At 73.7% G+C, this 49,442-nt stretch carries 45 protein-coding genes; 29 read left to right on the forward strand and 16 right to left on the reverse strand.

The features are described 5' to 3' along the window. The first annotated feature begins 228 nt into the window (after positions 1 to 228). Genes ACWEMJ_RS21925 through ACWEMJ_RS21945 form a run of 5 tightly spaced genes read left to right on the forward strand, consistent with a single transcriptional unit; the run spans position 229 to position 2,488 of the window. Positions 229 to 705, forward strand: coding sequence for an Asp23/Gls24 family envelope stress response protein (locus tag ACWEMJ_RS21925; protein ID WP_452138770.1), 477 nt, complete (start codon positions 229 to 231; stop codon positions 703 to 705). Between the two features lie 37 nt (positions 706 to 742). Next, complete coding sequence (locus ACWEMJ_RS21930; protein WP_452138771.1) at positions 743 to 934, forward strand: hypothetical protein; 192 nt, start codon at positions 743 to 745, stop codon at positions 932 to 934. Further along, positions 934 to 1,269, forward strand: a complete 336-nt coding sequence (locus ACWEMJ_RS21935) for a hypothetical protein (protein WP_452138772.1) — start codon at positions 934 to 936, stop codon at positions 1,267 to 1,269. The genes ACWEMJ_RS21930 and ACWEMJ_RS21935 overlap by 1 nt, the downstream gene beginning before the upstream one ends. A gap of 23 nt (positions 1,270 to 1,292) precedes the next feature. Continuing rightward, entirely contained in the window at positions 1,293 to 1,862 is a 570-nt protein-coding gene (locus ACWEMJ_RS21940) for a DUF6286 domain-containing protein (RefSeq protein ID WP_452138773.1), read from the forward strand. Further along, on the forward strand, positions 1,859 to 2,488 hold the full coding sequence (locus ACWEMJ_RS21945) for an alkaline shock response membrane anchor protein AmaP (RefSeq protein ID WP_452138774.1): 630 nt from the start codon (positions 1,859 to 1,861) through the stop codon (positions 2,486 to 2,488). The genes ACWEMJ_RS21940 and ACWEMJ_RS21945 overlap by 4 nt, the downstream gene beginning before the upstream one ends. 81 nt (positions 2,489 to 2,569) lie before the next feature. Here the strand turns inward: ACWEMJ_RS21945 and ACWEMJ_RS21950 are convergent, their stop codons facing one another. After that, a complete protein-coding gene (locus ACWEMJ_RS21950) occupies positions 2,570 to 3,325 on the reverse strand; it encodes an SDR family oxidoreductase (RefSeq protein ID WP_452138775.1) in 756 nt (251 codons plus the stop codon). A gap of 18 nt (positions 3,326 to 3,343) precedes the next feature. Further along, a complete protein-coding gene (locus tag ACWEMJ_RS21955) occupies positions 3,344 to 4,315 on the reverse strand; it encodes a right-handed parallel beta-helix repeat-containing protein (protein ID WP_452138776.1) in 972 nt (323 codons plus the stop codon). A gap of 181 nt (positions 4,316 to 4,496) precedes the next feature. On the opposite strand from ACWEMJ_RS21955, the gene ACWEMJ_RS21960 reads away from it, so the two are divergent. Continuing rightward, positions 4,497 to 6,776, forward strand: a complete 2,280-nt coding sequence (locus ACWEMJ_RS21960) for a SpoIIE family protein phosphatase (RefSeq protein WP_452138777.1) — start codon at positions 4,497 to 4,499, stop codon at positions 6,774 to 6,776. Here the strand turns inward: ACWEMJ_RS21960 and ACWEMJ_RS21965 are convergent. After that, the gene (locus ACWEMJ_RS21965; protein ID WP_452138778.1) at positions 6,766 to 7,560 is read right to left on the reverse strand and encodes an SURF1 family cytochrome oxidase biogenesis protein; all 795 of its coding nucleotides are present in this window, start codon (positions 7,558 to 7,560) and stop codon (positions 6,766 to 6,768) included. The two genes, ACWEMJ_RS21960 and ACWEMJ_RS21965, sit on opposite strands and share 11 nt — an antisense overlap. A gap of 31 nt (positions 7,561 to 7,591) precedes the next feature. Beyond that, positions 7,592 to 8,572, reverse strand: coding sequence for a DEDDh family exonuclease (locus tag ACWEMJ_RS21970; RefSeq protein ID WP_452138779.1), 981 nt, complete (start codon positions 8,570 to 8,572; stop codon positions 7,592 to 7,594). Between the two features lie 122 nt (positions 8,573 to 8,694). Here ACWEMJ_RS21970 and ACWEMJ_RS21975 point away from each other — a divergent pair, with 122 nt between their 5' ends. The 4 genes from ACWEMJ_RS21975 to moaA all read left to right on the forward strand — a co-directional run bounded on the left by ACWEMJ_RS21975 (position 8,695) and on the right by moaA (position 12,966). Beyond that, on the forward strand, positions 8,695 to 9,738 hold the full coding sequence (locus ACWEMJ_RS21975; RefSeq protein ID WP_452138780.1) for a zinc-dependent alcohol dehydrogenase family protein: 1,044 nt from the start codon (positions 8,695 to 8,697) through the stop codon (positions 9,736 to 9,738). A 189-nt stretch (positions 9,739 to 9,927) separates the two neighbouring features. Further along, complete coding sequence (locus ACWEMJ_RS21980; RefSeq protein WP_452138781.1) at positions 9,928 to 10,287, forward strand: DUF485 domain-containing protein; 360 nt, start codon at positions 9,928 to 9,930, stop codon at positions 10,285 to 10,287. Further along, positions 10,284 to 11,894, forward strand: a complete 1,611-nt coding sequence (locus ACWEMJ_RS21985) for a solute symporter family protein (protein WP_452138782.1) — start codon at positions 10,284 to 10,286, stop codon at positions 11,892 to 11,894. Before ACWEMJ_RS21980 ends, ACWEMJ_RS21985 begins: the two co-directional genes overlap by 4 nt. A gap of 82 nt (positions 11,895 to 11,976) precedes the next feature. Then, entirely contained in the window at positions 11,977 to 12,966 is a 990-nt protein-coding gene (gene moaA / locus ACWEMJ_RS21990) for a GTP 3',8-cyclase MoaA (RefSeq protein WP_452138783.1), read from the forward strand. On the opposite strand, the gene ACWEMJ_RS21995 is transcribed toward moaA, so the two are convergent. From ACWEMJ_RS21995 to ACWEMJ_RS22030, 8 genes are all read right to left on the reverse strand, one after another. Then, a complete protein-coding gene (locus tag ACWEMJ_RS21995; protein WP_452138784.1) occupies positions 12,930 to 13,829 on the reverse strand; it encodes a hypothetical protein in 900 nt (299 codons plus the stop codon). The genes moaA and ACWEMJ_RS21995 overlap by 37 nt on opposite strands. A 47-nt stretch (positions 13,830 to 13,876) precedes the next feature. Next, positions 13,877 to 17,200 (reverse strand): tetratricopeptide repeat protein, encoded by a 3,324-nt coding sequence (locus ACWEMJ_RS22000; protein ID WP_452138785.1) that lies wholly within the window; start codon positions 17,198 to 17,200, stop codon positions 13,877 to 13,879. A gap of 68 nt (positions 17,201 to 17,268) precedes the next feature. Continuing rightward, positions 17,269 to 17,502, reverse strand: coding sequence for a hypothetical protein (locus ACWEMJ_RS22005; protein ID WP_452138786.1), 234 nt, complete (start codon positions 17,500 to 17,502; stop codon positions 17,269 to 17,271). 249 nt (positions 17,503 to 17,751) lie between these two features. Then, entirely contained in the window at positions 17,752 to 18,111 is a 360-nt protein-coding gene (locus ACWEMJ_RS22010; RefSeq protein ID WP_452138787.1) for a DUF3099 domain-containing protein, read from the reverse strand. Between the two features lie 91 nt (positions 18,112 to 18,202). Continuing rightward, positions 18,203 to 18,751 (reverse strand): RNA 2'-phosphotransferase, encoded by a 549-nt coding sequence (locus ACWEMJ_RS22015; protein ID WP_452138788.1) that lies wholly within the window; start codon positions 18,749 to 18,751, stop codon positions 18,203 to 18,205. 31 nt (positions 18,752 to 18,782) lie between these two features. Continuing rightward, on the reverse strand, positions 18,783 to 20,177 hold the full coding sequence (locus ACWEMJ_RS22020) for a metallopeptidase TldD-related protein (protein WP_452138789.1): 1,395 nt from the start codon (positions 20,175 to 20,177) through the stop codon (positions 18,783 to 18,785). After that, on the reverse strand, positions 20,177 to 21,703 hold the full coding sequence (locus tag ACWEMJ_RS22025; protein WP_452138790.1) for a TldD/PmbA family protein: 1,527 nt from the start codon (positions 21,701 to 21,703) through the stop codon (positions 20,177 to 20,179). The genes ACWEMJ_RS22020 and ACWEMJ_RS22025 overlap by 1 nt, the downstream gene beginning before the upstream one ends. Positions 21,704 to 21,841: 138 nt before the next feature. Next, entirely contained in the window at positions 21,842 to 22,972 is a 1,131-nt protein-coding gene (locus tag ACWEMJ_RS22030) for an MBL fold metallo-hydrolase (RefSeq protein ID WP_452138791.1), read from the reverse strand. Between the two features lie 249 nt (positions 22,973 to 23,221). Here ACWEMJ_RS22030 and fabG point away from each other — a divergent pair, with 249 nt between their 5' ends. Together fabG and fabI are read left to right on the forward strand one after the other, a co-directional pair. Then, positions 23,222 to 23,941 carry a 3-oxoacyl-[acyl-carrier-protein] reductase gene (fabG, locus tag ACWEMJ_RS22035; protein ID WP_452138792.1) on the forward strand — a complete coding sequence of 240 codons (720 nt, stop codon included), beginning with the start codon at positions 23,222 to 23,224 and terminating at the stop codon, positions 23,939 to 23,941. Between the two features lie 2 nt (positions 23,942 to 23,943). Next, complete coding sequence (fabI, locus tag ACWEMJ_RS22040) at positions 23,944 to 24,711, forward strand: enoyl-ACP reductase FabI (RefSeq protein WP_452138793.1); 768 nt, start codon at positions 23,944 to 23,946, stop codon at positions 24,709 to 24,711. A 104-nt stretch (positions 24,712 to 24,815) separates the two neighbouring features. On the opposite strand, the gene ACWEMJ_RS22045 is transcribed toward fabI, so the two are convergent. Beyond that, positions 24,816 to 25,505: a FadR/GntR family transcriptional regulator gene (locus tag ACWEMJ_RS22045; protein WP_452138794.1), complete on the reverse strand. Its 690-nt coding sequence runs from the start codon at positions 25,503 to 25,505 to the stop codon at positions 24,816 to 24,818. A gap of 76 nt (positions 25,506 to 25,581) precedes the next feature. On the opposite strand from ACWEMJ_RS22045, the gene ACWEMJ_RS22050 reads away from it, so the two are divergent. From ACWEMJ_RS22050 to ACWEMJ_RS22060, 3 genes are all read left to right on the forward strand, one after another. Continuing rightward, a complete protein-coding gene (locus ACWEMJ_RS22050; protein ID WP_452138795.1) occupies positions 25,582 to 26,868 on the forward strand; it encodes an MFS transporter in 1,287 nt (428 codons plus the stop codon). A 10-nt stretch (positions 26,869 to 26,878) separates the two neighbouring features. Continuing rightward, the gene (locus ACWEMJ_RS22055; protein ID WP_452138796.1) at positions 26,879 to 27,001 is read left to right on the forward strand and encodes an SGM_5486 family transporter-associated protein; all 123 of its coding nucleotides are present in this window, start codon (positions 26,879 to 26,881) and stop codon (positions 26,999 to 27,001) included. A gap of 84 nt (positions 27,002 to 27,085) precedes the next feature. Further along, positions 27,086 to 27,613 (forward strand): SixA phosphatase family protein, encoded by a 528-nt coding sequence (locus ACWEMJ_RS22060; protein ID WP_452138797.1) that lies wholly within the window; start codon positions 27,086 to 27,088, stop codon positions 27,611 to 27,613. A gap of 52 nt (positions 27,614 to 27,665) precedes the next feature. Here the strand turns inward: ACWEMJ_RS22060 and serB are convergent, their stop codons facing one another. Further along, entirely contained in the window at positions 27,666 to 28,928 is a 1,263-nt protein-coding gene (gene serB / locus ACWEMJ_RS22065) for a phosphoserine phosphatase SerB (protein WP_452138798.1), read from the reverse strand. Between the two features lie 209 nt (positions 28,929 to 29,137). Here serB and ACWEMJ_RS22070 point away from each other — a divergent pair, with 209 nt between their 5' ends. The 7 genes from ACWEMJ_RS22070 (at position 29,138) to ACWEMJ_RS22100 (ending at position 40,381) form a co-directional block, all read left to right on the forward strand. Continuing rightward, positions 29,138 to 31,897 carry an FHA domain-containing protein gene (locus ACWEMJ_RS22070; protein WP_452138799.1) on the forward strand — a complete coding sequence of 920 codons (2,760 nt, stop codon included), beginning with the start codon at positions 29,138 to 29,140 and terminating at the stop codon, positions 31,895 to 31,897. Between the two features lie 113 nt (positions 31,898 to 32,010). Further along, positions 32,011 to 32,448 carry a CU044_2847 family protein gene (locus ACWEMJ_RS22075; RefSeq protein WP_452138800.1) on the forward strand — a complete coding sequence of 146 codons (438 nt, stop codon included), beginning with the start codon at positions 32,011 to 32,013 and terminating at the stop codon, positions 32,446 to 32,448. Next, positions 32,445 to 34,679, forward strand: coding sequence for a VMAP-C domain-containing protein (locus tag ACWEMJ_RS22080; protein WP_452138801.1), 2,235 nt, complete (start codon positions 32,445 to 32,447; stop codon positions 34,677 to 34,679). The genes ACWEMJ_RS22075 and ACWEMJ_RS22080 overlap by 4 nt, the downstream gene beginning before the upstream one ends. Continuing rightward, positions 34,676 to 35,647 carry an AAA family ATPase gene (locus tag ACWEMJ_RS22085; protein WP_452138802.1) on the forward strand — a complete coding sequence of 324 codons (972 nt, stop codon included), beginning with the start codon at positions 34,676 to 34,678 and terminating at the stop codon, positions 35,645 to 35,647. Before ACWEMJ_RS22080 ends, ACWEMJ_RS22085 begins: the two co-directional genes overlap by 4 nt. Beyond that, positions 35,644 to 38,556 (forward strand): TIR-like protein FxsC, encoded by a 2,913-nt coding sequence (locus tag ACWEMJ_RS22090; RefSeq protein WP_452138803.1) that lies wholly within the window; start codon positions 35,644 to 35,646, stop codon positions 38,554 to 38,556. The genes ACWEMJ_RS22085 and ACWEMJ_RS22090 overlap by 4 nt, the downstream gene beginning before the upstream one ends. 48 nt (positions 38,557 to 38,604) lie before the next feature. Continuing rightward, a complete protein-coding gene (locus ACWEMJ_RS22095; RefSeq protein WP_452138804.1) occupies positions 38,605 to 39,744 on the forward strand; it encodes a GAF domain-containing sensor histidine kinase in 1,140 nt (379 codons plus the stop codon). Next, the gene (locus ACWEMJ_RS22100; RefSeq protein WP_452138805.1) at positions 39,737 to 40,381 is read left to right on the forward strand and encodes a response regulator; all 645 of its coding nucleotides are present in this window, start codon (positions 39,737 to 39,739) and stop codon (positions 40,379 to 40,381) included. The genes ACWEMJ_RS22095 and ACWEMJ_RS22100 overlap by 8 nt, the downstream gene beginning before the upstream one ends. 1 nt (position 40,382) lies before the next feature. On the opposite strand, the gene ACWEMJ_RS22105 is transcribed toward ACWEMJ_RS22100, so the two are convergent. Continuing rightward, positions 40,383 to 41,180 (reverse strand): hypothetical protein, encoded by a 798-nt coding sequence (locus ACWEMJ_RS22105; protein WP_452138806.1) that lies wholly within the window; start codon positions 41,178 to 41,180, stop codon positions 40,383 to 40,385. A 132-nt stretch (positions 41,181 to 41,312) separates the two neighbouring features. Between ACWEMJ_RS22105 and ACWEMJ_RS22110 the strand changes: the two genes are divergently transcribed. The 6 genes from ACWEMJ_RS22110 (at position 41,313) to ACWEMJ_RS22135 (ending at position 46,985) form a co-directional block, all read left to right on the forward strand. Further along, a complete protein-coding gene (locus tag ACWEMJ_RS22110; protein ID WP_452138807.1) occupies positions 41,313 to 42,104 on the forward strand; it encodes an ABC transporter ATP-binding protein in 792 nt (263 codons plus the stop codon). A 120-nt stretch (positions 42,105 to 42,224) separates the two neighbouring features. Beyond that, positions 42,225 to 42,638 carry an NfeD family protein gene (locus ACWEMJ_RS22115; protein WP_452138813.1) on the forward strand — a complete coding sequence of 138 codons (414 nt, stop codon included), beginning with the start codon at positions 42,225 to 42,227 and terminating at the stop codon, positions 42,636 to 42,638. Between the two features lie 25 nt (positions 42,639 to 42,663). After that, positions 42,664 to 43,680, forward strand: a complete 1,017-nt coding sequence (locus ACWEMJ_RS22120) for an SPFH domain-containing protein (RefSeq protein ID WP_452138814.1) — start codon at positions 42,664 to 42,666, stop codon at positions 43,678 to 43,680. A 147-nt stretch (positions 43,681 to 43,827) separates the two neighbouring features. Then, positions 43,828 to 44,595: a sulfite exporter TauE/SafE family protein gene (locus tag ACWEMJ_RS22125; protein ID WP_452138808.1), complete on the forward strand. Its 768-nt coding sequence runs from the start codon at positions 43,828 to 43,830 to the stop codon at positions 44,593 to 44,595. A 52-nt stretch (positions 44,596 to 44,647) separates the two neighbouring features. Then, positions 44,648 to 44,944 carry a 4a-hydroxytetrahydrobiopterin dehydratase gene (locus ACWEMJ_RS22130; RefSeq protein WP_452138809.1) on the forward strand — a complete coding sequence of 99 codons (297 nt, stop codon included), beginning with the start codon at positions 44,648 to 44,650 and terminating at the stop codon, positions 44,942 to 44,944. 88 nt (positions 44,945 to 45,032) lie between these two features. Next, a complete protein-coding gene (locus ACWEMJ_RS22135) occupies positions 45,033 to 46,985 on the forward strand; it encodes an outer membrane protein assembly factor BamB family protein (protein WP_452138810.1) in 1,953 nt (650 codons plus the stop codon). Positions 46,986 to 47,083: 98 nt separating this feature from the next. Here ACWEMJ_RS22135 and ACWEMJ_RS22140 read toward each other — a convergent pair whose 3' ends face one another. Then, positions 47,084 to 47,593: an HNH endonuclease gene (locus ACWEMJ_RS22140; protein ID WP_452138811.1), complete on the reverse strand. Its 510-nt coding sequence runs from the start codon at positions 47,591 to 47,593 to the stop codon at positions 47,084 to 47,086. A gap of 215 nt (positions 47,594 to 47,808) precedes the next feature. Between ACWEMJ_RS22140 and tyrS the strand changes: the two genes are divergently transcribed. After that, positions 47,809 to 49,074 (forward strand): tyrosine--tRNA ligase, encoded by a 1,266-nt coding sequence (gene tyrS, locus ACWEMJ_RS22145; RefSeq protein WP_452138812.1) that lies wholly within the window; start codon positions 47,809 to 47,811, stop codon positions 49,072 to 49,074. The last annotated feature ends 368 nt before the right edge of the window (positions 49,075 to 49,442 follow it).

Here is a 49,442-nt window from a genome sequence, read left to right on the forward strand (position 1 = left end):
GGGAACTGCGCGAGGCGGAGGGTACCCATCCGCAAGATCGCGACGCAGGACAATGACCTGCACTTGATCGCGACCTTGCGGACGTGTTTTGCGCTTGTCGCGCAGTTCCCCGCGCCCCTGGTGGTGCTGCCCCTTGTTTCCGGGTCCACCCGGTCGCGTGTCGCGTGGCTAAATGTCAGGGTTGGGGTGATTTGCGATATAGCTGGACCCGACCCCAGGAGGCCCGACATGGCGCAGCCCCACACTCCCACGCCCGCAGATCTGCAGAAGAACGTGACGGAGGCGCAGCCGAGCGGTGAGCGTGGGCGGACGGCGCTCGCGGTCGGCGTGGTGGAGAAGATCGCCGGGATGGCCGCCCGTGAGGTGGCCGGGATCCACGCGTTGGGGTCGGGGTTCTCGCGGACGTTCGGGGCGATGCGGGACCGGGTGCCCGGGTCGAAGTCGAGTGTCGGGCGCGGGATCAAGGCGGAGGTGGGGGAGAAGCAGACCGCCATCGACATCGCGCTGGTGGTGGAGTACGGGGTGGTGATTCCGCGGCTGGCCGCGGAGGTGCGGTCGAACATCATCGAGGCGGTCGAGCGGATGACCGGCCTGGAGGTGGTCGAGGTGAACATCGCCGTGAACGACGTCCATCTGCCCGACGAGCCGGACGAGGAGGAGGAAGAGGAGCCCTCGTCCTCCGCGCGGCGTCCGCGGGTGCAGTGAACTTCCCTGACAGTGACCGACCGCTGAGGAGTGGTGGATGAACCTGGCGTTGGTGGGCCTGCTCGCCGGCATGGCCCTCGGATTCGCCGGCTACTTCGGCGGTTTCGCCGCGTTCCTGCTGGTCGCGGTGTTGGGTGCGGTGGGTTTCGTGGTGGGTCGGCTGATCGAGGGGGACCTCGAACTCGGTGACCTCGGCGAGTTGCTGCGCGGCCGGGACCGGCGCCGCTGATGGCGGTCGCTCGGCCGCCCGCGCAGCGCGGCAGTGAGCAGATCGCCGACCGGGTGTACCGGCGGATCGCGGCCCGGGCCGCCGCCGACGCGCTGGCCCCGGCGTGGCAGGACCGTCCGGAGCCCGCGCCGCGGCCGAAGGCGTTGGCGCTGTACGCGCACGGCCGGGTCCGGTTGACGCTGCACGTGGAGCTGCCGTTCCCGTGCGACGTGGCGGCGCTGGCCCGGACGGTGCGGGACGCGGCGTGCACCCGGGTGGCCGAGCTGACCGGCACCACCGTCGTCTCGGCCGAGGTGGTCGTGGACCGCCTGCACCCGGCGGCGGCGCTGCGGTGAGCGGGTCGACGCAGGCGGCGGAGGTGCGCAGGCGCAGCGCGGGCCGGTGGCTGCGCTCGGAGCGCGGGGTGGTGACGGCGCTGGTGGTGGCCGTCGTGGTGGTGGCGGCCGGGACGCTGCTGTACGACGCGATCGCGGTGCGCTCCGGCGGGCAGGCCCGGGCGTGGCGGCGGGATCTGGCGCACCAGTTGGCGACCCGGCACCTGGACGACCCGTGGGTGCTGGGCTTCGCCGCCGGGGCGGTGCTGCTGGGTCTGGTGCTGCTGGCGTTGGCGCTGCGGCGGGGGCTGGGCCGCTGGCTGGCGTTGGAGCCGCGCGGGACGGCGATGCACCGCAGTGCGCTGGCCGCGATGCTGTCCCGGCGGGCGCAGAAGCGTGCCGACCTGCACTCCTGGCAGGTGAAGGTGGGGCGGTGGCGGACCCGGGTGACCGTCGCGGGCACCACCGATCCGGCGGGGGTGGAGCAGGACCTGCGGGCCGAGCTGGCCCGGATTCCGCTGGCCGGTCCGCACCGGCTGGACGTCCGTACCCGGCCGGTGCGGGAGCGCGGTCACCACCGCCGGGAACTCGCCGAGTTGGAGCCGCCCCGATGAGCCGAGGTGCCGTCAATCGATCGATCCTGGCCGTCGTCGGGCTCCTGCTGCTGGTCGGCGGGGCGCTGGTGCTGCTCGGCGGCCTGGACGTGTACCGGCACCTGGGGGTCACCCCGCCGCACTGGTGGCCGCTCACCTCGCCCGACCAGCCGGTGCTCAGCACCGCCAGCCGCACCCGTTGGACGGATCGCGACTGGTGGTGGCCGGTGGCGATCGGGGTGCCCGCGCTGCTGGTGCTCGGCGGGCTGTGGTGGCTGTTCTCGCAGCTGCGGCGCGGCGGCCCGGCCGGTGTCGACCTGCCGTCGCCCGCCGCGCCCGGGCAGCCGCACTTCGCGCTGCACGTGCGCAGCCGGGCCGTCGAGGACGCGATCGAGACGGAGACCATCGCGTTCCCCGAGGTCGACCGGGTCACCGTCCGGGTCACCGGCGCCGCCCGCCGCCCGGAGATCCGCACCGCCGTGCGGCTCACCCCGGACGCCGACACCGCCGCCCTGATCGACGCCTACCGCACCGGCCCCGTCGAGCACGCCCGCCACTCCCTCGGCCTCGCCACCCTCCCCGCCGAGCTCCGCCTCCGCACGGCCCGCCCCCGCAAGGACCGCAGCAAGGCCCCGCGCGTGCGCTGAAGCAGGGCGGGCGGTGGGCATGCGGAGGGCCGACCGTCGCCCTGGCGCAGCCGGTCGCGGCATGAGTGGGCGGGAGAGGAGCTAGAGGCCCCGGGTGGCTCCGCCGTCGATCGGGAGCATCAGGCCGGTGAGGTAGGAGGCGGCGGGGGAGAGGAGGAAGGCGGCGGTGCGGCCGAATTCGGAGGGGGTGCCGTAGCGGCGGAGGGGGATGGTGGCGGTGGCGGCCTCGCGGGCGGCGGTGGGGTCGGGGGCGAGGGAGTCGAGTTCGCGGACGCGGTCGGTGTCGATGCGGCCGGGGAGCAGGCCGAGGACGCGGATGCCGCGCGGGCCGAGTTCGTCGGCGAGGGTCTTGGCGGCCATCGCGAGGCCGGGGCGCAGGCCGTTGGAGATGCCGAGGTTGGGGATGGGCTGGCGGACGGAGGTGGAGAGGACGAAGGCGATGACGCCGCCGGAGGGGAGGCGTTCGGCGGCGGCGCGGGCCAGCCGGATGGCGCCGAGGAAGACCGAGTCGAAGGCCGCTCCCCAGGCTTCGTCGCTGGCGGTGGCGATCGGGCCGGCGGCGGGGCCGCCGACGCTGATCAGCATGCCGTCGAAGCCGCCGAAGCGGCTGGTCGCGGCGTCGATCAGGCGCTGCGGGGTGGTGGGGTCCGCGTTGTCGGCGACCACGCCGTACGCGTGGTCGCCGAGGGCGTCGGCCGCGGCGGCGACCGAGGCCTCGGTGCGGCCGGTGATGACGACGCGGGCGCCTTCGGCGACCAGCTGTTCGGCGGTGGCGCGGCCGAGTCCCCGGGTCGAGCCGGTGACCACGTACACCTTGTCCTTGAGTCCGAGATCCATGCGGACCATTCTGACCGGTCAGCCCACCGGGATGCCGGGGTTGACCAGAGCGGCGGGGCCGGTGACGGTGTTGTCGGCGGTGACGGTGACGGGGCAGGAGCCGCGGTCGTAGTTGGTGACGTCGATCGCGTACTTGGCGGCGTTGGTGCCGCTCGCGCCGGTGAGGTCGGAGCGGTTGCCCCGGAAGACGGTGCCGCAGCCCCAGCCGGGGTACTGGGTGTGGGTCTGGTAGCCGTCGTTCATGGTGCGGACGCCGGTGTTGTTCTCGACGACGTAGCCGTTGCCCTTCACGTCGACCCACGAGTCGTCGTAGTTGGCGCCGGTCAGGCCGTTGCCGTCGAAGCGGTTGCCGGAGACCAGGCCGCCGGTGGTGCCCTCCTTGAGGTCGATGTTCTCGCCGCCGATGTTCGGGCCGATCACGTTGTCGAGGATCTGCACGTAGTCGCTCTTGTCGGTGAGCGTGTTGGCGGTGCCGACGTACACGCCCTCGCCCTTGCCGTCGCGGGCGGTGCCGGTGTCGTGGACGGCGGAGTCGCGCAGCACGCCGTGGCTGGAGGAGCTGCGGAAGTGCACGCCCTCCATGGTGGTGTGGTGGACCGTCACCCCGGCGAGCACCACCCAGTCGGAGGCGTCCAGCACGATGCCCTTCTGCGCGTGCGTGACGGTGATGCCCCGGACCGTCCAGTAGGACGCGCCGTTCAGGGACAGGCCGTAGCCGCCGCCGGTGGAGGTGGAGAGGATCGCGCGGGGGGAGCCGGTGAGGGTGATCCGGGCGTTGGCGCTCCCCGGAGTGGTGATCTTGAAGTTGCCGGTGTAGGTGCCGTCGGCGAGCTGGATGGTCCGGCCGGGGACGGCGGCGTTCAGGGCGGCCTGGAGTTCCTTGGCGGTGGAGACGGTGACGGTGTCGGCGGCGCCGGCCGGGGTGGGCAGCAGGGCGAGGACGGCGGCGCCCAGGCACAGGGCGAGGGCGCGGCGGGTGCGGTGCGTCATGGGCGCTCCGGGAGGGGGGAGGGACACCTGCATGGTCAATGTGGACTGGACCAGTGCGGCCGTCAATGGCTCCGGGCCGAGCGCCGCCGCGGCCGGGCGTCAATGGCGCGCGGCCGGGAACCGTTCGAAGATGGGGGGACCGGACCACCCACCCGAGGTGCAGCCCATGGAAAGTCGGCGGTTGCCGAACATCGACGGTGTCGCGGCCGCGCTGGTCGACGGCGACGGTCTCGTCGTCGGCTGGACCGCCGCCGCCGAGCAGCTGCTCGCGCTGGACGCCGCGCAGGTCACCGGGCACTCGGTCCGCGAGCTGCTGGCGGACGGCGCCGACGAGCACGAGTTCGGCAGCGGGGCCGGCGAGGTGCGGCTGCGGACCGGCAGCGGCGACCCGCTGGAGGTCTCCTACCAGGTGCTGCCGCTGGCCGGGGAGGGCGGCGCGGTGCGGGCCCTGGTGCTGGCCACCCCCGCCGACACGGTCGCCCGGCGGCGGCAGGACGAGGCGTTCACCCGGGAGCTGTTCCTGCAGGACCAGCTCGGCCTCGCGGTGTTCGGCCCCGACCTGCGGCTGCTGCGCACCAACACCCACCTGCTGCCGTTCACCGGCCTGCCCGCCGGACTGGCCGGGAGCAAACTGCACGACTACCTCCAGCCCGAGGACGCCGACGCCGCCGAGGCGATCCTGCGGCACGTGATGCTCACCGGGGAGCCGGTGGTGCGCACCGCGCTGCGGATCCGCCCGCTGGACAATCCCGGCGGCGGGGCGGTGATGGAGATCCAGGCGTTCCGGCTGCAGGCCCTGGACGGCGCGGTGATCGGCGTGACCGCGCTGTTCGGCGACGTCACCGAGCTGCACCGCTACCGGCGCCGGGCCGACGTGCTGCACCGGGCCACCGCCGCCGTCGGCGGCTCGCTGTCGGTGGCCGGCAACGCCGAGGACCTGGCCGGGGTGCTGGTCCCCGGGCTCGGCGACCGCGCCGAGGTGGACATCGCCGAGGCGGTGTTCGCCGGCGACGAGCCGCTGCCCGGGGCCGACGGCCGGCTCGCTGTCCGCCGGACCGCCACCGCCGGGCCGCCGCGCGCCGACGACCGCCCGCTCGGCCCGCTGGGCAGGGAGACGCTCGGCGCGCCCGCCGGGGCGACCCCCGACCCGCCGTCGATGAGCGCCCCGCTGCAGGCCCGCAGCGGCCCGCTCGGCCGGGTCACCGTGCACCGCGATCCCGACGAGGGCCCGTACCAGAACGAGGACCTCGACCTGCTCCGGGAGATCGCCGCCCGGGCCTCGCTCGCGCTGGACAACGCCCGCCGCTACACCCGCGAGCACCGCGCCGCCGTCGGCCTCCAGCGCAGCCTGCTGCCGCCCGCCGAGACCGTGGTGCCCGCCGCCACCACCGCCAGCGTCTACCGGCCCACCGACACCGCGACCGGCGTCGGCGGCGACTGGTTCGACGTCATCCCGCTGTCCTCCGCCCGGGTCGCCCTGGTGGCCGGCGACGTGGTCGGCCACGGACTCCAGGCCAGCGCCACCATGGGCCGGCTGCGCACCGCCGTGCGCACCCTCGCCGACCTGGACCTGGAGCCCGACGAACTGCTCGTCCACCTGGACGACCTGGTCTCCCAGCTGGTCGTCGAGGGCAGCGAGGAGGAACGCGAACGCGGCGTCGCCGACCCGTCCGGGGCGACCTGCGTGTACGCCGTCTACGACCCGGTGGCCGGGATCTGCCAGGCCGCCAGCGCCGGGCACCCGCCGCCCGCGCTGGTCCACCCCGACGGGCGGGTGGAGTACCTGCCGGTCAGCCCGGGGCCGCCGCTGGGCGTCGGCGGGCTGCCGTTCGAGACCGCCGAGTGCGCGCCGCAGGAGGGCAGCGTGCTGGCGCTGTACACCGACGGGCTGATCGAGGGCGGCAACGGCGGCGACGTCGACGAGGGCATGGAGCAGCTGGCCGCGCAGCTGGGCGAGGCCGACCTGCGCGGCGACCTGGCGGCGGCGGGGCGGGCGATCGTCGCCGAGATGGCCACCGCCGGGCAGAGCGACGACGTGACGCTGCTGCTGGCCCGGCTGCACCCGGTGCTGCCGGAGGACACCGCCGCCTGGACCATCGAGGCGGACCCGTCGGCGGTCGCGGAGGTGCGGGAGGCCGCCAGCCGCACCCTGGAGCGGTGGGGGCTGGGCGAGCTGGTGTTCACCACCGAACTGGTGCTCAGCGAACTCGTCACCAACGCCATCCGGTACGCGGGCGGGCCGGTGATGGTGCGCCTGATCCGCTCCTCGGTGCTGACCTGCGAGGTGTCCGACCCGAGCGCCACCCAGCCGCGGATGCGCCGGGCCCGGCTCACCGACGAGGGCGGCCGCGGCCTGTACCTGGTCGCCCAGCTCACCCAGCGCTGGGGCAGCCGCTACACCCGCACCGGCAAGACCATCTGGGCCGAGCAGCGGCTCGAACCGCCCGCGCTCAACTGGTAGCGCCGACCAGCTCGTTCGCCTCCGCCGGCGTCGCCCGGTGCTGCTTGGCCTCGCGGCGGGCCAGCACCACCAGGCCGACCGGGATCAGCGTGGTGAACAGCCACCACTGGATGGCGTACGCCATGTGCGGGCCGATGTCGGAGTGGCCGGGCTCGCCGAGCAGCGTCGGGGCGGCGGACGGCGCGGGCCGGGTGGAGACCAGCTCCAGGTAGCCGCCGAGCACCTGGCTGCCCGAGTACGTCGCCTGCTCCGCGCTGTTGATCACCCGGAACATCCGGTCCGGCAGGCCGCCGCGGTTCTTCGCGCCCAGCGCCGCGTACGTCTCGTCCGCGCGCAGCCGCCCGGTGACGGTCACCTCGCCGTCCGGCGGGGCCGGGACGGCGGGCAGGCTGGCGGCGTCCGCGGCGGAGTCCACCCAGCCGCGGTTGACCAGCACCGAGCCCTTGCCGTCGGCCAGCACCAGCGGGGTGATCACGAAGTAGCCGATGGAGCTGCCGCCCGGCTCGGTGCGGCCGCGGATGACCACCTCGTGCGCGGGGTCGTAGTGCCCCTGCGCGGTGACGTTGCGCCACACCTCGCCGCCGGGCACCGTCCAGCCCGGGGAGGACAGCGAGTCGAAGGCGACCGGCGGGCTCTCCAGGTTCCGGGCCACCAGGTCGTTGCGGGCCACCCGCGCCTCGTGGCGGTGGTACTGCCAGAACCCCAACCGGATCATGGTCGGGACCAGCACCAGCGCCACCAGGACGATGACCGCCCAGCGCGCGGACAGCAGGAATCGGTACACACCGGGCACGCTAGTCCTCCTTACCGCCGCGTCACGCACCGGGGTGCGGCGCGACCTCCCGCAGCAGTTGCAGGAACGCGTCCTCGCCGACCACCGGCGTGCCCAGCTCGCGGGCCTTGCGGGCCTTGCCGCTCCACGAGGTGGGCTCGTTGGTGACCAGCAGGCTGGTGAGCCGGCTCACCGAGGAGGCGATGTGCAGGCCCGCCTCGATCGCCCGGTCCTCCAGCAGTTCGCGGTCGGTGGCGGTGTCGCCGGTGATCGCCACCCGCATGCCCTGCATCAGCGGCGAACCGTCCTGCCAGCGCCCCGGGTTCGGGTACGGGCACGGCGGGCGCTTGCGGGCGGGCCGGTAGGAGCTGCCCCAGGAGCCGCGGGTCGGCCCGGCCGGGGCGCTCTCGCCGAGGTCGGTGACGGCCACGCAGGCGGTCAGCGGCAGCGGCACGCCGCCGTCGCGGGCCAGCGCCAGCGACGGGCGGAACACCTCGGCGAGCACCCGGGCGTCGTCCAGCGCGTGGTGCGCCTGGCGCTGGCTCACCCCGAAGTGGGCGGCCAGCGAGGAGAGCTTGCCGTTCGGCAGCGGCAGCCGCAGGTCGCGGGCCAGCACCATGGTGCACAGCCGCTGCTCGACCGGGGCGCGCAGGCCCGCCCGGGAGAACTCACGGGAGATCATGTTCCAGTCGAAGAGCGCGTTGTGCGCGACCATCACCCGGTCGCGCAGCCGCTCGGCGAACTCGGCGGCGACCTCCGGGAAGGTCGGCGCGCCCGCCAGGACGTCGCTGGTCAGGCCGTGGATCCAGACCGGGCCCGGATCCCGCTCCGGGTTGACCAGGGTGTACCAGTGGTCGGTGATCTCGCCGGCCGGGTCGAGCTGGTAGACGCCCGCCGAGATCACCCGGTCCGAGCGCCCGAGTCCGGTGGTCTCCACGTCGACCACCGCGAAGCCGCGCCCGGCGCCCCCGCCGGGGCCGGTGCGCTGTGCCGGGAGCGGCGAGGTGGGGAATGGCGCGTACATAGCGCACCACTTTACGGGGAACAGCGGACGGCTCCGGCCGGAACGGTCACCCGGACGGCCGTTCTACAGTGGCGTGCGGGTGCGAACCTGTGCGCCCGACCCCCGTTGCGAAGGACTCCCTCATGCGCGCCACCGTGATCCACGGACCCCAGGACATCCGGATCGAGGAGGTGCCCGACCCCCGCATCCAGCGGCCCAGCGACGCCGTGGTGCGGGTGCTGAACGCCTGCATCTGCGGCAGCGACCTGTGGGCGTACCGCGGCGTGTCCCAGCGCCGGGCCGGCCAGCGGATCGGGCACGAGTTCCTCGGCTTCGTCGAGGAGGTCGGCCCCGAGGTGCGCGATCTCACAGTCGGCGACCTGGTGGTGGCCCCGTTCGTCTGGTCGGACGGCGTGTGCGAGTACTGCCGCGAGGGCCTGCAGACCTCCTGCCCGCACGGCGGGTTCTGGGGCATCCCCGGCTCGGACGGCGGCCAGGGCGAGGCGGTCCGGGTGCCGTTCGCGGACGGCACCCTGGTGAAGCTGCCCAAGGAGGCCGCCGGCGACGAGAAGCTGCTGCCCGCGCTGCTGGCGCTGTCCGACGTGATGGCGACCGGGCACCACGCGGCGGTGTCGGCGGGCGTGCGGCCCGGCGCGACCGTCGCGGTGGTCGGCGACGGCGCGGTCGGCCTGTGCGGCGTGCTCGCCGCCCGCCGGCTCGGCGCCGACCGGATCATCGCCCTCGGCCGGCACCCCGGCCGCACCGCGATCGCCCGCGCCTTCGGCGCCACCGACGTGGTGCCCGAGCGCGGCGACGCGGCGATCGAGGCGGTGCGCGAACTCACCGGCGGCCGGGGCGCGCACGCCGTGCTGGAGGCCGTCGGCACCGAGGAGTCGATGCGCACCGCGATCTCCGTCGCCCGCGACGGCGGCGGCGTCGGCTACGTCGGCGTGCCGCACGGCGGCAGCGCGGGCGTCGACATCCGGCAGATGTTCGACCGCAACGTGCGGGTCGGCGGCGGCGTCGCCCCCGCCCGCGCGTACATCCCCGAGCTGCTGGCCGACGTGCTGTCCGGCGCGATCGACCCGGGCCCGGTGTTCGACCGCACGGTGGACCTGGACGGGGTGCCCGACGGCTACCGGGCGATGGACGAGCGGACGGCGCTGAAGGTGCGCATCGCGTTCTGATCCCCGTCTCCCCCGACCGGGGCGGCCGAGACCGGCCGCCCCGGTCCGGTGTTTCCGGCCGCTTTCGGTCGGATCGTGCCAGGACCCTTCTCGCGGCCGTGCACCGGATCTACCATGCTCCGCACTCCGCACGACACCGATCCTGCCCGTCCGATCGTCCGCCGCACCGAAGACGTCAGGAGGCACCGCGTGACACCCCCGCCCGAGACCGTCCCGGAACACTTCACCCGCATCGAACAGTCCGCCGAGTTCCATCAACTGCGCAGCTCCTTCCGGAACTTCGCCTTCCCGGTCACCGCCGGATTCGTGCTCTGGTACCTGCTGTACGTGCTGCTGTCCTGCTACGCGCCCGGCCTGATGGACACCAAGGTGGTCGGCAACATCAACCTCGCCCTGGTGCTCGGCCTGCTCCAGTTCGCGTCCACCTTCGCCATCGCCGCGTGGTACGCCCGGCACGCCGGGCGCCGCCTCGACCCGCACGCCGCCGTCATCCGGGGGCACGCCGAGGCCATGGCCGCCGCCGCCACCGTTGAGCGGAGCGCCGAATGATCCAGCTGGCCAGCTCCGCGAGCGAGCACCGCACCCTGATCATGTCGCTGTTCGGGGTCTTCGTGGTCGCCACCCTCGGCATCACCCTGTGGGCCGGCCGGCAGACCCGGAACGCCGCCGACTTCTACGCCGGCGGCCGGGCCTTCACCGGTTTCCAGAACGGCCTGGCGATCTCCGGCGACTACATGTCCGCCGCGTCCTTCCTCGGCATCGCCGGACTGATCGCCCTGTTCGGCTACGACGGCTTCCTGTACTCCATCGGCTTCCTGGTGGCCTGGCTGGTCGCCCTGCTGCTGGTCGCCGAACCGCTGCGCAACTCCGGCCGCTACACCATGGCCGACGCGCTCGCCTTCCGGATGCGCCAGCGGCCCGTCCGCACCGCCGCCGGCCTGTCCACCATCGTGGTGTCGATCTTCTACCTGCTGGCGCAGATGGTCGGCGCCGGCTCCCTGGTCGCCCTGCTGCTCGGCGTCAGCGGCGACGGCGCCAAGCGCTGGACCATCGTCGCGGTCGGCGCGCTGATGGTGATCTACGTGACGGTCGGCGGCATGAAGGGCACCACCTGGGTGCAGATCGTCAAGGCCGTGCTGCTGATCGTCGGCGCCGCGCTGATGACCGTCCTGGTGCTGGCCAAGTACCACTTCAACCTGTCCAGCCTGCTCGGCGCCGCTTCCGACGCCAGCGGCAAGGGCCACGCCTTCCTCGAACCGGGGCTCAAGTACGGCCTCACCGGCACCACCAAACTCGACTTCCTCAGCCTCGGCCTCGCGCTCGTCCTCGGCACCGCCGGGCTGCCGCACATCCTGGTCCGCTTCTACACCGTGCCCACCGCCCGGGCCGCCCGGAAGTCCGTGCTGTGGGCGATCGGCATCATCGGCGTCTTCTACCTGATGACGCTCGCCCTCGGCTTCGGGGCCGCCGCCCTGGTCGGCCCGAAGACCATCAAGGCCTCCAACGCGGCCGGCAACACCGCCGCCCCGCTGCTCGCCGAACAGCTCGGCGGCGGCGCGGGCTCCACCGGCGGGGCCGTGCTGCTCGCCGTGATCTCCGCCGTCGCCTTCGCCACCATCCTGGCCGTGGTCGCCGGACTCACCCTGGCCTCCTCCTCGTCCTTCGCCCACGACCTGTGGGCCAACGTCATCCGGCGCGGGAAGGCGAGCGAGAAGGAGGAGGTGGCGAGCGCCAAGCTGGCCGCCGTCGCGATCGGCGCCATTGCCATCGTGCTGTCGATCTTCGCCGACAAGCTGAACGCCGCCGCGCTGGTCGCGCTGGCCTTCGCCGTCGCCGCCTCCGCCAACCTGCCCACCCTGCTGTACTCGCTGTTCTGGAAGCGGTTCAACACGGCCGGCGCGGTCAGCGCCACCTACGCCGGACTGATCACCTCCGTCACGCTGGTGGTGTTCTCCCCGGTGGTCTCCGGCAAGGCCACCTCGCTGTTCCCGCACAGCGACTTCCACTGGTTCCCGCTGGAGAACCCCGGCCTGGTCTCCATCCCCGTCGGCTTCCTGGCCGGCGCGGTCGGTGCCTGGCTCGCCCGGGAGAAGGCCGACCCCGCGAAGTACGCCGAACTGGAGGTCCGTTCGCTCACCGGGCTCGGCGCCGACTGACCGGTCGCGGCCCGGTTAAGCTGGCCCGGCTGCCGACCGGCGGCCGGGCCGGTGCGGCCCTTCGAGGAAGGGCGGGACCGGGATGCTCCTCGACACCTACGGACGGCAGGCCGTCGACCTGCGGGTCTCGCTGACCGACCGGTGCAACCTGCGCTGCACCTACTGCATGCCCGAAGAGGGCCTGAACTGGCTCGGCAAGCCCGAACTGCTCACCGACGAGGAGATCGTCCGGCTGGTGGGCCTGGCGGTCGGCACGCTCGGCGTGCGGGAGGTCCGGTTCACCGGCGGCGAACCGCTGCTGCGGCCCGGGCTGGTCTCCGTCATCGCGGCGTGCGCGGCGCTGGAGCCCCGGCCCGAGATCTCGCTCACCACCAACGGCATCGGGCTGGCCCGGGTGGCGACCGGCCTGCGGGACGCGGGGGTCGACCGGGTCAACGTCTCCCTCGACACCCTCGACCCCGAGACCTTCGCCCGGCTGACCCGCCGGCGGCGGCACGCGGACGTCCTGGACGGGCTGGCGGCGGCCGAGGCCGCCGGGCTGCGGCCGGTCAAGCTCAACGCGGTGCTGATGCGCGGCGTCAACGACCACGAGGCGCCCGACCTGCTGGCCTGGGCGATCGAGCACCGCTACCAGCTCCGCTTCATCGAGCAGATGCCGCTGGACGCCCAACACGGCTGGGACCGCTCGCGGATGGTGACGGCCGAGGAGATCCTCGCGCTGCTGCGCACCCGGTTCACCCTGGAGCCCGAGCCGTCCGCCGAGCGCGGCGCCGCCCCCGCCGAACGCTGGCTGGTCGACGGCGGCCCCGCGACGGTCGGCGTCATCGCCTCCGTCACCCGCCCGTTCTGCCGCGCCTGCGACCGGACCCGGCTCACCGCGGACGGCCAGGTCCGCAACTGCCTGTTCGCGACCGGGGAGACCGACCTGCGCGGCGCGCTGCGCGCGGGCGCGAGCGACGCGGAGCTGGCCGAGCTGTGGCGCGCCGCGATGTGGGGCAAGAAGGCCGGGGCGGGCATCGACGACCCGGAGTTCCTTCAGCCCGAGCGGCCGATGTCGGCGATCGGCGGCTGACCGGCGCCCGTCGCGTGCGGCCAGTGCGGCACCGGCGGTGACGGCCGGCGCAGGCGGCGCTCCGCGGCCTCCGCCAGGATCTCCCGGCGCGCCGACTCCCGCTCCCGGGGCCGGGGTTGGAAGAGGGCGGGCGCGCACCGGGCGTGCTCCTCCCAGCGGTCCTGCCAGAACTCGACCGTCCAGCCCGGCCAGCGCCCCGGCATCTCGTACGCCTCCGGCACCGCGCCCGACGTCCACCAGCCGACGCGGCGCCGCACCGGGTCGAGGTGCACGCCGGCCTCCGCCGCGAGGCGGCACACGCCGTGCTCCGGGGCGTCCGCCAGCCGGTCGAGCAGGGCCGCGCCCTCGCGGATCGGGTGGTCGCCGATGTTGGCCACCACGAAGGACCGGCCCGGGCCGAGCGTCACCACCGCGGCCATCGGGTCCGGATCCGCCAGGTCCTCGTCGTCCGGAGCCAGCAACGGCCCCGGGCAGAGCGGGCTCTCGCGGTCCCGCACGAACTCCGGGTCCAGCCCGAGGTGGGCCCGCACCTCGGCGTTGCCGTCGTACAGCCAGCGCACCTCCCAGCCCGCCCACGCCTCGCGCAGCAGCTCCAACGCCGCCGCCCGCCGCCGAAGCCCGACCGTCGGGCCCTCCCAGGCGAACAGCAGCAGCACCTTCCGGCCGAGATCGATCAGCGCCGCGCCCTGGCAGATCCCGTCGTCCAGCCACCAGTCCTCCCGCCGCAGCCCCTCGACCGTCGCGAGGGTGTCGGCCGGGCCGGCGAGGAGGTCGAGGTCGATGCCGACGGCGCCGAAACGGGACAGGTACAGCTCGAACTCGCCGCTCTCGCGGACGATGACGAAATTCGCTCGGTCGGCCATGGGAGGAGGATGGCGCGGGCCGGGCGGTCGCCGCCACGGAATTCGCGCTAGCCGAGGAGGGTGAGCGCGGTGGCGGCGCGGTCGGCGACCCGGGTGGCGGTCAGTTCGCGCAGGTAGCTGCGCAGGGTGTCGATGGTGCGGTTCGGGTCGGGGAGGGCGAGGAACTCGGCTGCGGCGGTGGGCAGTTCGGCGGACGGGGTGGCCACGGCGTGCAGCACGGCGGTGGCCGCGCGGTCGATCGGGGCGGAGGAGCGGACGGCGGCGGCCAGGGCGGCGTCCCAGCTGTCGGGGCCGTGTCCGTGCAGGTGGAGCATGGCCTGTTCGAGCGGGACGCCGGGGTGGGACGGGTCGGCGGCCTCGGCGAGGGCCTCGCGGGCGGCCTGCCAGCGGCGCTGCCGGCGCAGGACGGCGGCCAGGGTGCAGCGGACCTCGGTCAGGGACGGGTCGCGGGCCAGGGCGGCGGTGAGGTCGGTGACGGCCTCGTCGAAGCGGTCGGCGGTGAGGTGCAGGTCGGCGCGCTCGTAGCGGGCGAACGTGTCGTCGGGTTCGAGGGCGAGCGCGGCGTCGAGGTCGGCGAGGGCCTGCGCGGGGCGGCCGGCCTGGCGGTGGGTCTGGCCGCGCCGGGCGAGGGCCTCGGGGAAGGCGGGTTGGATGGCGAGGGCGGCCGTGAAGTCCTCGACGGCGAGGTCGAGTCGGCCGGTGAACCGGTGGAGCTCGCCGCGTGCGCAGCGCGCCCAGGGGTTGGCCGGGTCGGCGGCGATCGAGCGGTCCAGGTCGGTGCGGGCCTGGTCCGGCCGGTCGGCCTGTTGATGCAGCACCGCCCGATTGAGCAGCGCCCAGGCGGCGTCGGGATCGATGGCGAGCGCGGCGTCGAAGTCGGCGAGCGCCGAGTCCGGGGCGTTGGCCATGGAATGGGCTGTACCGCGGCAGGTGAGGGCCTCGACGCTGGCCGGGTCGAGCGTCAGCACGGTGGTGAAGTCCTCGATCGCCTCGGGCAGGCGGCCTGCCAGGTGGTGTGCCAGCGCCCGTTGGTGGCGGATCCAGACGTTCGTCGGGTCGAGGGCGAGGGCGGCGGTGAAATCGGCGAGGGCCTGGTCGAGTCGGCCGGCGACGCGGTGGACTTCGCCGCGTTCGGCCAGGATCAAGGCGTTCGTCGGGTCGATGGCGTGGGCGGCGTCGAGGTCGGTGAGGGCCTGGTCGAGTCGGTCGGCCAGCCGGTGGACGGCGCCCCGTTCGTACAGCGTCCAGCGGTTCGCCGGGTCGATGGCGTGGGCGGCGTCCAGATCGATGAGGGCTTGGTCGAGCCGGTCCATCAGGCGGTAGGTCTGCCCGCGCCAGGAGAGGATGGTGGCGTTTCCGGGGGCGAGGGCGTGCGCGGCGGTGAAGTCGGTGAGGGCCCGGTCGAATCGCCCGGCGGCGTAGTGGGCCATGCCTCGTTCGGACAGCGCGTGAACGCTGTCGGGGGCGAGCGCCAGGGCGGCGTCGAGGTAGGGAAGTGCCTCGTCCGGTCGGTCGGCCATGCGCTCGGCCATGCCCCGGAGGCAGAACGTGTCGACGTGGTCAGGGTCGGGGGCCACCGACGTCGCGCGCGCGGCGACGGCCTCGGCCAGCCGGTCGGGGTATTCGTGGGCCTCGGTGGCGAACGGGGTGCGGGCGAGGGCCGCGTCGAGGTCGGTCAGGGCCAGGTCGTGGTGGCCGAGGAAGGCGTGCACCCGGCCGCGTTGGACGAGTGCGGGCAGCAGGCCGGGGGCCAGCGACAGTGCCTGGTCGAGCAGGGCGAGGGCGTCGGCGTCCTGTTCCCGAAAGACGAATTGCTGGCCCTGCCAGGTCATCGCCAGAGCGCGCAGGCGGGCCGGCAGGCCGGGGGCGGCCAGGGCGGACAGCAGGACCTCGGCGGGCGCGGGCCCGGTGACGGCGTCGCGCAGCCGGTCGGCCCAGGCGAGGAGCGCGGGGTCGGCGGTGTCGCGGGCGGCGAGGTCGAGGGTGTCGGCCCAGGCGGTGAGGGAGTCGGGGGTGCGGCCGGCGGCGTCCGCGAGGCGTTCCAGGGCGAGCGGCAGCCGGGTGGACGGGTCGGCGCAGAGCAGGTGGTAGGTCTCGTCGAGCAGCCGGCGGGGCCCGGCGGAGGCGGCGTGGTGCTCGGCGAGGCGGGCGTGGGCGGTGCGCCAGGCGTGCGGGGCGCGGACGCGGTGGTGGCGCAGCAGGCTGGTGCGGACGACGGCGTGGTAGTGGTGGGCGTCGCCGTGGGCGGTGACGAAGGGCTGGTCGAGCAGCCAGTCCCAGCCGGCGGCGTCCGCGTCGTCCACGGCGAGGCAGAACAGGTCGCGGTCGAGGCGCGGCGGGAGGGCGGCGGCGAGGACGGTCGCACGCAGGGACGGTTCGGGTATCCACTGGAGGAAGCGCTGAACCGCTTTGTCGACGGCGTCCGTTCCGGCGTCCGCGACCTCCTCGGCGGAGTGCGGGTCGGTGCTCGCGAGGAGCGTGAGCAGCAGCGGCAGCCCGAGCGACATCCGGACGATGGCCTCGACCGCGTCGGGGGCCTGCACGCCGCGGCCGGCGAGGAGCTCGCGGGCCTCCTGTTCGGTGAAGGCGTCGAGGGCGACGTCGACGACGGCGGGGCGCAGGTCGGCCCAGTCGCGTTCGGCGAGTTCGTCGCGCCCGGCCAGCACGATGATCACTTCGAGCGGGACGTCGCCGTAGCCGCCGTTGATCAGTTCGCGCAGCCAGCTGTCGAGGTGGCGGCCGGTGATCTCCCAGGTGTCGAGGAAGAGCACCACCCAGGGGGCGGGCCGGCGGTCGCAGAGCCGGGCGAGTTCGGTGACGAACGCCCGGCTGAGGGTGGCGAGTTCGGAGTCGCCGGTGGGCCGGCGGCGGCGGACGGTGGCGAACAGGCGGTCGGTGCCCTCGGCGACGGTCTCGGGGGTGGTGAAGGCAGCGGCGCCCGGTGCCAGGGTGTTGGCCGCGCCGAGGGCGGCGTGGGCGACCACCCGGGCGGGCAGCGAGGGCAGGTCGGACGGCGCGGACCGGTCCCGGCGGTACTGTTCGAGGGCCCGGTCGAAGTCCTTGAACGGGGCGTTCTCGGTGGCGAGTTGGGTGGCGAGCGCGGCCATCGCGGTGTCGACGCCCTGGACGTCGGTGTCGTCGATCAGGGCGGTGCGGCCGCCGGCCCGGCGGGCGGTCTCGCGCCACTGGGCGATCAGCGTGGACTTGCCGATGCCGCCGACGCCCCGGACGTGGAACAGGAAGTCGGCGGGGTCGGGCCCGGCCTCCGGGTCGGGATCCCGGCGGAGGTTGTCGGCGAACAGGGCGAGCTGCGCCCGGCGTCCGACGAACTGGGAGTCGACCCGGCGGCGCAGCGCCTCCGCCCGGGACATCCGCCGTGCACCACCACGAGACAACGCATTCCCCCCGCCCGCCGATGTGCGGACCACGCTACCGCCGGTCAGGAGGTGAAGGGCTCGGTCTCCTTGAGGAAGCCGCGGACGGCGAGGAACTGGCTGAGCGAGTCCCGGTGTTCGTCGCAGGCCAGCCAGGTCTTGCGGCGGTCGGGGGTGTGCAGCTTCGGGTTGTTCCACCGGATGGACCAGGTGGCGGATTCGCGGCAGCCCTTGGCCGAGCACTTCGGGGGGCCGTCGGGGCCGGTGGGGGTGCCGAAGAGGCTGTGCGGGGTGTCCATGGTCCCCGATCCTATGCCGGGGGCATAAATGGTTCCGTGCCCGGGCATGACGACGCCGGGCAGCCACGGGGGGAGCTGCCCGGCGTCGGTCTGTCGCTCCGACGGGGGATGCGGAGCGCTCTGGAAGTATGGCACGGCGAGGGGCCAGGAAGCTCCTCCGTCCGGTGATTAATTTGAGGATCGTCTGAGCTTTCTGCCCGTCATACCGTCACATCAACGGTCATATCGGACAGCGCAATTGAGGGATTCTCAGTCCTGTGGCCGGTTCTCGGCGGTGGCGGCGGCCGCCCCGCCGCCGCCCGTGCCGCCGGGGCCGAGCATCAGCGGGGTGTCGGGGGAGAAGGCGAAGGTGGACGGCAGGCCGGGCGCGCGCTCGCGGCCCGCGTTGGCGATCAGCACCGCGAAGTACGGCAGCAGCACGCCGCCGGCCAGCGCGGCGAAGGCCAGCCAGCGCTGCACGTCCCACAGGATGACGGCGAGCAGCACGCACACCGTGCGGATCAGCATGGAGATCACGTACCGGCGCTGCCGGCCGCGGACGTCCTCGGTGAGGCTGCTGCGGGCACCGGTGATCCGGAAGACCTGGTCGTCGTCCGCGCTCTTGCGCATTGTCCATCCATCCTCGGTCGGTTCCGGCCTTACGACCGACCACGGTAACCCCGCTGACGCCGGAGCGACCCACGCGGGGTCGGTCCGGCGGTCAGGCGGTGCGGCGCAGGTACTGGACGGGTACGGCGTCGGTCAGCCAGACGCCGTTCGCGGACACCCGGAACTCGTGGCCGGCCCGGGCCATCGCCGCCGCGTCGACCTCCAGGACGACGGGGCGGCCGTGCCGGGAGCCGACCCTGACGGCCGTCCCGGTGTCGGCGGAGAGGTGGACGTCCTGCCGGCTCATCGGGCGCAGGCCCTCGGCCAGGATGTACCGGAGGGTGCGCTCGGCGGTGCCGTGGAACAGCACGTCGGGCGGGGTGGTCGCGGGCAGGCCGAGGTCGACCTCGACGGTGTGGCCCTGGCTGGCCCGGATCGCCGCGCCGTCCTCGGAGTAGGCGAAGCGGCGCTTGTTGTTGGTGGCGACCACGTGGTCGAGCTCGGCGCGGGTGAGCGGCCGGTGGTGCCGGGCCAGCGCGGCGAGCAGGGTGTCGACGGGCACCCAGCCCGCCGCGTCCAGGGAGACCCCGATGGCGCCCGGGTCGTGCCGCAGGATGCGGGAGAGCATCTTCGAGGTCCTGACGGTGCGCTTCTCGTCCATTCGGGGCCCCCTCGGGCGGTCGGTCGGCCGGTCAGGAGGCCTGACTGACCGAGCTCATGTTGAAGTCGGGCACGCGCACCGGCGGCATCGCGGCCCGGGTGAACCAGTCGCCCCACTCGCGGGGCAGGCAGCGTTCGGTGCGGCCCGCCTCGGTGATCCGGCCGAGCAGGTCGACCGGGGACTCGTTGAAGCGGAAGTTGTTGACCGCGCCGACCACTTCGCCGTTCTCGACCAGGTAGACGCCGTCCCGGGTGAGGCCGGTGAGCAGCAGGGTGGCCGGGTCGACCTCGCGGATGTACCAGAGGCAGGTGAGCAGCAGGCCGCGCTCGGTGCGGGCGACCATCTCCTCCAGGGTGGGCGCGTCGGGCGCGGAGGTCTCCAGCACCAGGTTGTCGATCGGCGGGGTGAGCGGCAGGCCGGTCAGGCCCGCGGAGTGCCGGGTGGTCAGCAGGTGGGCGAGGCGGCCGTCGCGCAGCCAGTCGGTGCCGGTCAGCGGCGCGCCGTTGTCGAACACCGAGTCGTTGTCGCCGGAGGCGTGCGCGAGCACGAACGGCGCGGCCTGGATGCCGGGTTCGGCCGGGTCGGAGCGCAGGGTCAGCGGCAGCGGGCTGAGCTGCTCGCCGATCCGGGTCTCCCCGCCGGGCTTGGAGAACACCGAGCGGCCCTCGGCGGCGTCCCGGGCGCCGGACGACCAGGACATGTACACCAGCAGGTCGGCGACGGCGGACGGGGACAGGATGGTCTCGTAGCGGCCGGCCGGCAGGTCGATCCGCTTGCGGCCCCAGCCGAGGCGGCGGGTCAGGTCGGCGTGCATGGCGGCGAGGTCGACGTCCGCGAAGTCCTGGGTGGAGGCGCCCGCCCAGGCGGAGCCGGACAGGTCCGCGGTCTTCGCGTTCAGCTCGACGGCGCCGGTGGGCTGGTCGTGGCGCAGCCGCAGGCCGGTGGAGCTGCCCAGGTAGGAGGAGGTCAGCTCGTGCCGGGCGAAGCCGTAGAGCAGCTCGCCGGCCGCCCGGGCGCGGGCGAAGGCCTCGCCGAGGGCGGGCGCGAAGGCGTCGAACACGCCGATGTCGGTGACCTGCGGGGCCTCGGTGAAGCGCGGGTCGGCGGGCCGGCCGGTGATCAGCGGCTGGGCGTCCTCGGCGGGTTCGGCGGCCCGGGCGGCGGCCTCGGAGGCGCGCACCAGCTGCTCGACCTCGTCGAGCGTGACGGCCTCCTGGGCGACCACGCCGGCGGCGGTGCCCTGCGCGCCGTTGACGGTGGAGATGACGGTGAGGCGGCGGCCGCGGGTGACGCCGTTGGTGGTCAGCGCGTTGCCGGCCCAGCGCAGGTTGGCGGTGGACTCCTCGTCGGCGATCACCACGCAGCCGTCGGCGCGGGACAGTTCGAGGGCGCGTTCCACCAGCTCGTGGGGGTGCGTGAGGGACATCAGTGACCCGCCTCCTGCTGGGTGTTGAGCACGTTGACCTGACGGAACAGCGCGGACGGGCAGCCGTGGCTGACCGCGGCGACCTGGCCCGGCTGGGCCTTGCCGCAGTTGAAGGCCCCGCCGAGCACGTACGTCTGCGGGCCGCCGACGGCGCTCATCGAGCCCCAGAAGTCGGTGGTGGTGGCCTGGTAGGCGAAGTCCTTGACCTGGCCGGCGAGTTCGCCGTTCCGGATGGCGTAGGCGCGCTGCCCGGTGAACTGGAAGTTGTAGCGCTGCATGTCGATCGACCAGGAGCGGTCGCCGACGATGAACAGGCCGTTCTCCACCTGCGAGATCAGACCCGCGGTGTCCGGGCCGTCGGCGGCGGGCTGGAGCGAGACGTTGGCCATCCGCTGCACCGGTACGTGCGCCGGGGAGTCCGCGAACGCGCAGCCGTTGGAGCGCTCGAAGCCCTTCAACCGGGCCATCGGACGGTCGAGTTGGTACCCGACCAGGACGCCGTCGCGGATCAGGTCCCAGGACTGGGTGGCGACGCCCTCGTCGTCGTAGCCGATGGACGCCAGGCCGTGCTCGGCCGTCCGGTCGCCCGTGACGTGCATCAGTTCGGAGCCGTACTTCAGGCTGCCGAGCTGGTCGAAGGTGGCGAACGAGGTGCCCGCGTAGGCGGCCTCGTAGCCCAGCGCGCGGTCCAGCTCGGTGGCGTGGCCGATCGACTCGTGGATGGTCAGCCACAGGTTGGACGGGTCGATCACCAGGTCGTAGCGGCCCGCCGTGACCGACGGCGCGGCCATCTTCTGCGCCAACAGCTCGGGCAGCTCCGCCAGTTCGGCGTCCCAGTCCCAGCCCGTCCCGCGCAGGTACTCCCAGCCGCGCCCGGCCGGCGGGGCGATGGTGCGCATCGAGTCGAACGCGCCGGTGCGCTCGTCCACGCTGGTGGCCTCCAGCCACGGGTGCAGGCGCACCCGCTGCTGGGTGGTCACGGTGCCCGCCGTGTCCGCGTAGAACTTGTTCTCCTGCACCGTCAGCACCGCCGCCGACACGTGCGAGACGCCGTCGGCGGCCAGCAGCCGCGACGACCACTCGGCCAGCAGGCCGGTCTTCTCCGCGTCCGGCACGTCGAACGGGTTCACCTCGTACGCGGAGACCCACTCGGCGTCGGGGTACACCGGCTCCGGGGCCAGCTCCACCCGCTCGCCCGACCCGGCCGCGCGGCTGATCCCGCCCGCCAGCCGGGCCACCGCCACCGCCTGCTCGGCGACCGCCGCGGCGGACTGCGGCGTCAAGTCCACACCGGCCGCGAAACCCCAGGCGCCGTCCAGCAACACCCGGACGGCGAAGCCCAGTTGCACGGTGTCCGAGGAGCCGGACGGGCGGGCGTCACGCAGCCGCCAGGCGGCCGAACGGACCCGCTCCAGCCGGAAGTCGGCGTGCGAGACGCCCAACTGCCGGGCCCGCGACAGGGCCGCGTCCGCCAGCGGACGCAAGGGGTACGAGAGGAACTGAGGGTCCAGCGCGGAGGGGGGCATCGGGCTCCCTGGATCGAGGGTTCAGGTGCGGCGGGCCGCCCCCGGCCGAGGGCGCACCCGCTCGCATCATCCTCGGCCGCAGGGCGCACGGCCAGCAAATATTCACCGCGCCGCCCTTGTCGCCCCGTCAGCCCGACGCTATGCCAGTACCTCCCACCAGCCGTCCGGCTCCGGCGGGTTCGCCACCTCCACCCGCTCCCCGGGACGCGGCACCGCCAGCGCCACCCCCTGCGCCTTCGCCTCCGCCAACAGCCGCTCCACCGGCTCCGCCCAGCGGTGCGGCGCCAGGTTGAACGTGCACCAGTGCACCGGCAGCAGCAGGCCGCCGCGCAGCTCCAGGTGCGCCCGGACGGCGTCCTCCGGGGTCAGGTGGATGTCCGCCCAGGCGTCGTCGTACGCGCCGATCGCCATCAGCGCCGCGTCGAACGGGCCGTGCTGCTCGCCGATCCGGGCGAAACCCTCGAAGTAGCCGGAGTCGCCGGTGAAGAACACCTTCCGCTCCGGCCCCGCCACCACCCACGACCCCCACAGCGTCGGGTTGCGGGTGAGACCCCGGCCGGAGAAGTGGTGCGCGGCCGTCAGCGTCAGCGTCAACTCGCCGAGCGTGCACGTCTCGTCCCAGTCCAGCTCGATGATCCGGTGCTCCGGCACGCCCCAGCGCCGCAGGTGCCCGCCGATGCCCAGCGGCACCGCGAACGGCGCCGACTGCAGCTCCACCAGGCGGCGCACCGTCGCCATGTCCAGGTGGTCGTAGTGGTCGTGCGAGATCAGCACCGCGTCCACCGGCGGCAGCGACTCCAACTCCACCGGCACCGGGTGCAGCCGCTTCGGGCCGGCCAGGTGCGACGGCGAACAGCGCTCCGACCAGATCGGGTCCACCAGCACCCGGCAGCCGTCCAGCTCCAGCAGCGCCGACGCGTGCCCGTACCAGGTCACCGCCACGCCCCGCGACGCCTCGGCCGGCAGCTCCGGCACCGCCAGCGGCACCGGGCCGGTCGGCACCCGGCCCTCCTTCTCGAACAGCATCCGGCGCAGCGTCGCCCCGTCCGGACGGCCCGGCGCGCCCGCCGACACCAGCGACGGCGCGTTGTGGAACACCCCGTCCCGGTACTGCGGAGACATCCGCACCCGGGAGTCCGACCGGTCCGGACGCCGCCCGAACTGCGCCGGCAGCTCCCGCAACGCCCACGCCGCCGCACCCGCCACCGTCAGGGCCGCCACCGCCGCCAGCGCCCGGCGACCCGCCCGGCCAGGGAGTGCACCACTCATCGCGTCCGCTCCGATCGGCTCGCTCGAAATCGGCGCCCCGGACTCTCCGAAGCACCCCCGGGGCAACGGCCGCCACCGGCCCGGCGTTCCCCGCGCCCGACCCGCACCCGGATTGTCGGGATGCGACAGAACTCGCCCCGCAAGACCTGTCGAAGGCCGCTTCGCCCGAGCTCGCACCCTACCGATAGCGTCACAGGTGGCTACGCGTGCGATCGGCACGCGCACATCGAGTAGGGAAGAGGTGGACCGTTGAGCCGCTCGGTACTGGTCACCGGAGGTAACCGGGGCATCGGCCTCGCCATCGCCCAGAGCTTCGCCGAGGCCGGCGACAAGGTCGCCATCACCAGCCGCAACGGCGAGGTGCCGGCGGAGCTCGCCAAGTACGACGTCCTCGCGGTGCGCGCCGACATCACCGACACCGAGCAGGTCGACGCCGCCTTCACCGAGATCGAGGCCGCCCACGGCCCGGTCGAGGTCCTGGTCGCCAACGCCGGCATCACCAAGGACACCCTGCTGCTGCGCATGTCCGAGGACGACTTCACCTCCGTCCTGGACACCAACCTCACCGGCACCTTCCGGGTCGTCAAGCGCGCCTCCGCCAAGATGCTGCGCGCCCGCAAGGGCCGGGTCGTGCTGATCTCCTCCGTGGTCGGCCTCAGCGGCTCCACCGGCCAGGCCAACTACGCCGCCTCCAAGGCCGGCCTGGTCGGCTTCGCCCGCTCGCTGGCCCGCGAACTCGGCCCCCGCAACATCACCGTCAACGTGATCGCGCCCGGCTTCGTCGACACCGACATGACCGCGGTGCTCAGCGAGGAGCGCCGCAAGGAGATCGTCTCCGGCGTCCCCCTGGGCCGCTACGCCGCCCCCGCCGAGATCGCCTCGGCCGCGCGTTTCCTGGCCTCCGACGAGGCCGCCTACATCACCGGAGCCGTCATTCCCGTGGACGGCGGATTGGGCATGGGTCACTGACCATGACTGGAATTCTCGAAGGCAAGCGCATTCTGATCACCGGTGTGCTGATGGAGTCCTCCATCGCCTTCCACACCGCGAAGCTCGCCCAGGAGCAGGGCGCGGAGATCATCCTCACCGCGTTCCCCCGGCCCAGCCTCACCGAGCGCATCGCCAAGAAGCTGCCCGAGCCGGTGAAGGTCCTGGAGCTCGACGTCTCCAACGCCGAGCAGCTGGCCGGCATCGCCGACCAGGTCCGCGAGCACCTGCCCACCCTGGACGGCATCGTCCACTCCATCGGCTTCGCGCCGCAGGACGCCCTCGGCGGCAACTTCCTGGACACCCCGTGGGAGTCCGTCGCCACCGCGATGCAGGTCTCCGCGTACTCGCTGAAGTCCCTCACCACCGCGCTGCTCCCGCTCATGCAGGACGGCGGCTCGGTGGTCGGCCTCACCTTCGACGCGCAGTTCGCCTGGCCGCAGTACGACTGGATGGGCCCGGCGAAGGCCGCGATGGAGTCCACCAGCCGCTACCTCGCCCGCTACCTCGGCGAGCGCGACATCCGCTGCAACCTGATCTCGGCGGGCCCGATCGGCTCGATGGCCGCGAAGTCGATCCCCGGCTTCCCGGACCTGGCCGCCACCTGGGACACCCGCTCGCCGCTCAAGTGGGACGTCTCGGACCCGGAGCCGGCGGCGCGCGGGGTTGTCGCGCTGCTGAGTGACTGGTTCCCGAAGACGACGGGCGAGATCGTGCACGTGGACGGTGGGCTGCACGCGATCGGTGCCTGAGCAGTCCCTTTCGGGGCTCGGGGAGTTGTGAGGCCGAGCTGTTGGTGGTCGGGGACGGTCGTGGAGGGGACCCGAAACTTCGGGACCTTTCTGCGCCCCGTTGATCACCAGCAGTCTCGGCCCCGCCGTTCCCCGGGCCCCTGGGTGATTGCCCTGCCGGCCGCCTTCGCGGCACTTTCCGGGTCGCCGGACTTGATGGCGTCGAGGATGTCGGCGTGCGGGACCCAGCGGTGGGGGAGGAGGTCGGGGCCGACGTCGTGGCGGAGGTGGGCGAGGAGGACTTCGCCCAGGTCGGCGTAGATGGCGGCGAGGACGTCGTTGTGGGCGGCGGCCACCACCGCGTGGTGGAAGGCGGCGTCGGCCTGGATGAAGTCCTCGGGGACGCCGGCGTGCCAGGCGGCGTCCCGGCGGGCCAGGGCGGCGTCGAGGAGTTCGAGGTCGCGGGGGGTGCGGCGGGTCGCGGCGAAGCCGGCGGCGGCGGTCTCCAGGGTGGCGCGGAGTTCGGCGACCTGGCCCTGGTCGGCGTCGGCGAAGCGGCGGTGCATGACGCCGGCGAGCTCGCTGGTGGCGAGGACGTAGGTGCCGGAGCCCTGGCGGATGTCGACCAGCCCGTTGTGGGCGAGAGCGCGGACGGCCTCGCGGATGGTGTTGCGGGCGACGCCGAGCTGGTCGACGAGCTCCGCCTCGGTGGGGATGCGTGATCCCACCGGCCATTCGCCGGAGGTGATCTGGGCCCGGAGTTGGGCGATCACCTGGTCGGAGAGCGGGGTGCGGCGAGTGGTCGACAGCGCCAAGGTCGGCTCCTTCTGTGGTCTACGTCATCAGGATACCGGGGCGACTTAAGTCATCCCATGATTCTATGATTGCGCCATGTCTACCGCAGCGGACCCCTCAGTAACCGAGACCGAGAGCCCCCGACCAGCCCCTCCGTCCACCCACCCCACCGCCGGCCCGCCGCCGGCGGTTCGCAGTGCCGGCGCCGTCCTGCTCGCCGTCGGCGTCGCGGCCGCCGCCGTCAACCTGCGTCCCGTGGTGACCAGCCTCGGTGCGCTGCTCGACCCGGTCCAGCAGGGGCTGGGGATGAGCGCCACGGTGGCCGGCCTGCTCGCCGCCGTGCCGCCGCTGTGCTTCGCGGTGCTGGGCGTGGCCGCCCCCGCGCTGGCCCGCCGGCTGGGGCCGATCACGGTGGTGGCGGCCGCGATGGGCGCCATCGCGGCGGGTGTGGTGGCCCGTTCGTTCACCGGCTCGACCGCGGTGTTCCTGCTGCTCACCGCGCTGGCGCTGGCCGGTGTGGCGCTGGCGAACGTGCTGCTGCCGGTGGTGATCAAGCGGTACTTCCCGGACCGGGTCGGTCCGATGATCGGCCTGTACTCGATGGCGCTGTCGGTCGGCACCTCGCTGGCCGCCGCCACCACCGTCCCGCTCACCCACGCGCTCGGCGGCTCCTGGCGGCTGGGCCTGGGCGTCTGGGCGCTGCCCGCGGTGCTCGCCCTGGCGCTGTGGCTGACGGTGCTGTTCGTCCGCCGCGAGAAGGGCGGCGCCCCGGCGGCGGCCGCGTCCGCGCCCGTCCGGCTGCCGATCGTGCGCAGCCGCACCGCCTGGGCGCTGGGCGCGTTCTTCGGCCTGCAGTCCACCAGCGCGTACAGCACCATGGGCTTCCTGCCGAAGATCTACCACGAGGCGGGCGTCTCGGAGTCCGCGGCGGGCGTGCTGCTGGCGCTGGTGATGGCGATCAGCGTGCCGATCTCGTTCGTGCTGCCGAACCTGGCCGTCCGGCGCGGCGACCAGCGGCTGTACGTGCTGGTGCTGGGCCTGTGCGGCATCGTCGGCTACCTCGGGCTGATGCTGGCGGCGGGCACCGTGCCGTGGCTGTGGGCGATCCTGGTCGGCCTGTCGATGTGCGCGTTCCCGCTGGCGCTGACCATGCTCGGCCTGCGCGCCCGCACCCCCGGCGGGGTGGCCCAGCTGTCGGCGTTCGCGCAGAGCCTCGGCTACCTGATCTGCATCCCGGGCCCGATCCTGATGGGCATGCTGTACGAGTGGACCGGCGACTGGTACCTGCCGCTGGGGCTGCTGGCGCTGCTGCTGGTGCCGCAGATCCTGGTCGGCCTGCGTGCCGCCCGGGCCCGGCACATCGAGGACGAGGTCGTCGGTTAGGCTCGTCGGCATGCCGGTACTCGACCCGAATCCCCAGGGCGGCCAGAAGAAGCTGCTGCAGATGCTCGCCGTGATCGGGGGGATCGTGGTGCTGCTCGCGATCATCGCCACCGTCGCCCAGAGCATGGGCTGACCCGGGGCCGGGCTGCCACCCGCAGGGGTGGCAGCTTCCCGGACCCCGCGCCCGGGCGGCGGTTTTCTGCGAAGCTCTAGGGGTATGAGCGCCGACACTCCTCGTAGGATCATCGTTCTCCGCCATGCTCGGGCCGACTGGCCCAACCAGGTCGACGACCACGACCGCCCGCTGGCCGACCGCGGGCGCGTCCAGGCCACCGAGGCCGGCCGCTGGCTCGCCGACTCCGGCGTCAACCCCGACCACGTCCTGTGCTCCGCCGCGCTGCGCACCCGCGAGACCTGGAAGCTGGTCGCCCACGAGCTGCCCAAGCGTCCCCGGAAGACGGTCTACGAGGACCGGGTGTACGAGGCCCAGCCCGGGCGGCTGATCGAGGTGATCCAGGAGACCCCCGAGGAGCACACCGACCTGCTGCTGGTCGGCCACAACCCCGGCGTGCTCGGCCTGACCCAGGTGCTGGCCGGCGACGAGGGCGACGCCGAGGCGCTGAACCGGATGCGGCTGAACGGCTTCCCGCCCGCCGCCGTGGCGGTGCTCAGCCTGGACAGCCCGTGGAAGCTGGTCGAGCCCGGCGTGGCCCGGCTGGAGTCGTACTTCATGCCGCAGGACTGAGCGGACGCGAAAAAAGGGGGGCGGGATCCCGCCCCCCTTCTCCGTGCGGCCGTCAGTCGTCGGTGGGCGTGCCGTCCAGCTCGTCGGCCGCCTCGACCTCCTCGCGGGTGACGCCCAGCAGGTACAGCACGGTGTCCAGGAACGGCACGTTGACGGCGGTGTCGGCCTGCTCGCGGACCACCGGCTTGGCGTTGAACGCCACGCCCAGGCCCGCCGCGTTCAGCATGTCCAGGTCGTTGGCGCCGTCGCCGATCGCCACCGTCTGCTCCAGCGGCACCCCGGCCTGCTCGGCGAACCGGGCCAGCCAGCGGGCCTTGCCGGCCCGGTCGACGATCTCGCCGGTGACCCGGCCGGTGAACTTCCCGTCCACCACCTCCAGGGTGTTGGCGGCCGCGAAGTCCAGGCCCAGGCGCTCCACCAGGTGCTCGGTGACCTGGGTGAAGCCGCCGGAGACGATCGCCACCTGGTAGCCGAGCCGCTTCAGGGTGCGGATCAGGGTCCGGGCGCCGGGGGTGAGCCGGACCTCGGAGCGGACCTTCTCGGTGACCGCCGCGTCCAGGCCCGCCAGCAGCGCCACCCGGGCCCGCAGCGACTCGGCGAAGTCCAGCTCGCCGCGCATCGCCTGCGCCGTCACCTCGGCGACCTGCGCCTCGCAGCCCGCGTGGGCCGCGAACAGCTCGATCACCTCGTCCTGGATCAGCGTGGAGTCGACGTCCATCACCACCAGGCGCTTGGCCCGCCGGTGCAGGCCCGAGCGGACCACCGCGACGTCCACCCGCTGCACCGCGGCCTCCACCGCCAGCACCGCGCGCAGCTCCTCGGTGGGCACGCCGGAGATGGTCAGCTCGACCGCCGTCACCGGGTACTTGGCCAGGCGGAACACCCGGTCGATGTTGCCGCCGGCCTCCGAGACCCGGGCCGACAGGGCGGCCACCGCGGCCGCGGTCAGCGGACTGCCGAGCACCGTGACGTGCGAACGGCCCTCCCGGCGCGGACGGTTGTCGCCGGTGCCGGAGATGATCTCGGCCTGCAGCCGGTGCTCCTCGGCCCAGCGGTGCACGGTGACCCGCAGCGCCCCCTCGGCGCCCGGCGCGGGCGGCGGAGTGACCAGGGCGCACAGCGTTATCCGGCCACGGGTGACCACCTGCTCGATGTCGATCACCTCGACCCCGAAACCGGCGAGCTGGGCGAACAGGCCCGCGGTGATACCCGGGCGGTCCTTGCCGAACACCTTGACCAGCAGCGTTCGCTCGGTGTCGGGGCCCACGGGCGGCGCGGCGGGAAGGGCCTGGGCGGCGGGATCTGTTGCGTTCATGGTGCCCCCCACGCTACCCGGAGCAGGTCCGCCCGAGCCGCCCGCGTCCGGGTCGTGGGACGCCCGGCGGACACCCCACCAGGTACGCGGGCTGTCGCCGCGCGGTCACAGAACCGTGTCCCGGCTTTCGAGCACGCCCCCCCGGCTGGAATGATTCCCCCCGTCAGATGCAACATCCTGGGGGACCGGAGAGCGGGGCGGGCGGAGAGTTGCCGCAACTCGTACTTGAAATCGACGGCCGGCAGCGGGTACTCGAACCCGGCCGTGCCTACACCATCGGCCGTGACCCGGCGTCGGACTTCCCGTTCGACGACGCCAGGGTCTCCTGGCGGCACGCCACCATCGCCTTCGACGGCGCGGCCTGGCAGTTCACCGACCACGGCTCCACCAACGGCACCTTCGTGGCCGGCGCCCGGGTCCAGCACACCGGCGTCCACCCCGGCACCGTGGTGCACCTCGGCAACGGGCAGAACGGCCCCCGGCTGGCGTTCACCGCGCCCGCCGGCGCGCCCGTGCCCGGGCAGGGCGGGCCGATGCACGAGGCCGTCACCAGCCGGGCCCCCGGCCCGCAGCCGCCGTTCCAGCAGCCGCCGTTCGGGCCCGGGCCGTCCGCCGCGCCCGGCCACCGGCCGCCGGCGGTCGAGCAGCCGATCCCGCAGGGCTGGGACGCCCCCACCCCGCGGCCCGGGTTCCCGCAGCAGCAGGGCTTCACGCCGCCGCAGCAGCAGCAGTTCCCGCAGGGCTTTCCGCAGCAGCAGGGCTTCCCGCCGTCGCAGGGCGGCGCGGCCGCGCCCGTCCCGCAGCCGCCGTTCCCGCACCAGCAGCAGGCCGCGCAGCAGCAGTTCCCGCAGCCGCCCGTGCAGCAGCAGTTCCCGCAGCAGCACCCGGCCCCGGCCGCGCAACAGCACCCGGCCCCGGCGCCGCAGCAGCAGCCCGGCCCGGCCGGCGGCCTCGGCAGCCCGACCATGGTCCGCAGCCTGAGCGGCGGACGGACCATCCGGATCGGCCGCGCGCTGGACAACGACATCGTGGTGTCCGACCTCCAGGTCTCCCGGCACCACGCCGAACTGCGCCAACTCCCGGACAGCCGCTGGGAGATCGTCGACCTCGGCAGCCACAACGGGATCTTCCTGAACGGCCAGCCGACCCGCCGCCAGCTGATGGGCCCGCAGGACCGGCTCACCGTCGGCCACTCCTCCTTCGTGCTGGTCGGCGACCAGCTCCAGGAGTTCGTCGACAACGGCGCCGTCACCTTCTCCGCCCACCACCTGACCGTCGAGGTCGACTTCAAGGGTGGCAAGAAGACCCTGCTCAACGACGTCTCGTTCTCCGTCCCGGAGAAGTCGCTGGTCGCGGTGATCGGCCCGTCCGGCTCCGGCAAGTCCACCCTGCTGCGCGCCCTCACCGGCTACCGGCCCGCCGACCGCGGCGACGTGCTCTACGACGGCCGCAACCTGTACCGGCAGTTCGCCGAACTGCGCTCGCGGATCGGCCTGGTGCCGCAGTCCGAGATCCTGCACAAGGAACTCACCGTCCGCACCGCCCTCAAGTACGCGGCCCGGCTGCGCTTCCCCGGCGACACCGAGGCCGCCGAGCGCGAGCGCCGGATCGACGAGGTGCTGTACGAGCTGCGCCTCGACAAGCGCGCCGACAACCGCATCACCGCCCTCTCCGGCGGCCAGCAGAAGCGCGTCTCGGTGGCCCTGGAACTGCTCACCAAGCCCTCGCTGATCTTCCTGGACGAGCCGACCTCCGGCCTCGACCCGGGCATGGACCGCGAGGTCATGCAGACCCTGCGCGGCCTCGCCGACGACGGCCGCACCGTCCTGGTCGTCACCCACTCGGTGGCCGAACTCGCGCTCTGCGACCGGCTGTTGGTGATGGCCCCCGGCGGCTCGGTGGCCTACTTCGGCCCGCCCGCCGAGGCCCTGCACTTCTTCGGCTACGAGACCTGGGCCGACGTCTTCCAGGCCTTCGAGAACTACCCCGACCACGACTGGGCCGGCCGCTACCGCAACTCGGTGCACCACCAGAAGTACTCGGCCAACGTGGACGCCGCCGTCACCCAGGCCCAGCCCAACGCGCTCACCCAGCTGCGCCCGCCCAAGCCGCAGAGCTGGGGCTCCCAGCTGTGGACGCTGATCCGCCGCTACCTGGCGGTGATCGCCTCCGACCGGGGCTTCATCCTGCTGTCACTGCTGCTGCCACTGGTGCTCGGCGCGGTCTCCGCCGTGATCCCCGACAAGTGCGGCCTGGCGCCCTGCGCCAGCAACGGCCGCAACGACGTGGCCCGGCTGATCCTGATGGTCGTCGCGTTCTCCGCCTGCCTGTCCGGCTCGGCGAACTCGGTCCGCGAACTGATCAAGGAACGGGCGATCTACGAACGGGAACGCGCCACCGGCCTGTCCCGGACGGCGTACCTGATGTCGAAGATCATCGTGCTGGGCGCGATCAGCTTCCTGCAGGGCGGCATCATCTCCGCCATCGCCTTCAAGGTCCGCACCCTGCCCGCCGAGGGCCTGCTGCTCAAGCACCTGCCGGCCGCCGAGATGGCGATCGGCGTGATCCTGCTCAGCTTCACCTCGATGATGGTCGGCCTGGCCATCTCCTCGCTGGTGAAGACCGCCGAGAAGACCATGCCGCTGCTGGTGATGTTCGCCATCGTGCAGATGGTGTTCACCGGCGCGATCTTCCAGCTGTTCGACAAGCCCGGCCTGGAGCAGTTCGCCTGGCTGATGCCCGCCCGCTGGGGCGTCTCCGCCAGCGGCAACACCCTCGACCTGGCGCACATCTCCCCGGTCGTGGTCGTCAAGCCCCCGGAGACCGGCCCCTACGACACCCTGTGGGACCACTCCGCCGGGATCATGTTCCTCAACTGGTTCATGATGATCGCCATCTCCGTCGGCCTGGCCTTCGCCATCCAGCGCTTCCAGAAGCGCCACGAGCCCGAGGTCATGCAGAAGGGCTGAGCGCCCGTACGACGAAGGGCCGGGGGAGCGCGCTCCCCCGGCCCTTCGTGTCGTCAACTGCGTTTCCCCAAAGCGGTTGTGGCGTGCGGAACCGGTCCAGCAGAATCGGCGGGGTGGCCGACTATGTGGAATTCGCGCTGGATCCCGGTGTCTCCGTCCGAGTGCGCGCCTACCCCGCGCCGCCCGCCGCGGCGGCACTCGCCGACACCGAGGCCGACGAGGAACTGCCGCCCGGCTACTCGGGGGCCGTTCCGGTCAGCAGCCCCGCCCGCGCCGCGGACCGGGTCGCGGCACTGTCCCGGGACGCGCTGCGGTTCGCGCTGAGCCCGCTGGGCCCGCTGCTCCAGGAAGTCCACGACACCCTCGCCGCCGTGCCCAACCGGCCGCAGGAGATCTCCGTCGAGTTCGGCGTGCAGCTGGGATCCGACCTCAAGCTGGGCATCGTCGGCGGCAGCGCGGAGGCGAGCCTGACGATCTCGGCGAGCTGGAAGCTGGCCGAGCCGGCGGCCCCGGCCCAGACCCCGCCCGGTCAGCCGCACCGACCTGCATGACCTGGTTCGAGCCGGTCACGGGGGACGTCGAGGACGCCTTCCGATCGGCCCTGGTGTCGGTCCGCCGCCGGACGGACGGCAAGTTGGCGGGCGGCGGGATCTGCCTCGGCGGCCGTTACGTGCTGACCTGCGCCCACGTGGTGAACGAGGCGCTGGGGCGGGACCAGATGGACCCCGGCGAACCCGAGGGCGCCACCGTCCAGGTGCGGTTCACCGACGGTTCCCCGGACGCCGCCGAGTACGGGTGGGCCGAACTCGCCGAGTGGATCCCGCCCACGCGCCGCGACGGGAGTCCCCCGGTGCTCGGCCGCGACACCATGTGGGAGGGCGACTTCGCGATCCTGGTGCTCACCGCCGACCCGCCGCGGTCGGTGCGCGCCCCGCAGTGGCGGGAGTTGACCGCCGGCCAGCGGCTGCGGGCCTGGTACGGCACCGGCCAGGCGGTGAGCGCCGTCGACGGCACGGTCAAGATGGTGCTCCAGCACGGCGCCTACCTGGAGTCCGACACCACCCCGAGGTCCATCGGCCCGGGTTTCAGCGGCGGCCCGCTCTGGTCCCGGGCCGACCGGGCCGCGACCGGCCTGGTCGCGGGCGCGCTGACCGGGGCGGGCAGCGGACTCACCTTCGTCATCCCCTGGCAGAAGATCGTCCGGCAGTCCCGGCTGCTCCGGGACGCCGGGCCGGCCGGGGCGGCAGCCCGGACCCCGGCGGCCCCGGACCCCGAACTGGTCGGGCTGATGACCGACGCGCTCACCGACCTCCTGCGCGGCAGGGCCGAACTCGCCGCTGCGGCCCGGGCGGTGTGCGGGAAGCTGGACCTGGCGGTGGGCGCGGACGGCACCGCGCCGGGGGCCGAGGAGTTCGCCGAGTTCCTGCTGGGCTGCCCGCGCGCGGCCGCGGCGCTCGTCGAACACTTCTGGGAGGAACACCGGGAGCAGCAGGCCGTCCGGCTGCTGGAGGTGTGCCACGAGGTCGACACGCCCCGGATCCTGTCGCCGCTCGGCCACCGGAAGCTGATCGGGCTCCTCGACGACCTGCACACGGCGCTGCCCGGCCGGCTCCCCTCCGACCGGGCGGTGCTGGCGGCGCTCCGCATCCCGGTGCCGGACCGGATCGGCCGGGGCCGGGCCGGCCGGCTGCGGACGGTCGACGAACTGGAGGCCCGGCGGGCCGAGCCGGGACGGGTCTTCCCGCTGCTGCGCTACGTCGAGCACCTGGCGTCCGCGCTGGTCCGCCGGGACGACACCGAACCGTACGGGAAGCGGCTGAGGCGCTGGTCGCAGCGGACCGCCGGACAGCACGGCATCCCCGAGGCCGGGCTGCTGGAACAGCGGGCGGTGGCCGACGAGTGGGCGGCCACCGCCGCCGCGCCGACCGGCTCCCCCCGGGTGGTCGTCCGGCTGGGCCGGTACGAGCACGGCGGGCCCGGATCCCCCGCCCGGTTCCGGCGGAGCCTGTGGGTGGACCGGGGCGACGGCACCCTGATCGCGGCCGGTCCGCCGGACGACCGCCCCGTCCCCCCGCACCAGGTGGCCGCGGAGGTGCTCGCCCTGGTCGGCGACCTCGCGGGGGAGGGTGACCTCCAGCAACCGGAACCCGCCCTGGAGGTCTTCCTGGAGCAACGGGAACTGAGCCTGCCCGTCGAGGAGTGGGCCGTCGCGCTCTCCCCGGCCTCGACCGCGCTGGGCGGACCGGAACCGCTGGGCGTCCTGCTCCCGCTCGTGGTCCGGCTGGACGGCGAACTGCCCCCCTACCTGGTCCGGCAGCGCCCGCGCGAACTCGCCCGCCGCTGGCAGATCGGCGCCGCCGGCGAGCCCCTCGACCTGGGCGAGGCCTGCACCATGGCGAAGCACGCCGTCGGGCAGGCCCGCAGCAACCCCGACACCGGCTGGGCGGTGATCCGCGGCGGCACCGCGGCCCGCCGGACGGAACTGGCCGCGGCCTGCCTCACCGTCGGCATCCCCATCGTGCTGTGGGACCGCTCCGCGATCGGTGCGATCCCCGACGACTTCCTTGCGGAGCTGGTGCGCGACCGCCCGCAGACCGACGCGCCCGAGCAACTGCGCAGGTACCGCGCGCTCGCCTACGGGTTCCACGACCGGCACGCCCTCAAGCCGGTGCTCGCGTGGGAGGACCCCGGCCGGCCCGGGCCGCGCGCGCTGCCACTGACCGCTCCCGACGACCGGCCCCGGTGGGAATGCCCGTCGGACCGCCAGGAGGAACCGCGATGACGAGCGAGAACCAGCCCGAGACCCGGCCCGAGCGGGCGCTCCCCGAGTGGCGGCTGTTCCGCGGCGACCGGGTGGCCCGCGAGCCGCAGCTCCCGCCCGCACCCGGCTGGCGGCGCTTCGGCGCCGGCGCGGGGCAGCAGGCCGAGCGGTACGTCATCACGGACGACCAGGTCGACGTGGTCAACGCGGCGATCCACCTGCGCCGGCCGCTGCTGGTCACGGGGAGCCCGGGCACCGGCAAGACCACGCTGGCGCACGTCGTCGCGCACGAACTGAGCCTCGGCCCGGTCCTGTACTGGGCGGTGAACAGCCGCTCCACCCTGCAGGACGCCCTCTACCGGTACGACGCCGTCGGGCGCCTGCGCGAGACCCACATCGCCCGCGAGCTCGGCGCCGAGGAGTCCGGCATCGAGACGTTCGTCCGGCTCGGTCCGGTGGGCACCGCGCTGGTCCCGCGGCCCCGGCCCCGGGTCCTGCTGGTCGACGAGCTCGACAAGGGCGACATCGACCTCCCCAACGATCTGCTGGCGGTCTTCGAGGAAGGCACGTTCGAGATCCCCGAGTTGGCGCGGCTGCCCGAGGACCAGGCGGTGCAGCACGTCCTCACCGCCGACGCCGGAGAGCGCGCCGAGGTGGTCCGAGGCGTCGTCACCTGCACCGAGTTCCCGCTCGTGGTGATCACCAGCAACGCCGAACGCGAGTTCCCGCCGGCCTTCCTGCGGCGCTGCGTCCGGCTGAACCTGCCCGACCCGAGCGAGGAGCGGCTGCGCGAGGTGGTCGCCTCCCACCTGGGGCCGGAGGCGATGGCCGAGGCGGAGGACGTGCTGCGCGCCTTCCTCGCCAGGGAACCCGGCGGGCTCGCCACCGACCAGCTGCTGAACGCGGTCTTCCTGCGCGGCGCGGGCCTCGACATGTCGGCCAACCACCTGATCGCCGCGGTCCTGCACCACCTCGGGGGCACCGGATGACCCCTGCGCCGGCGGACGGTGAGGCAGCCGCGCTGCTGACCCGGGCGCTCCAGGTCCTGACGGCCGCCGGCGTCGAGCTGTCGGCCGAGGAACTGCTCGATGTGCTCTGGCTGGCGCCGCGCCTGCCCACCGGAGCGGACGCGCCGCTGGCAGCCCACCGGATCGACCGGTCCGGCGACGCGGCCGCCCCGGCCGGCGACCCGCGGGGCGCCGCTTTCGACCAGGGCCTCCCGGTCGGCCACCGCGGCTTCCGGCGCCCCGTGCACGCGGCGTCCGCGCCGACGGAGGACGAGCTCGCGCTCGATCGCTCCGGCAGCGCGGGCCGGCTCGCCCGGGTGCCCGGAATCAAGGCCATCGACGACCAGCTGCTGCTCGGCCGCGCCCTGCGCCCGCTCAACCGCCGCCGTCCCGTCCCGCGCGCGACCGAGGTGGACGAGGCGGCCACGGCAGCGGCCTGGGCCGACGCCGGGCTGCCGGACGTGGTGTTCCGGGTCTCGGCGGAGCCCTGGCTGAACTGCGCCGTCGTCGTGGACGACGGGGTGTCGATGCTGCTGTGGCAGCGGCTCGTCACCGAACTGGAGCAGCTCCTCGCCCGCGCCGGAGGCTTCCGCACCGTCCGGACGTACGGACTGCGCTGCCGCGGCACCGGCCCGGTGCGGGTGGTCGGCGCCCCCTTCGCCCCGTCGAGCCGCGCCCTTCCGGCCGGCTCGCTGTGCGATCCCACCGGCCGGACCCTCGTCCTGGTGGTGACGGACGGGGTCGGGCGGGCGTGGCGCGACGGCCGGATGCGGGCGGTGCTGGACCGGTGCGCGGCCGTCGGCCCGGTGGCGGTCCTGCACACCCTGCCGCGCCGGCTCTGGCCGGGCGGCGCCGTTCCGACCCGGGCCCGGTTCGTCCGGACGGCCGGCCGCGGCGGCCCGAACACCGCCTGGCGGGTGGAGGGCAGCCGGGGCCGCCACCCGGCGCCCGTCCCGGTCGTCGAACTCACCCCGGCCTCGCTCGGCGACTGGGCGACCCTGCTGGCCAGCGACGGCGGCGAGGCCAGGCTCGACCTCTGGCAGCCCGCCGGGCCCGAGGCCGCGGCCGATGCCGCGCCGCGGACCCCCGAGCCCGAACTGGCGGTGCTCGACCGGTTCCGCTCGGCCGCCTCGCCCGGGGCGTACCGGCTGGCCGCCTACTTCGCCGCGCTGTCCCCGCTCAGCGTCCCGGTGATGCGCCTGGTGCAGGACGCGGTCGCCGGGCGGACGGCCGCGGACACCGCGATGCTGGCCGAGGTGCTGCTCGGCGGACTGCTCCGCCCGGCCGGCCAGGACCGGGCCGAACTCCCGCAGCAGTGGCGGGAGTTCGACTTCGACCCGGAGGTGAAGCACGCGCTGACCGAGGCCTTCCCGCGGGCCGAACTGCTGGAGGTGCGCCGCTCCGTCAGCCGCCGGATCGACCTGCTCGCGGGGCGTACGGCGCAGTTCCCCGCCTGGATGGCCGGTGGCGCGCCCACCGGCAGGACCGTCCGGGGGGCGGCGTTCGGCACGGTCGCGGTGGACGGTCCCGTTCCCCAGGAAGCCGCCGAGCAGGAGGAGTTCGCCGACCGGGAGGAGTTCGCCGAGCAGGCCCCCGGGCCGAGCCCGACCGCCTCGAAGGCGCTGGAACGGGCGCTCCGAACCCCTCCTGCGGTGAGGGATTCGACCGCGCGGCCGTACTTCTACCTCAGCTACGCGCACACCCCGCGGACGAATTCCAGAGGTGCGGCGGATCCGAACCTGTGGGTGGCGAAGCTGTACCAGGACCTGTGCGAGGCGATCCTGCAGATCACCGACGCGCCCGCCGGGCATCCGATCGGCTTCATGGACCGCTCGATGCACGAGGGCCAGGGGTCGGCCGAGCGGTTGTCCCGGGAGCTGGCCACCTGCCGGGTGTTCGTGCCGCTGTACTCGCCGCGGTACTTCAAGTCCGAGGCGTGCGGCCGCGAATGGCACCTGTTCACCCGGCGGTCGGTCTACCAGCGCCGCCCCACCGCGGAGCGGATGACCGGCATCGTGCCGGCGCTGTGGGTGTCGATGGACCACCACCAACTGCCCCGGGTGGCCGGCGAACTGCACTTCGACCACGAGAGTTTCGGCGACGACTACGCCGCCGAGGGCCTGTACGCCCTGATGAAGATCGCCGCGTTCAGCTCGCAGTACCACACCGCGGTGTGGCGCCTCGCCCAGCGGATCGTGGACGTCGCCGAGCAGACCGTCATCCCGACCGGCCCGGTCCTCGACCTGGAGTCCCAGCCGTCCGCGTTCGAGACCCGGCCGTCCGCCCTGGAGCAGGACCGGCTGGTGATCGCGGTGTTCTCCTACCGGCAGCCGGAGGTGCCGCCGCGGCGCGACGGCGCCTGGTACGGCGAGCAGCGCACCGACTGGCAGCCGTTCCGCCCGGACTCCGGCCGGCCGCTCGCCCAGGACGCCGCCGACATCGCCCGCAGCATGGGATTCCAGCCCGTCGTGCGGGAGTTCGAGGAGGTGGCGGAAGAGCTGCTGACCGGCGTTCGCCCGCCCGTGCCGTGCGTCCTGCTGGTCGACCGGTGGGCGCTCCTCGACGGGCGGCGGGCCGAGGCGGTGCGGCGGCTCGACCGGCGCGGCCTCGGCGCGGTGGCCGTCGTCGAACCCTGGAACCGCGAGGACCGGCAGAGCCGCGACCACGAACGGATGCTCAACAGGATCGGCGACAACATCCTGGCCGTCAGCCGCTACGCCCCGCCTCAGCAGGGCGACCCGCCCACCCGGGACGGCCCCGGCAGCCTGGAGGAGTTCCGCGGGGCGATGGAGCGAGCCGTCATGCGCGCCTCGGCCGCCCACGGGCGGTACCCGGGCGGATCCCACCCCGGCCGGCCCGTCCGTCCCACGCTCCCCGGCCCTTCGACGTAGGTCCCCCGCCCGAGGCGCGGGCCATGATCGCGGCGGTAGCGTGGCCGCATGGAAAGCCCCGGGTGCGACCCCTCGCTGGAGGGAATCGAGGCGGTCAGCGCCGCCGTACTGGCGATGAGCCGGCCGCTCGAAGTCCGCGAGGTGCTGCGCCGCATCACCGCCTCCGCCCGCACCCTGCTCGGCGCCGAGTACGCCGCGCTCGGACTGCCCGACGACCACGGCGGGTTCGCCCAGTTCGTGGTGGACGGCGTCAGCGACGAACAGTGGCAGGCCATCGGCCCGCTGCCCCGCCAGCACGGCGTCCTCGCCTCGATGCTGCACGACCGCGAACCGACCAGGCTGCGGGACGTCCACACCGCGCCCGACTTCGGCGGCTGGCCCGAGGCGCACCCCGACATGACCGACTTCATCGGCATGCCGATCCTCGACGAGGGCGAGATCGCCGGGGCCCTGTACCTGGCCAACAAGCCCGGCGGCTTCACCGAGCACGACGAGGCCCTGCTGCGCATCCTGGTCGCGCACGCCGCCCTCGCGCTCGGCAACGCCCGGCTGTACGAGCGCAGCCGCGAACTCACCCTGTCCGGCGAACGCGCCCGGATCGCCCACGACCTGCACGACGCCGTCTCGCAGAAGCTCTTCTCGCTGCGCCTCACCGCCCGCGCCGCCGCCACACTCGTCGACCGCGACCCGGCCCGGGCCCGCGACAACCTCGCCGAGGTGGCCCGGCTGGCCGCCGAGGCCGCCGACGAACTGCGCGCAGTGGTGGTCGAGTTGCGCCCCGCCGCGCTGGAGGAGGACGGCCTGGTCGCCACCCTCGCCTCGCAGACCCAGGTGCTGGACCGGGCGCACAGCGCCAGCGTGCGGTTCACCGCCACCGGGGTCCGCGCGCTGCCCGCCGGGCAGGAGGCGGCGGTGCTGCGGGTCGCTCAGGAGGCGCTGCACAACGCGCTGCGGCACGCCCAGGCGAGGACCGTCACCGTCACCCTGACCGGCACCCCCGGCCGGGGCGCGAAGCTGTCCGTCGCCGACGACGGCCGGGGCTTCGACCCCGAGTCGGTCCGCCGGGAGGGCCGCCACCTCGGCCTGGTGTCGATGCGCGACCGGGCCTCGGCCGTCGGCGGCCGGCTCACCCTGGATTCCGCCCCGGGCCGGGGCACCCTGGTCGAACTGGAGGTCCCCGGTGCCTGACACCGTGTCACCGATCCGCGTCCTGCTGGTGGACGACCACCAGGTGGTCCGGCGCGGCCTGCGCACCTTCCTGGAGGTGCAGGACGACATCGAGGTGGTCGGCGAGGCCGCCGACGGCGCCGAGGCGGTGGAGCGGGCCGGCGAGCTCGCCCCCGACGTGGTGCTGATGGACCTCAAGATGCCCCGGGTGGACGGCATCGAGGCGCTGCGGCTGCTGCGCGAACAGGGCAATCCCGCCAAAGTGCTGATCGTCACCAGCTTCACCGAGCACCGCACCATGGTCCCGGCGCTGCGGGCCGGCGCCGCCGGCTACGTGTACAAGGACGTCGACCCCGAGGCGCTGGCTGGCGCGATCCGCTCGGTGCACGCCGGCCACGTCCTGCTCCAGCCGGAACTCGCCGCCGCCCTGCTCGCCGAGGACGCCCCCGCGCCCCCGCAGGGGCGCGGCGGCAGCCTCACCGACCGCGAGCGCGAAGTCCTCTCGCACCTCGCCGACGGCCGCTCCAACCGGGAGATCGCCCGGGCGCTGCATCTGTCCGAAAAGACCGTGAAAACACATGTTTCGAACATTTTGATGAAGCTGGACGTCGCGGACCGCACCCAGGCGGCGCTGTGGGCGGTCCGCAACCAGGGCTGAGTCAGCCCCGCTCGTCCACGATCGCGTTGTACGCCGCCACCTGCGCCCGCCGGGCGGTGCGGTCCAGCGGGGCGAGGATCTCCCGGCGGGTGGCCATCTCCGAGGCGGACACCGCCGCGCCGTGGCCGCCCGCCGCGATCCCCAGCAGCGCCGACACCTGCCGGGCCGACTCCAGCACCCGCACCGCGCGCTGCGGGTAGCCCGGCGCGAGCAGCTCCTGGTGGCCGCGCCGGCGGAAGCCCTCCAGGGCGCGCAGCGTCTCCGGTCCGGCCCCGGCCACGTCCAGCCGGGTCAGCATGACGGTGGCCTGCCGCAGGCCGTCCGCGAGCTCGCGCTCCGCCTCGTCCAGCGAGGGCACGTCCGCGGGCAGCGCGTCGTTGACCGGCAGGCACTGCCACAGCACCCGCACGCCCTGGTCGCCCTCCGGGCCGTACACCTCGACCTCCGGCACCAGCCCGTACGGCACGCCCACCGCCAGGACGGCCTCCCCCGCGCCCAGCGCCAGCGCGTTGAACGCCGGCGGGCCGGTCAGCCCCAGCGGGTGCCCGGCCACCGGCAGCGCCAGCCGCAGGCCCTTCGCGCCCAGCACCCGCAGCTTCCCCAGCGCCCAGGTGAGGCCGTGCAGCGCGTCCGGTTCGTCGCCGGGCAGGCCGGTCACCCGGTGGGCGTCGTCGATGCCCTGGACGGCGGTGGCGGCGTCGTCGGGGGAGCAGGCACCGGCCAGCAGCGCGTTGCCCCAGGCGGTGAGCCGCCCCGAACGAGGCTCTTGATACGGATTGTCGGCAGGAGTCGCGAGCATCGGACCAGCCTACGGACAACGGGGCCGGGCGGGTGGCGTAGGTTTGGCCTGACACAGGTTGGACCGCACCCCGAGGACCTTCGCGCAGGTTCCACGGACGGCCGGATTCTTGCATTTGGGGAAGGCGTAGGCATGAGCGACGTGCTGGAGCTGGTGGACGTTTCCGTGGTCCGGGAGGGGCGCGCACTCGTCGATCACGTGTCCTGGACGGTCAAGGAGGGCGAGCGCTGGGTGGTGCTCGGCCCCAACGGCGCGGGCAAGACGACGCTCCTGCAGATCGCCGGCGCCTACCTGTTCCCGACCTCGGGGCAGGCCGTCGTGCTCGGCGAGAAGCTCGACCAGATCGACGTGTTCGAGCAGCGGGCCCGGATCGGCCTCGCCTCCGCCGCCATGTTCGACAAGCTGCCGGGCAACCAGACCGTACTGGAGAGCGTGCTGACCGCCGCCTGGGGTCTGACCGTGCACGGCAAGGAGACCTACGACCGGCCCGACGAGGCCCGCGCCCTGGCGCTGCTCGACCGCCTCGGCATGGCCGGCTTCACCGACCGCAAGTTCGGCACCCTCTCCGAGGGCGAGCGCAAGCGCACGCTGATCGCCCGCGCCCTGATGACCGACCCCGAACTGCTGCTGCTGGACGAGCCCGCCGCCGGCCTCGACCTCGGCGGCCGCGAGGACCTGGTGCGCCGCCTCGCCGCCCTCGCCCAGGACGAGTACGCGCCGTCCATGGTGATGGTCACCCACCACGTCGAGGAGATCGTCCCCGGCATGACCCACGTGCTGATGATCCGCCAGGGAAAGATCATGACGGCCGGTCCGATCGAGACCACGCTCACCGCCCGCAACCTCTCGCACTGCTTCGGCCTGCCGCTGACCCTGGAGCAGCGCGGCGACCGCTGGACGGCGCAGGGCCTGCCGCTCGGCTGACGGCCGAATCCGGACCAAGCGGGAACCGGTCGCACACCTGGCCGGTTTCCGCACCCCCACCTGCGGGAAGCTACGCCTGAAGAGCTCGAACTTCCCTAGGATGGACGCGTGGACGGCTGGATCTGGTGGCTGCTGCTCGCAGTGGGCCTGGGCATTCCGCTGGTGGTGACCGCGATGCCCGAATTCGCCATGTTCGCGGTCGGCGCCGGCGCGGCCGCCCTGACGGCCGGCGTGGGCGGCGGCGTGGTTCCGCAGTTCCTGGTGTTCGTCGGAGTGTCGGCGGCACTCCTGCTGTTCGTACGCCCCATCGCCTACCGCCAGTTGAAGCAGGGCCCGCGCTACCGCACGGGCGTGGAGGCGCTGACCGGCGCCACCGCAGTCGTACAGGAAACAGTCGACGGAGGGGAGGGCGGCCGGATCAAGCTCAACGGCGAGATCTGGTCCGCCCGCGCGCTCCACCCGGGATCGGTCTTCGAACCCGGCCAGCAGGTCGACGTCGTCGAAATCCAGGGCGCGACCGCCCTGGTCGTCTAGGGGAGAAGCGTTGGAACCCGTCCTCATCGTGCTGATCGTCCTGGTCGTGGTGGCCTTCATCGCCCTGATCAAGACGATCCAGGTGATTCCGCAGGCCAGCGCCGCGATCGTGGAGCGCTTCGGCCGTTACACCCGCACCCTCAGCGCCGGCCTGAACATCGTGGTGCCGTTCATCGACACCATCCGCAACCGGATCGACCTGCGCGAGCAGGTCGTCCCGTTCCCGCCGCAGCCGGTCATCACCTCGGACAACCTGGTCGTCAACATCGACACCGTCATCTACTACCAGGTGACCGACCCCCGGGCCGCGACCTACGAGGTGGCCAGCTACATCCAGGCCATCGAGCAGCTCACCGTCACCACGCTGCGCAACATCATCGGCTCGATGGACCTCGAATCCACCCTGACCTCCCGCGAGGTCATCAACGCCGGCCTGCGCGGCGTCCTCGACGAGGCCACCGGCCGCTGGGGCATCCGGGTCAACCGGGTCGAGCTCAAGGCCATCGAGCCGCCGACCTCCATCCAGGACTCGATGGAGAAGCAGATGCGCGCCGACCGCGACAAGCGCGCCGCCATCCTCACCGCCGAAGGCGCCCGGCAGGCCCAGATCCTGCGCGCCGAGGGTGAGAAGCAGGCCGCCGTGCTGGCCGCCGAGGGCGAGGCCCAGGCCGCCGTGCTGAAGGCCGACGGTGAGGCCGCCGCGATCCGCACCGTCTTCGAGGCCATCCACGAGGGCGACGCCGACCAGAAGCTGCTCGCCTACCAGTACCTGCAGACGCTGCCGCAGCTCGCCCAGGGCGACTCCAACAAGCTGTGGATCATCCCCAGCGAGGTCGGCGACGCCCTCAAGGGCCTCGGCGGCGCCTTCCAGGGCATGGCCGGCGGCGGCAACGGCGCGGCCCCCGCCGCCCCCGTCGTCCCGCCGACCGCCGCCCGCGTCCCGGTCGACCCGGCCAACGCCCCGCGCCCGGTGGACACCGAGCACAAGAACCTCCGCCCGCGCGTCGAGCCCACCCGCGAGTACCCGAAGATCGACGAGTAGTCGGCCCCGCCGTGCAGGCCCCGCCCCCCAACGGGCGGGGCCTGCACGCGTGTTGGGACGGTGCCGGAATCCGGACGCCCCTGGCCAAAGGCCGCGGCGCTCCGGCATGATCGACCGGCCCGACAGCAGCGATCAAGGGGAAAGCAGATGACACTCTGGGAAGGCCTCGCCGTCCTGCTCGCCGGCACCGCCGCCGGCACCATCAACGCCATCGTCGGCTCCGGCACCCTGATCACCTTCCCCGTCCTGCTCGCCATCGGCCTGCCCCCCGTCACCGCCAACGTCTCCAACACCCTCGGCCTGGCCCCCGGCTCGCTCGCCGGCGCCATCGGCTACCGCGCCGAACTCGCCGGCCAGGGCCGCCGCCTGCTCCGCTACGGCACCGCCTCGCTCATCGGCGGACTCGTCGGCGCCGCCCTGCTGATCGTCCTCCCCGGCAAGGCCTTCGACGCCATCGTCCCCGTCCTCATCCTCACCGCCCTGGTGCTCGTCGTCGTACAACCCCGGGTCGCCCGCGCGATGGCCGCCCGCCGCGCCGCCGGCACCCTGCCGCCCGCCACCGACGGCGGACCGCTGCTGCTCCTGCTGATCGCCCTCACCGGCGTCTACGGCGGCTACTTCGGCGCCGCCCAGGGCGTCCTGCTGCTCGCCCTGATGGGCATGCTGCTCCCCGACGGCCTGCAGACGATCAACGGCATCAAGAACGTCCTCGCGCTGATCGTCAACGGCGTCGCCGCGGTCTTCTTCGTCCTCACCTCCACCGTCGACTGGACCGCCGCCCTGCTGATCGCCGTCGGCTCCACCCTCGGCGGCATGCTCGGCGCCAAGGTCGGCCGCCGCCTGCCGCCGGTCGCGCTGCGCACCCTGATCGTCCTGGTCGGACTCGCCGCCGTCACCAAGCTGCTGTTCCTCTGAGCCGTCGTAGGCTCGGCCCGACAGCCGCCGCAGCACCCGGACGGAGAACGCCATGAGCCGCACCCGCCTCACCGAGGACCAGATCACCGCCGCCCTCGCCGACCTCCCGCACTGGACCCGCGCCGGCGAGTCCCTCACCCGCACCGCCGAGACCGCGAGCTTCCCCACCGCGATCCGGGTGGTCGACGCCGTCGCCGAACAGGCCGAGGCCCTCGACCACCACCCCGACATCGACATCCGCTGGCGCACCCTCACCTTCGTCCTCAGCACCCACAGCGCGGGCGGCCTGACCGGCCTCGACTTCACCCTCGCCCACCTGATCGACCAGGCCCTCGACGCCGCCGCCTGACCGATCGCGCGAAGCCCCGGCCAAAACCCGTCCCCGGGGCGTGAGATGCTGGCTGCTTGCCAGACCGCAGTCGGGACGGACGGAACGCATGGCTCAGGAACCTTCGACCCCCGGGTACGACCAGCAGCAGCCCTGGTACCCGCAGCCGCAGCCGTCCTACGGCGACCAGCAGCAGGCGTACGGGCAGCAGCAGCCGGTCAACGGCGAGCAGCAGGCCTACGCCGAGCAGCAGCAGGCCTACGGCTACCAGCAGCCCGAGGGGTACGCCGACCCGGCCGCCCAGCAGCAGCTCTACGGCCGCCCCGACCAGGGCTACCAGCCGCAGGAGTACGCGCAGGCGTACGGTCAGCAGTCCGGCTGGGGCGACCAGCAGACGTACGGTCAGCAGCCGCTCTACGCCGACCAGCAGGCCTACGGCTACCAGCAGCCCGAGGGGTACGCCGACCCGGCCGCCCAGCAGCTGTACGCCCCGGCGGACCCGTTCGCGCAGCCCGAGGCGGTGACGCCGCTGACGCCGCACACCTTCGAGCAGCAGCAGCCCGCCGCCGATCCGGCCCCGGCCACCGCCGCCGACTACCCGCAGACCAGCGACGCCGACCCGTTCGCGCCCGGTGCCTCAACCACCGCCGCGGCCACGGCCGTTGACGAGGACGCGGCCGAACGGCCGGCCGGCGGGATGGCCGCCCGGGCCCGCGCCGCCGTCACCTCCGGGCCCGGCGCGCCCAGCAAGCGCGGCCTCGCCATCCGGATAGGCGCCGGCGTCGCCGCCCTCGCCGTGCTGGCCACCGCGGCCGTGCTCGCCACCTCCGACGACGACAGCGGCGACCAGGCCGCCGGCAAGGGCAGCCAGGGCGCCGCCCAGAACATCGCCGTCGCGCACACCAAGGCCTGGACCGCCGGCGACCCGGCCGCCGGAGCAGCCCAGGGCCCCGACGACACCCTGGTCGGCAGCTGGCTGCTCGCCGACTCCGTGGTCCGCGCCGACGCCACCGGCGTGCACGCCTACAACCTCGCCGACGGCAAGCCCGGCTGGTCGCTGTCCGCGCCCGCCGACAACGCCGTCCCGTGCGGGATGTCGCCGGGCGTCAACTCCGCCGGCCTCGGCGCCGTCGCCTACCGCGTCAGCGCCGACCCGAACAGCGCGTGCACCATCGCCGCCGCCGTGGACACCAAGGCCGGGAAGATCACCTGGTCCAAGACGCTGTCCGACGCCAAGGAGAAGTACGCCACCCACGTCGCCGTCACCGACGACAAGGTGATCGCGGTCGGCGACGACAAGGCCTCCGCCTGGTCCGCCAACGACGGCGCCGAGGCCTGGCAGTACACCGGCCAGGGCAAGTTCTGCAGCCTCTCCGGCAGCGCGGGCGCCAACACCGTGGTGCTGCACAGCAACTGCGCGGACTCCACGCCCGGCGACCAGGCCGTCGTCCTGAACACCTCGGACGGCAAGGTCAAGTACTGGCGCGGCCTCAACAACCAGCCGAAGACCGTCACGGTGCTCTCCGCCGAGCCCGCCGTGGTGCTCACCACCGGCAACCAGCCGTCCGACGACCGGGTGTTCGCCTGGGGCGCGGAGGGCGACCCCGGGGTGGAGATCCAGCTCGCCGTCGAGGGCGGCGGCCGCCTGGACGTCGCGCGCGGCAGCTTCGCCGCCGTCCCCGGCGTGTTCTTCCAGGGCAGCACCATGTTCGCCGCGATCGTCCCCGAGGGCGGCGGCAACCCCGGCGGGATCGCGGCCTACGACCTGGGCACCGGCAAGCAGCAGTGGCACACCCCCATCGCCGAGAAGGGCAAGGCGCACCCGGCGGGCGTCGACAGCAGCGGCCTGCTGGTCGCCGTCGACGAGCGCGCCGACCAGCCCGCGCACCTCAGCCGCTTCGCGCTGGCCGGCGGCCAGGAGACCCAGGGCGGGGCCTTCCCGCAGGGCACCGGCTCGCTGCTGTCGGCCGGCCGGGTCCTCACCGCCGCCGGGCACGTGGTCGCCGTCCCCGAGCACGCCGCCAACTTCGGCATCGCCACCGGCTTCACCAGCAAGAGCTGACCGACTGCCCGGCTCTCCGCCCGGTTCTCCGCCCGGTTTTCAGCCCGTACGACGACGGGCCCGACCTGTCCCCTGATCAGGTCGGGCCCGTCGGCCTTTCACGCGCCCGCCGGCAGCCAGGCGGCGAGCTCCCCCAGCTCACCCGCCCGCAGCCCGAGCGCGAGCATCAACGTCGCCTCCGGCGTCGGTTCGAACGGTCGGCGCAGCAGCCGCATCCCGGCCTGCTCGGGCGTCCGGTCCGCCTTGAGCTGGTTGTCCTCCGCGCAGGCCGCGACGGTGTTCAGCCAGCTGTCCGCACCACCGCGCGAGCGGGGCACCAGGTGGTCCACGGTGGTGGCCCGCCGCCCGCAGTACGCGCACCGGTGCTGGTCCCGGGCCAGCACGCCCCGCCGCGACCACGGAGCCTGTTGTCGGAACGGCACCCGCACGTACCTGGTCAGCCTGATCACCCGCGGCACCGGCACCTGCACCCCCGAGCCGCGCACCACCCGCAGCGGATGCGCCTGCTCGACCACCGCCTTGTCCTGCAGGACCAGCACCACCGCACGGCGCAGCGGCACCGTGGTCAGCGGTTCGTAGCTCGCGTTCAGGACAAGGGTGTTGCGCATGACGGGCCACCTCCGGTGCTCGCTCCGCCGGTCGGCGGTGGCACCACTGTGAAGGCCCGCCCCGCCCCGAACAACGGAATTTCCGTCCCACCCACCGACCTGTCCCCGAACCCGCAGGCCGCGACCGCGTAGGCTCTACCCCGCTGGACCCGTCCAGGCGCGCGACCCACCGGGCCGCACCGCGCCGGACCCACGACCGAAGGAGACGCGGGACCGTGACCGACATCGTCGACGAGCTGCAGTGGCGCGGGCTGATCGCCCTGTCCACTGACGAGGACGCACTGCGCAAGGCGTTCGCGGACGGCCCGGTCACGTTCTATTGCGGCTTCGACCCGACCGCGCCCAGCCTGCACCTCGGCAACCTGGTCCAGATCCTGACCATGCGCCGCATCCAGCAGGCCGGCAACCTCCCGCTCGGCCTGGTCGGCGGCGCCACCGGCCTGATCGGCGACCCCAAGCCCACCGCCGAGCGCGTCCTCAACGACCCCGAGACGGTGGCCGGCTGGGTCGAGCGCCTGCGCGGCCAGGTCTCGCGCTTCCTCGACTTCGAGGGCGAGTTTGCCGCGCGCATGGTCAACAACCTGGACTGGACGTCCGGAATGTCGGCGATCAGCCTGCTCCGCGACGTCGGCAAGTACTTCCGGGTCAACAACATGATCGCCAAGGAGGCGGTGGCCCGGCGCCTCAACTCCGACGCGGGCATCAGCTACACCGAGTTCAGCTACCAGATCCTGCAGGGCATGGACTACCTGGAGCTCAACCGCCGCTACGGCTGCACCCTGCAGACCGGCGGCAGCGACCAGTGGGGCAACCTCACCGCCGGCACCGACCTGATCCGCAAGGCCGAGAGCCGCTCCGTGCACGCCCTCGCCACCCCGCTGATCACCAAGGCCGACGGCACCAAGTTCGGCAAGACCGAGTCCGGCACCGTCTGGCTCGACCCCGAACTCACCACCCCCTACGCCTTCTACCAGTTCTGGCTGAACGCGGACGACCGGGACGTCGCCAAGTTCCTGCGCATCTTCTCCTTCCGCAGTCGCGAGGAGATCGAGCAGCTGGAGCGCGACACCGCCGAACGCCCCGCCGCCCGCCTCGCCCAGCGCGCCCTCGCCGAGGAGCTCACCACCCTCGTCCACGGCGCCGAGCAGTACGAGCGCGCCGTCGCCGCCTCCAAGGCCCTCTTCGGCCAGGGCGACCTCGCCGACCTCGAACCCGCCACCCTGGCCGCCGCCCTCGCCGAGGTCCCCAAGGCCACCGTCACCGAACTCGGCCAGCTCGTCGACCTGCTGGTCGAATCCGGCCTGGCCCCCAGCCGCTCCGGCGCCCGCCGCACCATCAAGGAGGGCGGCGCGTACCTCAACAACGCCAAGGTCACCGACGAGGAGGCCGTCGCCACCACCGACGACCTGCTGCACGGCCGCTGGCTCGTCCTCCGCCGCGGAAAGCGCAACCTGGCCGCGGTCGAACTCGCCGGCGCCTGAGCGCGGTTGGCTTGAACTGCACCGCAGTTGACCTGCGGTACACACGTCGAAGGGCCGGATCCAGCCAGATCCGGCCCTTCGAGGTTTGACTCGGCCGTTGTGGTGACCTACCGTAGTCCGAGTCGCCTGAACCGGACGTGACCGGGAGGCGGCCCCCCAAATCCTGATGAGCGACTTGGTCGCGCGTCCATTCGAAAGTCTGAGTGGAAATGCGGACCGAATAACTCTGCTAGAGTTCGGGAGCGCCGAAAGGCGAAAGCGAATCGGATCGAATGAAACTCCGGAAAACGGAGCGGAAAACATCTGATAAGCTGGAAACACGAAAGAACGAAGCGCCCGGAGGGCTGGTCGGAAGGCCGCTCGAAGGA

The organism is Kitasatospora sp. NPDC004531 (assembly GCF_053602195.1).

Bases quoted from the DNA above. Each gene is read 5' to 3' on its own strand.
- ACWEMJ_RS21935 (WP_452138772.1), top strand. From the start codon at position 934: ATGGCGGTCGCTCGGCCGCCCGCGCAGCGCGGCAGTGAGCAGATCGCC.
- ACWEMJ_RS22010 (WP_452138787.1), bottom strand. From the start codon at position 18,111: ATGCGCAAGAGCGCGGACGACGACCAGGTCTTCCGGATCACCGGTGCC.
- ACWEMJ_RS21955 (WP_452138776.1), bottom strand. From the start codon at position 4,315: ATGACGCACCGCACCCGCCGCGCCCTCGCCCTGTGCCTGGGCGCCGCC.
- ACWEMJ_RS21975 (WP_452138780.1), top strand. From the start codon at position 8,695: ATGCGCGCCACCGTGATCCACGGACCCCAGGACATCCGGATCGAGGAG.
- fabI (WP_452138793.1), top strand. From the start codon at position 23,944: ATGACTGGAATTCTCGAAGGCAAGCGCATTCTGATCACCGGTGTGCTG.
- ACWEMJ_RS22015 (WP_452138788.1), bottom strand. From the start codon at position 18,751: ATGGACGAGAAGCGCACCGTCAGGACCTCGAAGATGCTCTCCCGCATC.
- ACWEMJ_RS22005 (WP_452138786.1), bottom strand. From the start codon at position 17,502: ATGGACACCCCGCACAGCCTCTTCGGCACCCCCACCGGCCCCGACGGC.
- ACWEMJ_RS22095 (WP_452138804.1), top strand. From the start codon at position 38,605: ATGGAAAGCCCCGGGTGCGACCCCTCGCTGGAGGGAATCGAGGCGGTC.
- ACWEMJ_RS21985 (WP_452138782.1), top strand. From the start codon at position 10,284: ATGATCCAGCTGGCCAGCTCCGCGAGCGAGCACCGCACCCTGATCATG.
- ACWEMJ_RS22125 (WP_452138808.1), top strand. From the start codon at position 43,828: ATGACACTCTGGGAAGGCCTCGCCGTCCTGCTCGCCGGCACCGCCGCC.
- ACWEMJ_RS22060 (WP_452138797.1), top strand. From the start codon at position 27,086: ATGAGCGCCGACACTCCTCGTAGGATCATCGTTCTCCGCCATGCTCGG.
- ACWEMJ_RS22030 (WP_452138791.1), bottom strand. From the start codon at position 22,972: ATGAGTGGTGCACTCCCTGGCCGGGCGGGTCGCCGGGCGCTGGCGGCG.
- ACWEMJ_RS22050 (WP_452138795.1), top strand. From the start codon at position 25,582: ATGTCTACCGCAGCGGACCCCTCAGTAACCGAGACCGAGAGCCCCCGA.
- ACWEMJ_RS21930 (WP_452138771.1), top strand. From the start codon at position 743: ATGAACCTGGCGTTGGTGGGCCTGCTCGCCGGCATGGCCCTCGGATTC.
- ACWEMJ_RS22000 (WP_452138785.1), bottom strand. From the start codon at position 17,200: ATGTCCCGGGCGGAGGCGCTGCGCCGCCGGGTCGACTCCCAGTTCGTC.
- serB (WP_452138798.1), bottom strand. From the start codon at position 28,928: ATGAACGCAACAGATCCCGCCGCCCAGGCCCTTCCCGCCGCGCCGCCC.
- ACWEMJ_RS21995 (WP_452138784.1), bottom strand. From the start codon at position 13,829: ATGGCCGACCGAGCGAATTTCGTCATCGTCCGCGAGAGCGGCGAGTTC.
- ACWEMJ_RS22105 (WP_452138806.1), bottom strand. From the start codon at position 41,180: ATGCTCGCGACTCCTGCCGACAATCCGTATCAAGAGCCTCGTTCGGGG.
- ACWEMJ_RS22085 (WP_452138802.1), top strand. From the start codon at position 34,676: ATGACGAGCGAGAACCAGCCCGAGACCCGGCCCGAGCGGGCGCTCCCC.
- ACWEMJ_RS22110 (WP_452138807.1), top strand. From the start codon at position 41,313: ATGAGCGACGTGCTGGAGCTGGTGGACGTTTCCGTGGTCCGGGAGGGG.
- ACWEMJ_RS21950 (WP_452138775.1), bottom strand. From the start codon at position 3,325: ATGGATCTCGGACTCAAGGACAAGGTGTACGTGGTCACCGGCTCGACC.
- moaA (WP_452138783.1), top strand. From the start codon at position 11,977: ATGCTCCTCGACACCTACGGACGGCAGGCCGTCGACCTGCGGGTCTCG.
- ACWEMJ_RS22130 (WP_452138809.1), top strand. From the start codon at position 44,648: ATGAGCCGCACCCGCCTCACCGAGGACCAGATCACCGCCGCCCTCGCC.
- ACWEMJ_RS22025 (WP_452138790.1), bottom strand. From the start codon at position 21,703: ATGCCCCCCTCCGCGCTGGACCCTCAGTTCCTCTCGTACCCCTTGCGT.
- ACWEMJ_RS22080 (WP_452138801.1), top strand. From the start codon at position 32,445: ATGACCTGGTTCGAGCCGGTCACGGGGGACGTCGAGGACGCCTTCCGA.
- ACWEMJ_RS22135 (WP_452138810.1), top strand. From the start codon at position 45,033: ATGGCTCAGGAACCTTCGACCCCCGGGTACGACCAGCAGCAGCCCTGG.
- ACWEMJ_RS22020 (WP_452138789.1), bottom strand. From the start codon at position 20,177: ATGTCCCTCACGCACCCCCACGAGCTGGTGGAACGCGCCCTCGAACTG.
- ACWEMJ_RS22055 (WP_452138796.1), top strand. From the start codon at position 26,879: ATGCCGGTACTCGACCCGAATCCCCAGGGCGGCCAGAAGAAGCTGCTG.
- ACWEMJ_RS21945 (WP_452138774.1), top strand. From the start codon at position 1,859: ATGAGCCGAGGTGCCGTCAATCGATCGATCCTGGCCGTCGTCGGGCTC.
- ACWEMJ_RS22140 (WP_452138811.1), bottom strand. From the start codon at position 47,593: ATGCGCAACACCCTTGTCCTGAACGCGAGCTACGAACCGCTGACCACG.
- ACWEMJ_RS21970 (WP_452138779.1), bottom strand. From the start codon at position 8,572: ATGTACGCGCCATTCCCCACCTCGCCGCTCCCGGCACAGCGCACCGGC.
- ACWEMJ_RS21925 (WP_452138770.1), top strand. From the start codon at position 229: ATGGCGCAGCCCCACACTCCCACGCCCGCAGATCTGCAGAAGAACGTG.
- ACWEMJ_RS22090 (WP_452138803.1), top strand. From the start codon at position 35,644: ATGACCCCTGCGCCGGCGGACGGTGAGGCAGCCGCGCTGCTGACCCGG.